At 47.5% G+C, this 57,671-nt stretch carries 38 protein-coding genes and 2 pseudogenes; 5 read left to right on the top strand and 35 right to left on the bottom strand.

Annotated elements, in window-relative coordinates:
- Positions 1-107: 107 nt before the first annotated feature.
- The 15 genes from AC1DLM_RS11370 to AC1DLM_RS11300 form a co-directional block, all read right to left on the bottom strand.
- The gene (locus tag AC1DLM_RS11370; RefSeq protein ID WP_477569962.1) at positions 108-1,130 is read right to left on the bottom strand and encodes a dienelactone hydrolase family protein; all 1,023 of its coding nucleotides are present in this window, start codon (positions 1,128-1,130) and stop codon (positions 108-110) included.
- 74 nt (positions 1,131-1,204) lie between these two features.
- The gene (locus AC1DLM_RS11365; RefSeq protein WP_441989207.1) at positions 1,205-2,095 is read right to left on the bottom strand and encodes a helix-turn-helix domain-containing protein; all 891 of its coding nucleotides are present in this window, start codon (positions 2,093-2,095) and stop codon (positions 1,205-1,207) included.
- Between the two features lie 24 nt (positions 2,096-2,119).
- Positions 2,120-3,184 (bottom strand): sialidase family protein, encoded by a 1,065-nt coding sequence (locus AC1DLM_RS11360; RefSeq protein WP_477569961.1) that lies wholly within the window; start codon positions 3,182-3,184, stop codon positions 2,120-2,122.
- Between the two features lie 37 nt (positions 3,185-3,221).
- Positions 3,222-5,378 (bottom strand): MGH1-like glycoside hydrolase domain-containing protein, encoded by a 2,157-nt coding sequence (locus AC1DLM_RS11355; protein ID WP_477569960.1) that lies wholly within the window; start codon positions 5,376-5,378, stop codon positions 3,222-3,224.
- A 110-nt stretch (positions 5,379-5,488) separates the two neighbouring features.
- Positions 5,489-6,472: a sialidase family protein gene (locus AC1DLM_RS11350; RefSeq protein ID WP_477569959.1), complete on the bottom strand. Its 984-nt coding sequence runs from the start codon at positions 6,470-6,472 to the stop codon at positions 5,489-5,491.
- Between the two features lies 1 nt (position 6,473).
- The gene (locus AC1DLM_RS11345) at positions 6,474-8,843 is read right to left on the bottom strand and encodes a glycoside hydrolase family 95 protein (protein ID WP_477569958.1); all 2,370 of its coding nucleotides are present in this window, start codon (positions 8,841-8,843) and stop codon (positions 6,474-6,476) included.
- 28 nt (positions 8,844-8,871) lie between these two features.
- Positions 8,872-11,583 carry a hypothetical protein gene (locus AC1DLM_RS11340; protein ID WP_477569957.1) on the bottom strand — a complete coding sequence of 904 codons (2,712 nt, stop codon included), beginning with the start codon at positions 11,581-11,583 and terminating at the stop codon, positions 8,872-8,874.
- A gap of 29 nt (positions 11,584-11,612) precedes the next feature.
- Positions 11,613-12,917: an alpha-L-fucosidase gene (locus AC1DLM_RS11335; RefSeq protein ID WP_477569956.1), complete on the bottom strand. Its 1,305-nt coding sequence runs from the start codon at positions 12,915-12,917 to the stop codon at positions 11,613-11,615.
- Positions 12,918-12,929: 12 nt separating this feature from the next.
- Positions 12,930-13,280 (bottom strand): alpha-L-rhamnosidase N-terminal domain-containing protein, encoded by a 351-nt coding sequence (locus AC1DLM_RS11330; protein WP_477569955.1) that lies wholly within the window; start codon positions 13,278-13,280, stop codon positions 12,930-12,932.
- A gap of 236 nt (positions 13,281-13,516) precedes the next feature.
- Positions 13,517-14,155 (bottom strand): SGNH/GDSL hydrolase family protein, encoded by a 639-nt coding sequence (locus AC1DLM_RS11325; RefSeq protein ID WP_477569954.1) that lies wholly within the window; start codon positions 14,153-14,155, stop codon positions 13,517-13,519.
- Between the two features lie 21 nt (positions 14,156-14,176).
- Entirely contained in the window at positions 14,177-15,121 is a 945-nt protein-coding gene (locus AC1DLM_RS11320) for a dihydrodipicolinate synthase family protein (RefSeq protein ID WP_477569953.1), read from the bottom strand.
- Between the two features lie 16 nt (positions 15,122-15,137).
- Entirely contained in the window at positions 15,138-16,031 is an 894-nt protein-coding gene (gene dapA / locus AC1DLM_RS11315; protein ID WP_477569952.1) for a 4-hydroxy-tetrahydrodipicolinate synthase, read from the bottom strand.
- Between the two features lie 48 nt (positions 16,032-16,079).
- Positions 16,080-17,090 (bottom strand): 4-hydroxythreonine-4-phosphate dehydrogenase PdxA, encoded by a 1,011-nt coding sequence (gene pdxA, locus AC1DLM_RS11310; RefSeq protein ID WP_477569951.1) that lies wholly within the window; start codon positions 17,088-17,090, stop codon positions 16,080-16,082.
- Entirely contained in the window at positions 17,087-18,391 is a 1,305-nt protein-coding gene (locus AC1DLM_RS11305) for a four-carbon acid sugar kinase family protein (protein WP_477569950.1), read from the bottom strand. The genes pdxA and AC1DLM_RS11305 overlap by 4 nt, the downstream gene beginning before the upstream one ends.
- A 75-nt stretch (positions 18,392-18,466) precedes the next feature.
- The gene (locus AC1DLM_RS11300) at positions 18,467-19,645 is read right to left on the bottom strand and encodes an iron-containing alcohol dehydrogenase (protein ID WP_477569949.1); all 1,179 of its coding nucleotides are present in this window, start codon (positions 19,643-19,645) and stop codon (positions 18,467-18,469) included.
- 206 nt (positions 19,646-19,851) lie between these two features.
- Here AC1DLM_RS11300 and AC1DLM_RS11295 point away from each other — a divergent pair, with 206 nt between their 5' ends.
- Together AC1DLM_RS11295 and AC1DLM_RS11290 are read left to right on the top strand one after the other, a co-directional pair.
- Positions 19,852-20,877: a family 43 glycosylhydrolase gene (locus AC1DLM_RS11295; protein ID WP_477569948.1), complete on the top strand. Its 1,026-nt coding sequence runs from the start codon at positions 19,852-19,854 to the stop codon at positions 20,875-20,877.
- Positions 20,864-23,554, top strand: coding sequence for a family 78 glycoside hydrolase catalytic domain (locus tag AC1DLM_RS11290; protein ID WP_477569947.1), 2,691 nt, complete (start codon positions 20,864-20,866; stop codon positions 23,552-23,554). Before AC1DLM_RS11295 ends, AC1DLM_RS11290 begins: the two co-directional genes overlap by 14 nt.
- Positions 23,555-23,622: 68 nt before the next feature.
- Here the strand turns inward: AC1DLM_RS11290 and AC1DLM_RS11285 are convergent, their stop codons facing one another.
- From AC1DLM_RS11285 to AC1DLM_RS11205, 17 genes and pseudogenes are all read right to left on the bottom strand, one after another.
- Positions 23,623-25,911: a glycoside hydrolase family 95 protein gene (locus tag AC1DLM_RS11285; RefSeq protein WP_477569946.1), complete on the bottom strand. Its 2,289-nt coding sequence runs from the start codon at positions 25,909-25,911 to the stop codon at positions 23,623-23,625.
- 151 nt (positions 25,912-26,062) lie between these two features.
- On the bottom strand, positions 26,063-26,878 hold the full coding sequence (locus AC1DLM_RS11280; protein ID WP_477569945.1) for a nucleotidyltransferase domain-containing protein: 816 nt from the start codon (positions 26,876-26,878) through the stop codon (positions 26,063-26,065).
- 160 nt (positions 26,879-27,038) lie between these two features.
- Entirely contained in the window at positions 27,039-29,441 is a 2,403-nt protein-coding gene (locus AC1DLM_RS11275; RefSeq protein ID WP_477569944.1) for a glycoside hydrolase family 95 protein, read from the bottom strand.
- 45 nt (positions 29,442-29,486) lie between these two features.
- Entirely contained in the window at positions 29,487-31,535 is a 2,049-nt protein-coding gene (locus AC1DLM_RS11270) for a beta-galactosidase (RefSeq protein WP_477569943.1), read from the bottom strand.
- 176 nt (positions 31,536-31,711) lie between these two features.
- Positions 31,712-33,079, bottom strand: a complete 1,368-nt coding sequence (locus AC1DLM_RS11265) for a glycoside hydrolase family 140 protein (RefSeq protein WP_441989186.1) — start codon at positions 33,077-33,079, stop codon at positions 31,712-31,714.
- 53 nt (positions 33,080-33,132) lie between these two features.
- The gene (locus AC1DLM_RS11260; RefSeq protein WP_441989185.1) at positions 33,133-33,909 is read right to left on the bottom strand and encodes a response regulator transcription factor; all 777 of its coding nucleotides are present in this window, start codon (positions 33,907-33,909) and stop codon (positions 33,133-33,135) included.
- Between the two features lie 228 nt (positions 33,910-34,137).
- Positions 34,138-37,992, bottom strand: coding sequence for a hypothetical protein (locus tag AC1DLM_RS11255; RefSeq protein WP_477569942.1), 3,855 nt, complete (start codon positions 37,990-37,992; stop codon positions 34,138-34,140).
- A gap of 36 nt (positions 37,993-38,028) precedes the next feature.
- Complete coding sequence (locus tag AC1DLM_RS11250) at positions 38,029-38,679, bottom strand: SGNH/GDSL hydrolase family protein (protein ID WP_441989183.1); 651 nt, start codon at positions 38,677-38,679, stop codon at positions 38,029-38,031.
- 149 nt (positions 38,680-38,828) lie between these two features.
- A complete protein-coding gene (locus AC1DLM_RS11245; protein ID WP_477569941.1) occupies positions 38,829-40,388 on the bottom strand; it encodes an extracellular solute-binding protein in 1,560 nt (519 codons plus the stop codon).
- Between the two features lie 119 nt (positions 40,389-40,507).
- Positions 40,508-41,389, bottom strand: coding sequence for a carbohydrate ABC transporter permease (locus AC1DLM_RS11240; protein ID WP_441989181.1), 882 nt, complete (start codon positions 41,387-41,389; stop codon positions 40,508-40,510).
- A gap of 19 nt (positions 41,390-41,408) precedes the next feature.
- The gene (locus AC1DLM_RS11235; RefSeq protein ID WP_441989180.1) at positions 41,409-42,401 is read right to left on the bottom strand and encodes an ABC transporter permease; all 993 of its coding nucleotides are present in this window, start codon (positions 42,399-42,401) and stop codon (positions 41,409-41,411) included.
- A gap of 475 nt (positions 42,402-42,876) precedes the next feature.
- A complete protein-coding gene (locus AC1DLM_RS11230) occupies positions 42,877-45,993 on the bottom strand; it encodes a glycoside hydrolase family 2 TIM barrel-domain containing protein (RefSeq protein ID WP_477569940.1) in 3,117 nt (1,038 codons plus the stop codon).
- A gap of 44 nt (positions 45,994-46,037) precedes the next feature.
- A complete protein-coding gene (locus AC1DLM_RS11225; RefSeq protein ID WP_441989178.1) occupies positions 46,038-47,789 on the bottom strand; it encodes a sensor histidine kinase in 1,752 nt (583 codons plus the stop codon).
- Positions 47,790-48,017: 228 nt separating this feature from the next.
- Complete coding sequence (gene glpK, locus AC1DLM_RS11220; protein WP_477569939.1) at positions 48,018-49,508, bottom strand: glycerol kinase GlpK; 1,491 nt, start codon at positions 49,506-49,508, stop codon at positions 48,018-48,020.
- 5 nt (positions 49,509-49,513) lie between these two features.
- Entirely contained in the window at positions 49,514-50,455 is a 942-nt protein-coding gene (locus AC1DLM_RS11215; RefSeq protein WP_477569938.1) for a transketolase family protein, read from the bottom strand.
- Positions 50,456-51,310, bottom strand: a pseudogene (locus AC1DLM_RS11210) (transketolase); the annotation flags it as partial.
- Positions 51,311-51,317: 7 nt separating this feature from the next.
- Positions 51,318-52,751, bottom strand: a complete 1,434-nt coding sequence (locus tag AC1DLM_RS11205; protein WP_441989175.1) for an L-fucose/L-arabinose isomerase family protein — start codon at positions 52,749-52,751, stop codon at positions 51,318-51,320.
- Between the two features lie 272 nt (positions 52,752-53,023).
- Here AC1DLM_RS11205 and AC1DLM_RS11200 point away from each other — a divergent pair, with 272 nt between their 5' ends.
- Genes AC1DLM_RS11200 through AC1DLM_RS11190 form a run of 3 tightly spaced genes read left to right on the top strand, consistent with a single transcriptional unit; the run spans position 53,024 to position 55,517 of the window.
- Positions 53,024-54,073, top strand: a complete 1,050-nt coding sequence (locus AC1DLM_RS11200; RefSeq protein WP_477569937.1) for a LacI family DNA-binding transcriptional regulator — start codon at positions 53,024-53,026, stop codon at positions 54,071-54,073.
- A 14-nt stretch (positions 54,074-54,087) separates the two neighbouring features.
- Positions 54,088-55,206, top strand: coding sequence for a fatty acid desaturase family protein (locus AC1DLM_RS11195; protein WP_441989173.1), 1,119 nt, complete (start codon positions 54,088-54,090; stop codon positions 55,204-55,206).
- Positions 55,197-55,517, top strand: a complete 321-nt coding sequence (locus AC1DLM_RS11190) for a MocE family 2Fe-2S type ferredoxin (protein ID WP_441989172.1) — start codon at positions 55,197-55,199, stop codon at positions 55,515-55,517. Before AC1DLM_RS11195 ends, AC1DLM_RS11190 begins: the two co-directional genes overlap by 10 nt.
- Before the next feature lie 167 nt (positions 55,518-55,684).
- Here the strand turns inward: AC1DLM_RS11190 and AC1DLM_RS11185 are convergent.
- From AC1DLM_RS11185 to AC1DLM_RS11175, 3 genes and pseudogenes are all read right to left on the bottom strand, one after another.
- Positions 55,685-55,968: pseudogene (locus AC1DLM_RS11185) on the bottom strand (SDR family oxidoreductase); the annotation flags it as partial.
- Between the two features lie 42 nt (positions 55,969-56,010).
- Positions 56,011-57,180 (bottom strand): MFS transporter, encoded by a 1,170-nt coding sequence (locus tag AC1DLM_RS11180; protein ID WP_477569936.1) that lies wholly within the window; start codon positions 57,178-57,180, stop codon positions 56,011-56,013.
- Positions 57,181-57,538: 358 nt separating this feature from the next.
- Positions 57,539-57,671, bottom strand: a 133-nt coding sequence (locus AC1DLM_RS11175; protein WP_477570011.1) for an adenine deaminase C-terminal domain-containing protein, incomplete at its 5' end; no start/stop codon positions are given.

Raw genomic sequence — 57,671 nt, 5'->3', positions numbered from 1 at the left:
CACCTCCTATAGTCTGTTTCAATCATCCCGATGATAACGGTTTCAGTTCATTATACATCCATCAACTTTTTCACTTATAGGTGATGATGGCTTACTCTATAGGTGAATCATGCTTTCAACTGCTTAGCTAACCAATCGTAAGAGAGTCTCCCAGATACTTCATGCTTGCCTGGAAAAAGATCAACTTCTAAATTCGCAGCCACTTCTTCAGAATGGTATATCTCTTTAAGTTTAGCTACAGCTTCTTGAACCGAAGCAACTGGGAATAGCGGGTCTTCCCTGCCTGATTCGACGAATAGTGCCCTCGGTGCAATCAACCCAATAAGTTCCGGAAGCTCCGCAAAAGGAAGAATCGCAGGCATGTAATTGTCAATACAATGATTCATGGCTAGTAAGCTTCCGCTAAACGTGCTTGTAAACGCACAAAGAACAGTAGCCTGAATGCGTTCGTCCAAAGCGGAAGAAAGCGAAGCTATCAGACCGCCGCCGGAAAAACCCATACATCCGATCCGATTAGGATCAATATCCGCACGAGTTAATACATAATCTACTGATCTTATTGCTTCATAAATCCTCAGCCCAGCTAAAGTTTTACCATAAAGCAGCAAGCGAGAAGTTAGCGCTACACAGGAACTGTTTTTCTTAGGATCCTTCCCMCTGTCAACCGACAGCCTACGATCACCAAACCCAATGATTTCAGGCGCTATGACAATCATACCTCTTCGAACAAGATGCAATGCAAAATGTTGATGCATACCGGGAGGGTCGTCATCCGTGGTTCCGTCTGGCCGCAAACCGACAATTTCCCTACTCCCATAACCGTGTCCGTGCCAAGCAAGTACGGCTGGCGCCTTGCCCGTGAGCCCTTTTGGAATCAACACAAAGGCAGCTACTTGAAGGTTTACATCTGTTGTGTAAATAACACGCTCTAAATAATGATCCCCCTTATCGATCCTCTCGCCTACAACTACGTTCAATTCACTTGACTCCCTAGGGAAATCCCCCAAACTTGCAAGCAGCTTTGTCCGTACATCCGCTTTTCGCTCTCTCCAAGGTTGTGTTCGAGTAAGATTAGACGCTTTATTTAAATCGCTGTATAACTGTTCTAAATACTCATCCGGATTTAACATTCAGTAACCCTCCCTATTCATAAATAAAAAAAAGCTGCTCCATTGCGATATTGCGATGGTCAGCCGTAAACCTCTTAGTATGTTAATGCCTTATCTTCGAATTCTTGGAAGTTTTGTCGATATTGTCGAGGGGTTACCCCCGTTTTTTTACGAAATAGCGCATGGAAAAATTTCATGTCCTGATATCCCACCTGATTGGCAATTTGGTAGATCGGGATATCTGATGACTTCAGCAATTCACAGCATTTTTGAATACGCACGTTCTGTAAGTATTGCGTGAATGATAAGCCCGTTGATTTTTTAAACAACCGTTGAAAATGGCTGGCACTTAAAAAGAAGTAATCCGCCACATGCTGAACCGTAAGGTTGTCGGTGTAATGGGCTTTGATGAAATGGACAACTTCTTCTAGCATCCGAAAAGGAACCGCTTCCGTTTCATTTTTCAATTCAAAACGCTGCAGCATCACCAACATTTGAATCAGTAAAGCTGTCAAAATAGTTTCAAAGCCATTGCTTCGTTTTAAATATTCTCTATACATAGCGTTAACAATCGTTGAAAACGTATCATGTTTATCTTGAAAATGCAGCCAGCGCTCAGGGCACTTGCCGGGAAGCGTGATGGAATTATAAGTGAGGCATTCTTCCTGTAGCAAATGCATCCAGTTTTCTAATAGCTCTACTTTAAAAATACAGTTATAAATGACGAGCATTTTATCTTGCGTCGGAGAAGACGGACGGAACACATGGGATGTTCCAATCGGAATCACAAACAAATCTCCTTGTTTAATGGGAATTACTTGATCTTCAATGTAATGATAACCGCTTCCTTCCCCCACATAGCTGATTTCAATAAAATCATGGGTATGTTGGGTAGTTGTAAACGATTCCAATTCGCGATTAATAAAAATATTCATCTTTCCATCAAAAAACATATCCCCGCTTAAATGTCCAATTCTACCATTCATGTGCATCACCTCCGGCGCATGATATTAACCCTCACTAACCCATTCTTCCGTTAGACAAACATGTTTGATACCTTTACGCAAATAAGAAAAAGCAATATGTATCTTGCCATCACGCGTTGAGATAATCGAAGGGTAGGAATACCCGATCTCGCTATCTTTGTATTCCAAATCGGCCATCTGTATATTCCTGTAGATTGGCCATGTTTTTCCTTCATCTTCCGAAATGGCTAAGGTAAGTGGTGTACGAAGCGGTTTTTTGCGGAATTCGCCCTTCCTTTGAACCCACCTGAATTGGTCCCGTTCCATGGAGGAATTGTTATAAATCAAGGCTAGATGACCATTCTGCAGCTTGATGAACTGCATCGAGGAATTATTGTTGGGCAATTCACTCTTGACTGGAACCGTCCAATTTTTTCCGTTATCTTGCGAGATACTTGTATAAATGCGATCTGCCTGTCGGCTTCGAAACATGGCATAAAGCGTACCATCATTTCGTTCAACAACATTCATTTGAACCCGGTGCGTGCTGCCCTGCACTTCGTATTCCTTCCATGTTTTCCCTTGATCTGAGCTGATTTGTACAACGCTGTAATGCCCGTCAAGTTTACAATAATACGTCGGAAGCAGCCAATCGCCATTTTTGAGTACAAGCAGCGGATGCCTCAGAAATATGCCCAAACCGTCAAACAACACTTCAGTCGGCCCCCAAGTAAAGCCCTTGTCATCCGATATGCGGAAAACAATTCTTGATGTTTTTTGATTGTGGGGCTCGTTGGACGTATGGAACAGCCAAAGTTTGCCATCTGGTGCCTGGTGAAGGATTGGATTTTGTTCAGATCGTTCGATATCACTTGACAGCTGCATGGGAGCAGTCCATTCATTGGATCCGGCACATAATCTCGACATCAGAACGTTAGTATCTGGATTGCCTTCCCCGCTGCCCGAAAACCAGACACAGAGAAGATCGCCATTGTCGAGTTCCAGTAAATTAGCGGCATGGTTGTCATTCGGGTACGGAATAGGAAGGTAGGCTTCCTGCAATTGCGAATCCGTTTCCGACTGTACAACAACTCCGTTGAAACGTTTCATTAAAACACACTCTCCTTGTCCGGTTGGGGTTATCAATTTACGATATGGTTAACTCTTTCCAAGTTAACGCTGTACGACAAAGTGTTGGATTGGAGAAAATAAGTTTGTCATTAACATATAAACGGTAGCCATCTTCGCTATTGGGAATCTCCGATGACACACTCGGCTTGCGATAGGAGATCCGTATATCCATGCCCGCTACCTTCACATGATCTAGACAAAAATAATCTAATTCCACATTCAKAGGATCCAGAACAATCCCCTCTTTTTCAATCGATAATCCTGCCACATGTGAAATTAACAAATCGATATAGTACGAATGRTTATATTCCTGTTCGTCGCTTAACGGTTCACCCGTTGCACTGTTGTAATGCTCAACAAGACCGGGTTGGTTTAAATCTCTTTGCATAAAATGGAGAAACGAATACTCGCGTAGATAATAGGCAAATTGACGATCAAATTGATGGTTTCTCCGCTTGCTTTCCTTGGCGAGCGCATCGAGCGCGATTGAATTGGTATAAGGCCAGGTCGGGCCGTCCCAAACGCAGCCATTCCGACCTTTGACAAAGTGTCCCATCCAACCGCCTTCTTGCGAATAGGCAGGGCAATCGGCAGAAACAGACGGGAACGGGCATTTCGTATGAAATTCCTGTTCATTGAACAGATGCTCGATCATCCCATTGAATTGATCATCCAGGATTTCTGCCCACCCGGGGTAAATCCCGACAATATTTTTGACAAACGCCTTTTCATCTGTTTGATAATGCAGATCATAGAAGAACTTTGTATCCTCATTCCACATTTTGCCAAGTATGTCCTGCTTGATTTCTTCAGCTTGCCAAAAAAAATCTTTCGCTTCCGGATCACCCGTTGCCTCGCAAAGCTTAGCAACACCTAGCGTATTCAAGTAGTGATATACAGCGCGATCCACCCTCTTAAGATGGGTATAGGTAGCTTTGTCCTTCGGGTTCTTCGGAAATTGGTGAAAATACCAATAACTTGGTTGATATTCTTTTCCCGTCCGTGTATGTTTGTGTTCGATCATCAAATGATCCTGATCATTACCGTTCGCACGTTTCCATGCGGAAATATTCGATTTCATGGCAGGCAGTAAGTCAACTATCGTCTCGGTGTTTCGATGCACTAGAAAGAGCTTATATGCGGCCCAGCAAGAGAAGTTGGCAAAGGAATGCAGGATGGAATCTACCGTCAAGCAGCTAAACATGCCGTCTTCACCGGGAGCGCTCTTCATGTTTCGAAGCGGACCCTCACTATATACAGGATCGTGATACCATCTAGCATCCATAATATGTAAAGGAACGGACAGATTAATTAGCTTGCTGAACTCCCACCCCCCCTTACTAAAGGGCTTTTTACTTTTTTTATGAGATCTTCCCTMGTAAAACAATGGGTACGACAAGTGACCGTACTGCGGATCAGCCAAATTGTGCCGAAGCAGAAACCAACGATAGGTCCAAGTCTTGTTTAACACAGGGTCGCTGCTGACGAATGTAGGTGCTTTCTCAAACCACGTTTGATACTCATTGCTCTGATTTATTACGAGTTGATCAACCGTGTAACCGCTTTCCGCATAACTCGAAGCCCGTTCCTTCAGAAAGGCGATATCATCCTGACCGGAAATTCCGAATGCTGCAGCGACAATAATTGCTTTGGTTTCACCTGGTTTCAACCGCAGCTCTTTGAATAGAACGGGATCACTTACGGCAATTGCACCTGAGATATCAAAGCTGTAGTGCTCAATATTAAACGATCCATAGAGATAATTCCCTGTGCGCTCCGAGAACGAATCGCTATAGGTCTCCAAACGAAGGACAAGCTCCTCATCACTGCGATTCGTCCAAGTTTGGCACGAAACCGCACAATCATTCCAAGTTATGAATTTGCGTTCTTCCAATGAAAGACGGTTGCCTGTATAGGTCATGTACAAGTGACTCGGAAACCACTCCGTCTGGCATGGCTCTAAGCTTTCTGCTAAATTGTTCGTTATCTTAAACAACAAAGGAATATTCACTTTGTGAATAAAATCGAACCTTCCAGAAAAACCAGGTACGGGATCCAAATAATCGGCCCACAACCGCGCTCCGGTCGAACCGAGCAAGAGTGCACCGGGGAGCGTGCGAAGTGCTTTTTTTCCCGCGCGCAATGTTTCGTCCAATCGGCTGCCAGCAGGCATGGATGACCTCCCATCCCATATATACTTATGGGTGTATAATATTACCATAATTATTATATCGAATTCATTTGAACCTTGAATGGTGCTTATCGTCTCAATCTATAGGTCAATCATGCTAAATCGGAAAGCGTTATTTTCCAGAAAGCAATGCGTTCGCGCTTCCAGGTATAGGTCACATATAGGTTTAGTCCACCTGCAACAATTGCAGGGTAGGAATATTGCTTTTCTCCTTGGTCTAACAGAAATTCATTTTCCCAAGTCATTCCGTTGTCCTGCGAAAGTCGAATGACAAGCGGCGTTCTCGGCCCCTTTTTCTTCCCCTCTACCGGACGTGTGGGATTATAAACCAGTGCAATTGTGCCGTTATCCAGCTTCACCAGATCGATTCCGCTATTATTGTTGGGTAAATCAGTGGGATATGCTGTACACCACGATTTCCCCCCGTCCTTTGAGTCGCTGCGATATATATGCCCTTCGCTGCTTCGAGTGAGCATGTGCACATTTCCAGGGGTAGATTCCMATAAGGTCGGCTGGATAATGCCTGAGCCCTTCATTACGCAGCGCTCCAAGGGGACGATTTCACTGCGAGTCCAGGTCTCGCCTCCGTCGCTCGAGAGGTCAACGAATACATCCCAGGCTGGTTCCAATGAGGCCGGAGCTGCTATCGTACCGTCATACAGAACGATAGGCTTGTTTTTGACAGGACCCCTTCCTCCTTTATCCCCCATAACCAAGGGAAACGGAGACGTCCATGTGTGTCCATCATCCGTTGAGCGAATAACCATGGTTTCCCATTCGGCAATCGAAGTCCCGACCTTATAATAAAGAAATAGATTACCGTCCTGGGTACGAAAAAGGACAGGATTCCAATGCGGAATATCCGCTTGATCCGCTACTTTAAGGGGTGGTGTCCACCCCGTGACTCCCCTGCGTGACAGCCAAATAGCAACGTCTCCAGCTTTCTCGCGTGTTCCGCCAAACCATGCGGCAATAACTTCGCCGCTAGGCAGCAATTCCAAGGTGGATGCGTGACAGCTAAGGAACGGTCTATCTTCCTCAAAAATAAATTCTTTCATGGTATTCACGTATTTCATCTCAAACCTCCGATACAGGGACAATTTCGTAACAGAATCCTACGCCAGTTTCAAATGCGGAATCGACGCCAGTTGAACAAATGAGTTGTCCATTTAGGTGAACTTGGACCGGCTGAGCGCTCCATAAGCGGCACTTCTTTCCAGCAATCGACTTGATGCAAGCGCGTGTAAGTTTGCCTTCGTTCCAGTTCATATCGATTTCAAATCCGCCACGGGCTCTCAATCCACTTACGGTTCCACGCTGCCACTCAGGCGGCAAGGCCGGCAGTAGTTGGATCATTCCAGCATGACTTTGCACCAGCATTTCCGCAATGCCTGACAAACCGGCAAAATTACCGTCTATTTGGAAAATATTCATCTTCACCTTCGGATGCCTGTGAGCATTCATCATGTTGGGGTGCAGACCTGCCAGCAAATCATTTAAAGATCTATTGGCGCCTATTGGGTTTCCTAGCCGTGCCCAAAAGTTAACCGTCCAAGCGCAGCTCCAGCCCGTGTGCGCCCCACCGTGAGCAAGACGGCGTTCGAGTGTTTTTCTGCAGGCTTCAAACAGTTCAGGCTGTCCATGTCGTGTAACGAGGTTCAGCGGATGGAGCGCAACTAAATGCGCAATGTGTCGGTGGCCCGGTTCCAACTCCTCGAAGTCTTCGTCCCATTCCTGCAGCTGACCGTATTTCCCAATACGGAACGGAGGGATTTGACTTAATGCCGTTTCCAGATGACCCCTAAACGTGTCATCTAGGTCTAGAATGAGGCTAGCTTCTATACAATGGGCAAACAAACTTTTAATCAACGCCAAATCCATCGTCGTTCCTTTGGTTACACTACTGGGCTTCCCCTCAGGAGTAATGAAAAAATTTTCTGGGGAAGTAGACGGACAAGTAACCAGATAGCCATCAGGGTCCTCGATAAGCCAATCCAAACAAAACAGCGCTGCCTCTTTCAATGCAGGATACGCTTGTTTAAGAAAGTGCTCATCCTGGCTAAACGCGTAATGCTCCCATATATGTTGGCATAACCAAGCACCGGCCATCGGCCAGAAGGCCCAACTGGGCGAACCGCCGACAGGCGTCGCCGTACGCCACAAATCGATGTTGTGATGAGCGGTCCACCCCCTGCTTCGGTAATGGACACTGGCTACTTTCCGGCCTGTAATTCGTAAATCTTCAATTAAATCAAACATCGGTCGGTGGCATTCCGCAAGATTGCCCACTTCCGCAGGCCAATAGTTCATTTCAATATTAATATTTGTCGTCCAGCTGCTGCACCAAGGAGGTTGGGTTTTGTCATTCCAAATTCCCTGCAAATTGGCAGGCTGTGTACCAGGACGAGAGCTGGATATCAGCAAATATCTCCCGTACTGAAAGAACAATGCGGCGAGGCCAGGATCAACAGATCCATTTTTGACTGCCTGGATGCGAACATCCGTAGGAAGAATGCTGTGGTCTTCACCCCTACCGCCAATGTCAATTAACACTCTGTTGAAAAGTGCAGCGTAATCACCCATATGACGCTCTTTTACCTGATCGAAGCCCAGTCGAATGGCATTCGAAAGCCATGCCACACACATATCTGTTGGATTTTTGCCTAGAACAGCCGGATCTTTGTCGAAACCGTTATAGCTTGTAGCAGCGGCCAGCAGTAAGGTTACCGCCCCTTTCCCGCTAACGCGAATGCGCCCACCGCTGACTTCCACTTTACCGGATTCTGCAGTCGCTTGAAGGTGGATTTCAAAGCCTATTCCTTTCCCCTCGGCATATTCAACAGGGTCAGCGGATTTAACCGTATTTGGCAATACATGATACGGGCAGCGGCCAGTGAGCGTTATCCGGTCTGCTCCTGTTTTGCGTACGGAAAACTGCAGTGGACTGTGTAGAGAGGCGGTAAAACTTGATTTATTCTCGCTATTCAAACGGATCGCCATTACTTGATCAACAGCTGATGTGAACACTTCACGGGTGTAGACAGCACCATTTTGATTGTACCGCACCCTTATCACACCTGCTTCGAGATCCAGTTCCCTGCAATAATCCGAAATTTCGCCATCTTCGTCGTTGATAATCTCCAAATCTCCAAGCGGAAGGAAAGATTCAATATCCGGACCTTCCATGTACTGCTCGATCATCTGCTCGGCATCCGCATATTTCTTCGAAAATATCAGATCACGCACGGATCCGAGATACCGCTCTGCATCATAGCGGACCGTTTCCCGGGGTTCACCCGACCAAAGCGTGTCTTCGTTTAATTGAATATGCTCTCTGTTCGTGCCGCCATACACCATCCCTCCAAACCGGCCGTTGCCAATGGGAAGCGCTTCAAACCAATTCTTGGCCGGCTGGGCATACCAGAGTGTGGATTTTTTATCAGTCATAGATTCTCTCCCCATCTGTCGCTCTTGCTTACTCGTACAGCCAATCCAATGTGTTAATGCCATCATTTTTGTGCTCAACATTTCTTGGCCGAATTTCGTGATCAGCAGGTATGACGCCCAAAATTAAGTAAGCTCCCTTGCCCAAATCGAGCGAATGCCGCCCTGCTTCATAGCGAAACGTATGCACATTGACAGATGGATACGAATACAGTCGTAATCCTTTTTGCAATACTGGCGCATATCCGCCCAAGTCGTCTGCATGTGTATTCTCTTCCAAGCTCGGGACTTGAAGCCACTGCTCATCTTTTGAATTGAAATATCCAATTAACACTTTGGAGGGGTGATGCAATTCGAGATCGATCGTAATTCCACTTAGACCCGCTTCCATTTGACTGAATCGGATACCTGTCAAACCATCGAGTTCCTCMGCACATCCGACGATGTGAATATCCCCATCCACAAACACTTGCGCTTCCTTCTCAACTCGGTATATCTCCGCGTTTCCGGACAGTAAAGTGAAAGGTACCTCTTCGTATGGAACAATGGGATCTTTCATATTCTTCAGCGCCTCAGGCAATGTACCTGACTTTAACTCGCTAAGATGGAACTGAAAACGTTCAAACTCTAACTCATAAATTGGCAAACACGCGGTCCAATGCTTGTATTCAAGACCGTTTCGAACCGGTACTTTCCGTTGCGGCGTTTGCATACTATTGGCGAATAAATAGGTTTTTTCCGTCAAAGTCGTCAGTGCCCGGTAGCTTTTCAAGGAGCTCTCAAGCTGCCCAGCGGCCTCTTCCAACAATCCCAACTGTGTGAAATACTCCCCTTGAGCCCTGCCTTTGTAAGTCAAAATGAGCAATGCCGCTTGAACTTTATGCACAAAGACATGGACCATGAGTCGAATGGCCTGCATGTCATCGTATAAGCGATCAAATTCATCCCAGTTTCGTTTCACTAATTTGCGCGCCCTCTCGATCGCATGCACGGCGTCTGCCGCATGCCGACTGACATCTGCGATAATTTCTGGAGGTGTTTCGCCGACGTGCGGTTCGCCTTTCAACTCGCGGTTTACATAGTCCTCCAGCCTTTCCCCCTGAGGAGATTGGGATTCCCATAAATCAGGCCACGGCATGTGCCGATCTGGATTCGTCAATTGACTCATCGTCATGCCCAGGCTCATCGTTTGACGATTGCCTTCGGTAATGCCGAACCGCCGCAGCAATTTAGGCGCGCATTCGCCGGACGCTTCGTATGCGGTAAGTATCGCTTCACCTGCTTCTGGACTGCCGAATCGTTGGCCAAGCACATCGGTCCAGTAATTCCGTTCTGCGGCCGGATCGCGGTCTGGATTCCAAGCGTAACGGAACCAAGCCGCGAACCATATCCAATCGCGGTCCAGTTGTTTAAGTCTTGGCTCAGCCAAATCTGGGGAAAACGGCCAATCCCAGAAAAACAATGGATACAGATGAAGCCCGTTCGCTTTCAGCCGGTATTTGGCGGCCTGCATGCATTTTTGGATAAACGAAGGTGCCCCGTAACGAAAAGGCTCCAGGTTAGCAAGAATATGTACATTCACGATATGAATCGTCTCTAGTGAGCCGAGACGGTTGTGAATGTCCAGCCATTTGCCTCGCGGTGTATACGTGGTCAATGATTCTCCGTTATATTTGGCCTCTGTATACAAATTTGGATATAGAGGCAGCGCCGCCTCAATAACTTTTTGCGGCTCAATCGCATGGGATCTCAGAATAATTGGCGGCTTTTCCTTCACATTTGAATCCTTTAGCCCTTCCAGCAAGCCTGCTAGAATCGTTTCGTTAAACCATTCCACACCGTATATTTGTCCCTGCAGCGCTTCCCCAAGGCAGACCATCAACCCCACGTTAGGGAATGTACGCACAAAGGAGGCAATCGACTTTTTATAGTAATCACTGGTTAACGGAAGCGGTTTCGGCTGATGCAGCTTCAATCCGTGCTTCTCGGCAAATGGCAGCGGAATATGAATGTTGTAGAACTTCAATACGAGCCATATGCCTCGACGATCTGCTTCTTGCGCCACCCAGCTGAACATTTCAACGTTCAGCGCGTATTCTTCTTCTGTAACTTCAAGCGCCTCCGGGTAATCCGCCAATTTCACTAAAGAGGAAAAGGGATGCCCAGACCACAAATAGACGATGTTGCACCGCTGTTCCAGCAGCATATCGAGAAATTCCTGCCACAATGTCTGGTCGTAAAACCAAGGGAAACGTGCCTCAGTAATCGGATATTCATATGTTTGACGAGGCGGTTCGACAGTTGTTTTCTGCAGTCCGATCGCGGGTCCCCTCAACGAAAAACGAGGAGCGTCCCCATAAGCGATATCTTCGGGCAGAAGCCCTGCAGCGCGAATCCGCCCAGCGAGCTCCAAGCAACCGTAAAGTACGCCGGAATCATTGCCTCCGGAAACTGACGTCAGGTTCCCAGGACCCGTAGCTATATAAAATCCTTCTCCCTCTGGGGCTTCCGTGTGATACAGCAGGACATCTCGTTCTTCCAGTTGCTGCAGCAATTCGGATTCTTTGCGATTTCCCACAAAGATTTTTCTTCCCTGTACGGACCGGTAGCTGTCCCAAGTCCAGGACACTTCTTCCGCATTTACCTCATAGCCACAATCCAGCAGCGCTTGTTTTAGCAACCTTATGCCATTTTCAACCCGCGGGGCAGGGTTGGGCGCGTATCCAAGGGTAACAGCTTTCATCGTTTTGATCCAACCTCCATTCGATTCGTTTATTTCAAAAATAGTTCGATAACCGGAACGGTCACATTCGGTTTCTTGACAGGCAGCGATAACGTCACGGTATGCTCATCTCGACCTTCTTTGAAGGCTCCGTTTTCAATACCGCTTTGTACAAAGCCTTGCTTAAATCTAATTTCGGACGCATCGTTTAAGAATTGTGCATACTCTACTTTTCCAGCGAATCCGTGAAGATGGATATTTTTGAACGGCCAGCTGTACACATGCACATACATGCGATTCAACTGTGGATTGTATGTTAACCGACAATCATCCGGGCACACGAATGTTTCCGGCGCTTGTGTGCATCCGTAGATGGAGCGGTTATGCCGCTTCATCCATTCCCCCATTCCCTTCAACCGATCTACGGCACGCTCATCGAATTCACCGCGGCCAGTTGGGCCGACATTCAATAATAGATTGCCGCCTTTACTGACCGTATCAATCATCATTTTGATTAACAGTTCGACACTTTTCCATGACTCTTCTTCCCGGTGATAGCCCCACGACCCGCTAAAGGTGTGGCAAGTTTCCCATACGACACGCTTTCCGTTTACCTGAACCCATTTGGTCGGCATATATTGTTCAGGGGTTGTGATATCGCCCCCCACCTGCAATCGGTCGTTCAATAAAATGTTCGGCTGTAAGGTGCGGATCATTTTGACCAGCTCTTCACTGCCCCAATCGTCCTTGCCTTTGCCCGCCAAACCGTTTTCTTCTGGGAACGAAAAATCATAAAATAACAGATCCACTTGACCGAAATCCGTCAGTAATTCCTTCGTTTGTCCATACAAATAGTTTCGATAGTTAGTGAAGTCCAGTCGATTATTCCCAGCGATATGATTGGGATCAAAGCGAAGCGGATGTTTAGGATCAACCGTATAATGAGGATGATGCCAGTCGAGCAAGGAATAATATAAACCTACCTTCATATTACGTTTACGAAACGCATCTACCATAGGTCTTAGCACATCACGCCCTGCGGGAGAATTCGTTGCTTTATAATCGGTAAGCTTACTGTCCCATAAGCAAAAGCCCTCATGATGCTTTGTTGTCGCCACAAAGTACTTCATGCCCGCATCGGATGCCAGCTGAGCCCAAAGCTCGGGATCGTATAAATCCGGATCAAATCGTTTGAAATATTTATTGCTGTACTGTTCCCCGCTCAATTTTTCGCGGGATTGCAGCCATTCATGTCTAGCTGCTAACGAATATAATCCCCAATGGATAAACATGCCGAAACGGTCATGGGTGAACCATTCACTGTCTCCTGTGGTTTTCTCAACTTCAAATGTCATCGTCTCTCTCCTTTATCCGGAATAACCGTCCACCGGGAAATGAATGTATAGCTTCCTGAACCGGCGCTGTAAACGGATTGATTGGTTGATGTTCCTATAGGTCTCCTGCTGAACGGCTTCACGAAGGTTTATCGTGTATAACGTATTGTCTTCATTCAACATTTCTGCGCAGCTGACGGTAACGAGTTGACCTTCTTGTCCGTCTTCAATCTGAAGACGCACCCTAGGCGACTCCCAAGCAACATCGTCAAAGCCTGGCAAGCTCCATCCCTTTGGTTCCAAACGAGCATCAAAGCTTTCGCCTTTAAGTAAATCTGAATACAAGATTGGACCTGCCATTGTCTTCCATGACTCGTCGGACACAACGATCCGTTTTCAGATCAGAAGCTTTCAAAAACCTCATCTCCTATGGACAGATTCCCTGCATCGGGTTTCTTGAGTCAAGTGTATCTAAAATTCAACTTTCGGTTATAGGGCGAATTCACCTATTTTATAGGTGACGCCCTCCACCTCACCCCGTTTTTCTTAGAAAAATGTCATGAAAAAGACTGCAGCCATGATGAATGGCATGCAGTCTGAAGTTTGAATGATCGTGTGTACTAATTTCGATTAGGAACGCCAGTAACCGCCTTCAGCCAAGTTGTAGCCATCAACATATCCCCAAGCGTGTTCATATGAACGCCGTCCGTCGTTAAATCCTGACCTATTTCACATTGCAAGAAATTCAGGAAGGCTTCATGTGTTGGCACAAGGATGCCATTGAATTCTTCTGTCAGTCGATTGACAATATCAACATAGGGCTTAAGTAAGCGGGTTCCTGTAGAATCAGGATACTCCTTGATGACTGTAGGCTGCATGAGGATCACACGACAATTAGGTAATTGTTTGGTTTGCTCTAACAGGCTGCGATATACAGATTCGAACTTGTCAGGGTATACTTGCTCCGCATCCGGCGAATCCAACTGCCGCCAAACATCATTGATCCCGATAGAAACTGAAATCCATTGCGGCTGATGATCCAAGACATCCATTCTCCATCTTTTTTCTAAATCAATCACTCGGTTTCCTGATACGCCTTCATTGATGATCTTTAGCGACAACTTAGGGTATAACGCTGTAAGATAATCATGCAAAAGCCGAACATAGCCCGAGCCCAATTTTAAGGGGTCTTTTTTTCTGCCTTTGTCCGTAATGCTATCACCTATAAATACGATTTTGTCCTTCGTTTTAAATGGCACTGCAGCATCTCCTTTCTTTGCTCAAATAGTTACATTTTGTTTTGCCGGTAACTGCTGCTTAAATAGTTGATACAGCCTACCCAGCTGCTTCACTTCCGATTTTTGGTTTTCTCTGAATGCACCTGCATCTCTGGTGCGGCAGTGCAACGCTATGGATAAACCTATTTGCTGCAGATGATACTTAGCATTAACAGGATACATCTGAAGTTCGATTAATGACGCTGGTCCGATAAAAGCCTGGATCATTTCTGCAGTTTCAGACTGCAAGTCCCCGCAATCCGAAAGACGCACATACAAGTCAGGGTGAAAATTGGCCATCACGCCGCTAAAGCCGGCCACCCCTAAACGTAACGATGCTAGCAAGGTAGCGGAATTCGCATTGAATATTTTCAACGGGCTTCCTTGTACAGCATCGATCTTCTCAGCAATCTGTTTCATATCGCAGCTCGTGTCCTTGAGAAACCCAAATCTGCCTGTATCTGCACACCATTTAAGCAGTTTCGGGCTCATCAGCCTTTTATACGGATAAGGGCATTCGTAGATACCAAACAGCACATCCGGCACGCGATTGAGCAGCTGCTCTGCACGGTTCAACCATACCTCGTCCGATTCTTCCGGACCGGCAAATCGATTGCTGACCAGCACAACAGCATCAACCCCGGTGTCAGCCATCCGCTTAAGCTCATTCACTTGCTCTTCGAATTCGTCTGCTATATGGCCGGAAGCGATGACGGGTACCCGGCCGTTCGACTTTTCCTTGACGAACTGTGCGATCCGTACTCTCTCCTCTAAAGTTAAGTAGAACATTTCACTCGATTGACAGACCGCAAATAGGCCGTGAACACCTTGCCCGATGTACCATTCGACCAGCTCCCCTAGTGCTTCAAAGTCAACTTCGTTGGAATTCGTGAAAGGGGTTAGCATCGTTGGCCATACGCCGTTCGGAATGTTAACTTCCATTATCATCAACACCTCTTCCTGATCATTTAATGACACCTTCGCTCACATAGGGATCCATCACGGTTTTCAGCTCCGCTTTAGCAGTCGGAGAGAGAGGTTGAACCGGCAGTCGCGGTTCTCCGGCAGGCAAACCGAGCATGTTCAAAACCTCCTTCAAAACGGAAGGCAGTGTTCCCAACGAGAAGCTACTACGCAGCGCACGCAGCTTACGCTGCGACAATTCGGCTTCTTCCGGTTTTCCTTGCAGCCATAAATCGTAAATGGACCTGACGACTTCCGGATATACATTGGCCGTAGCTGCGATAGCTCCGTGGCCCCCTGCCATCAGCGTCGGCAATATGAGTGAGTCTGTCCCGGCTAGTACTGCGAAATCCGGATCGCACAGTTCCAGAACTTGCAAGATGTTATCAAAGCTTCCGCTGCTGTCCTTAATGCCGACAATGTTAGGTACTTTGCTTAACTCCATGACCGTCTTGGGTAAGAGGGTATTGCCGGTTCGCGCCGGAATGTTATACAGGAGAATAGGCAATTTCGTCGCTTCTGCAACCGTTCGGAAATGTCTAATCAACTCCTGCTGTGTAAATGTCAGAAAATACGGAGTAATGATGGATAAAGCATCGGCCCCCATTTGTTCCAGACGAGCGGCCAATTGAGCGGTTTCCTGCGTTCCAACGCACCCGGCGCCTACATAAATTGGAACGCGTCCCTTAGCCTCCTCGATAACAATTTCGGCAACTCGCAACTTTTCCTCCATTGTCAGCGTGAAGAACTCTCCATTGGTACCGAGGCAAAACAGACCATGGACGTTAGCAGCGATGAACCTGCGAACGAATAGTCGCAATGCCGATTCATTGATGTTTTGCTTGTCATCAAAAGGCGTAATCATAGCGGGGATGATGCCTGCTGGCTTTAACATATATCTCTCCTTGTTAGGAACGGATTTTAAATGACCACATTACATGCCTTAGGAAAGGTTATCTATCGGTTTTGGCGCAAGCTCAACCGCGGCGCGGATCGCGGCCAACATACTTCTTTCATCCGCTATTCCCCTACCTGCAATGTCAAAGGCCGTCCCATGATCGACAGAGGTGCGAATGATTCCTCCCCTCAAACCGATTGTGATATTCACGCCGGCTTCAATACCAAGTACTTTGATCGGTATATGTCCTTGGTCATGATAACAAGCGACCACAATGTCAAAGTCCCCCTTTACAGCTCGATAAAATAGCGTATCAGCTGGATAAGGCCCGGTAACGTTGATACCCTCTTCAGCTGCTGATCTGATACCTGGAATCAGTTTTTGTTCTTCCTCTCCGTTGCCGAACAGACCATTCTCTCCAGCATGCGGATTAATCCCGCAAACCGCAATACGAGGTTTGTCGTTTCCGGCCCTCTGTAACGTTTCATGTGCCAGCTTGATTACCTTGTACGTCCGCTCCGGATTGATCAACTCAATGGCTTGAATCAGTCCGACATGTGTGGTTAAATGGATAACCTTCAGCTTTGGAGCTGTGAGCATCATGCTGTAATCTTCAGTATGTGTGAGCCCGGCTAATATTTCAGTATGACCCGGATAAAGGTGGCCACCCTTATGCAGAGCCTCTTTATTTAAAGGGGCTGTGCAGATGGCGTCAATTTGCCGAGCCAAAGCCAATTCCACTGCTTTCTCAACAAATACGTAAGCAGCATGTCCCGCTTCGGCGGATACTTTACCGAATGAGAGGTCAGGACCGAGCATGCGCAAATCCAAACAATCTATGCTGCCGTATTCATAACGCCCGTCATGAGGACTCGAAATGCTATGAATGGAAGCTGTACCTTTCACAATGTGAAGTGCACGTTCCAACATGACCGGGTCTCCAATCACTAGCGGACGGCAGCTTTCGTATACTTGAGGATGGTGGAGAGCTTTCACGATGATTTCAGGCCCGATGCCTGATGCATCGCCCATCGTGATTCCTATTATTGGTTTCATCTTGTACTCAATCCTCCATTCAATAATTCCAACGCTCGCAGCAGTACTTGGTCAGATCCGAATCCCCCTGCTTTGGTTACCGCCAGAAGATGTTCATCTGAAACAAGGCATCCAATCGGGACCCCGCTTTCCACCTCGTCAAGCACCCGAAATTCGTTTACTTGTAGAAAGGAACATACTTGCCTTGCTGTATCGCCACCGGTCAATATGATGCCTCCAATTCTGCTACGAGTCATCAAACGGGACACGGATTCGCCTAAAGCACGTGATATCGCATCACTAACTTCTTGCGCAGTCATGCCATTTAGTGCGCCGGTATTCTGTGCGAGTCGTATAGCTTCCAGGTCACCTGACGAATATAACACCGTATGATAGTTTGCATGTATGGCCTTTTCTGCTTCTTCCACTGCATTCACCAATTCGTGCTCTCTTTCGGCTTTACAAGATACGAGGCGATAAGCCTCCATGCGGATGCCCCGCACATTCGGTTGGCTGAGAAGGACGTCCAATTGACTGCGTGACCGAGAACTGACACTGCCGATCACAGTAAGTATCGGACCGTTTGGTTGCACTAGTTTTTTTGGCGATGGCTGCGTTAAAGATTCAAATTGAACTGATAATTGTTGTGCCAAACCAGCTGAACCCACCCAAACAACCGAATGCGATGTCTCCCCGACCAGGGAAACAATACGCTTCAAATCATCATCATTGTCAGAATCTACAAGCAAATACCGAAAACCTTTGGAGAGACAATTTTGCAACACGAGCTCCAACGCATCTCTTCCCTCCGCTAGTATCTTGCGAGGGATGACCTCGACAGGCTGCTTCGTCTGATGACGCAATAATTCTGGGATATAGGATTCGGTTACCGGTGTTTTCGGATCGCTTGCGAATTCAGTTTCATGCAGCGGCGTTCCATGAACATACAATTTGCCCTCGCGAACCAGACGTCCGGCTTCGGGATAAGCAGCAGCGATGACTACGAAATCGGGACGATAGGTGTCGTACACGGCATCAATTTCCGAACCCAGATTTCCGCGCAGGGTGGAATCAATTTTTTTGAAAACAACATCCGCTCCGAAAAACTGAGCGCACCTCGATGCCTCAACAGCTCTCTGGTAGGCGGCTTCGGCATTCAGGGATCGGCTGTCGGTGTCAAATACGAGTACATCCTGCTCTGATACCGCCTCCATTCCCGCCTTGAACTGTAAAAGCACAGTTACATGCAGCCCTTTCTTGGCAAACTGTACGCCTGTATCCCCCGCTCCCGTAAGATCATCGGCAATAACGGCAATTTTCAATTGCGGTAACCTCCCAGCGATTTGATCAGCAACATGTGCTTCGAACACGTCTAATCCAGGCAGACTCTCCCTCTATTAAGGGAACAGCTTCCGATACACGGTTTTAATTGACGCCAAGTCCATCGGTTTCGGATTATTTGTTAAAAGCCTAGTAACCTTGGATGCAGCGATCGCCAGATCATCCACATCTCCTTCCGAAATGCCAAACTCGCGCAAGTTTTGCGGGATACGCATCTCTGAAGTCCATTCGAAAATCTGCTTGATCACCCTATCGGAGGACTCTTTCCCTCCCATCTCCCCAACATGCAGCCCCATGGCCCCAGCTACCTTTCTAAGCCGATCTGCTATGGCATCCTGATTAAAAGCCATAACATGGGGCAGCAGCATCGAATTGGCAACTCCGTGCGAAATATTGAACTTGCCTCCGAGTGGATATGCAAGCGCATGAACGGCCGCTGTGCCAGCCGCGCTCAACGCCATACCGCCGTACATGGACCCGAGCAGCATTTTCCCCCTCGCTTCAAGATCCGAACCGTTATGATATGCAGGAACCAGACTTTCTGCAATCAAACGGATGGATTCCAACGCAAACATATCGCTTATCGGATTAGCCTTGTTGGATATATATGATTCCAAGGCATGCGTGAACGCATCCATTCCCGTTGCAGCCGTGATCGATTTCGGCAAGCCTATCGTCAAAACAGGGTCAATGATGACCAGCTTGGGCAGCAAGTGCCTGCTGATAATACCAACCTTTAACTCTTCTTCCGGAACACTTACAATGGCATTCGGCGTTACTTCCGAACCTGTCCCAGAAGTCGTTGGTACAAGTACTGTCGGGATGCCAGATTGCGAAACAAGATCGGTCCCAATCAGATTCTTCACGTCAACTGGATTCGTCAGTAAAACGGAAAATATTTTGGCAGCGTCGAGAACACTTCCCCCTCCTATACCAATCAGCAAATCTACAGGTTCAGCAGAAATGCTGCTGAATACGGAGCGAATATTGTCAACCGTCGGTTCCGGTTTCACTTCTGTTATATAACGACTGGATATACCGGCTTGTTTTAGCTCACGTGCAACTTGTTCAATTACCCCGAGCGCTACGATTGAAGGTTGTGTAACGATCACGGCGTGCCGAAATTCGCCGAGCAGCTTGATTCGAGGAATCATTTGGTCAATGACATTACGACCGGCGACAATGCTGCCGGACGTCTGGAACATGAACGGATTGGATGCATAACCTTCTTTCATAAGAGTCCCCCTTTTGAACAAAATCCCCACAATTTCCCCTCATCCTACGCCCGCTTACAATCGATGTCAATGCAGCTGTAGTTTGAAGATGCAATCGACCTATATATCGGATTCAATCCCCCCCTGAGTAGGAATAGGTGTGATAGTAATCTTACAATATGTGGCATTGTCGTAAGTTCTACAAACCGATGAGGAGATTGAATACCATGAATATTGAGCCCTATGTAACGCCTTATAAATTGGGTAAACCGGTGCTTATCGGATCCGGAATCCCCGGTCACTTTGATGAACGAGCCGTTGATTGCCCCTTCGTCTTTCAACATAATGAAAAGTTTTACATGATGTACGTAGGATTTGACGGTACGGGTTATCAAACAGCCTTGGCCACCAGCAAAGACTTGTTAGAGTGGGAGCACCTTAGTGTCATTTTACGGCGAAATGAAGGTTCAGTCTGGGACTCAAAAAATATAGCAGGTACATGGATTTTGAAGGAAAATAAGATCGATGCTCCTCCGGTGCTTAAGAAATGGAACAACAAATATTGGCTGCTCTATCATGCCTACCCTGATTTTGGGTACGAAGAAGGTTCGGCCAAAATCGGAATCGCATGGTCGGAAGATGAACAACTACTGGAGTGGCACAGATACATTGATCCAATTCTAACCCCGGAAGAAGGCGCAGACTGGGAAAAAGGAGGTTTATACAAGGAATGTCTTGTTGAACATGAAGGCACGTTCTACCTGTTTTATAATGCCAAAAACGCAAATAAGGGAAAATGGCTCGAACAAACTGGCGTTGCTTTCTCAACTGACCTCACCTCGTGGCAGCGATACGAGCATAACCCGATTCTACGTGTCTCTCCGGAAAGATGGGACTCCGGCTTTGTCAGCGACCCTTGTGTCTTACTGGATAAAGATCAATGGATCATGTATTTTTTCGGCTATAATTACAAGCAAGCACAAGAAGGAATTGCCTTATCGAAAGACCTTTTACATTGGGATAAATATCCGGAGCCGATCATTCGCGTAGGCGAAGAGGGAACGATTGACTCTACTTTTGCGCATAAGCCGTCTGTCATTATGCATCATGGCGTGCTATATCACTTCTATTGCTCCTGCCGACCTTCTAAGGAAGGCGATGCGACAAAAAACTGGGGAAAAGAGTTCCGTACGATCAGTGTGGCTGCCTCGCATGATGTTTTCAAAGGAGACCCTGCCCATGCAACTGGATGAAATGTTTGTAGAAGGCAAAAGATGTCCGATCGGGATCGATGTGACACGCCCTGCTTTCAGCTGGAGCTACAAATCCAGTCTTACTCGCTCGCAAATGCAAACTGCCTACCGAATCACAGTGTCAACCACTGAAGAAAATGTACAGCTCATCGTATGGGACAGTGGTAAAATTGCAAGCAGGAAAAGCGTGCATATTTTATATGAAGGTCCTCCGCTACAATCTCGCATTCGCTATTATTGGAAGCTTCAATTTTGGAATCAAGACGATCAGATGGTAGAAAGCCCGGCTTCGTATTGGGAAATGGGACTTCTTCATGAGTCTGATTGGGCAGCTCGTTGGATTGGAGAATGGGATGGAGAGTCGTTCGAACGTACGGCGCTTCCGCTGTTCCGATATGATTTCAAACTTGTGAAAAGTGTGAAAAGAGCAAGAGCTTACATCTGCGGCTTGGGACAATACGAGCTTCACTTAAACGGAAACAAAGTCAGCGATCATGTGCTAACGCCGGGGTGGACAAACTTTGACAAGACCTGCCTATACAACGTCTATGATGTGACGGATGAAATGAATACAGGCGCCAATGTGGTCGGTGTGATGCTCGGGAATGGATTTTTCAACGTCACGGGTGGCCGTTACACGAAATTCAAACGTTCTTTCGGTACCCCCACATGTTTGGTACAGCTTGAAATCACCTATACCGACGGTACGACGGTCACAATTGCCACTAATCAGGACTGGCGGATCGCAGAAGGACCTATCACCTTTTCCTGCATCTATGGGGGGGAGGATTATGATGCTCGTCGTAATCCATCGGGTTGGGATCTGCCGGGTTACACGGAAAGCGATGATTGGAGATACGCAGCAGAAGTCGATCCACCTCTTGGTAAGCTTAAATCGGAAGCACTTTCTTCAATGAAAGTGATGCACACCTTTAAACCATTGAACATAACACAACCTAGTCCAGGCGTATACGTCGCCGATTTCGGGCAAAATTTTTCTGGATGGGTTGACATATCTATTAGAGGTCAGAAAGATTCAAAGATTACTTTATCCCCTGCAGAACTGTTGAAGGAAGACGGTACAGCCAATCAAAAGTGGACAGGATCCCCTTACAAGTTTTCCTATATTCTGAATGGAGACGGAGAGGAAACCTGGTCGCCGCGTTTCAGCTATTACGGTTTTCGTTATGTACAAATCGAGGGCGCTATTCCTGTCGATTCGTCCGCTTCCCTTGCAGAGACTCCTTTACTGCTCCGCTTGGAGGGACAAATGATCTATCCAGATACGGGATTATCAGGTCATTTTGAATGCTCAGATGTTATGTTGAACCGGACACACGAAATGATTAATCAAGCGATTCTCAGCAATATGAAAAGTCTCTTTACGGATTGTCCGCATCGAGAAAAACTCGGATGGCTGGAACAAATTCATTTAATGGGTCCCTCTGTGGCGTTCAATTATCAGGTAGAAGACTTGTTAACGAAAGTCATGGAAGATATCCGAGATGCCCAATTGCCGAACGGAATGGTGCCGACGACGGCACCTGAATATGTTGTATTTTCCGATAAATGGCGCTGCTTCCGTGATTCTGTTTCTTGGGGCAGTGCGTACGTGCTGACAGGCTGGAACCTGTTTCGGCTGTACGGCAATACTCGGATCTTAACCGAGCATTACGACGGTATGAAAGCGTACATCGATTATGTGACGGAGAGCTCCGATCAATTCATCGTCCATCAAGGTCTAGGAGATTGGTATGATGTTGGGGAAAATGGACCTGGGTTCGCCCAAAACACACCTGTCCCCCACACGGAAACAGCGATGTATTACCATCTCGTTGATGTTTTTGGGCAAATCGCAAACGTGTTAAACAACAAGCAGGATGCCATCAATTACATGAACTTACGGGATAAGATCAAATCGGCGTTTAATAACGCATTTTTTAACCAGGAAACTTCCCGATATGCCACTGGCAGTCAAACCTCCAACGCCATGCCGCTTTCACTGGGACTTGTCGATGACCAATATAAGGAAACCGTACTCTCTCATCTAATCGAAGACATACGACTGCATGGTTATCATACGACTGCTGGCGATGTGGGGCATCGTTATGTGCTGCTTGCACTCGCACTGAATGGCCGTTCGGACATCATTTACGAAATGACCCGACAAACTGATCATCCAAGCTACGGCTATCAAATCGCACATGGCGCAACGACATTAACGGAAGCCTGGGACGGTCCAACGGTCGGCAAATCACAAAACCATTTTATGCTCGGTCATGTGGAAGAATGGTTTTACGCCGGCTTAGCCGGAATCGATTATCGATATGACCCCGATTTCCAAAGCTTTAAGTTAACGATTAAACCGTCGATACCTGGTGGCTTGGAAGAAGTCAAGGTTGAGCACCAGTTGCCTGTCGGATCTATAGGTGTTGAATGGAAACGCTATAATCAAACTCAGTTGACGTTAAACGTAAGTATTCCTGCAAACTGCACGGCAGATGTCTACATCCCTGCATTATCCATAGATAGGATGACAGAAAACGGTTCAAGGATTGAAGCAGCCTCAGGCATCGAAATCATCGGTTATGAAGCTGGATATGCCGCACTTCGCGCTACTTCAGGACATTATCAATTTGTAAGCGAAGTCGCAGACTTACCCTTTGAGAGAAATTAATCCAACAAAAAAAGAGCTGTCGTCGCATGTATGGACTACATGGTGAGCAGCTCTTTTTCTATAGGTATTTAAGGATGGATCAACTCGATCTCATAGGCTATACCCGAAGTTGTGTTAAACACGACCACTTGATCATCTATCGATACATCTTTCAAGGGTTCAATCCCAACTATACGAACTTCGCTACTTGTCCTAAGACGGCAAATACCTCCAAGCAGCGATCGTACCACTGCACTTTCGAGTTTGCCGCTCCTCCACTTGATATCTACCTCAAAGCCGCCTCGTGCCCTCAGTCCCTTCACTTCTCCGTCAGACCATGCCACCGGCAATGCCGGCAGCAAGTGAAGCTCACCCGTATGACTTTGCAGCAGCATTTCCACGATCCCGGCAGTTCCCCCGAAGTTGCCGTCAATTTGAAACGGCGGGTGGTTATCCAGCAGGTTCGGCAGCGTCGATTTGCTTAACAGGGCCATGATGTTCTCGCAGGCTGCTTCACCGTCTTCCAAACGAGCCCAGAAATTAATGATCCACGCTCGACTCCAACCGGTATGCCCGCCTCCGTTCGCAAGTCGGCGCTCCAGTGTTTTGCGCGCAGCCTCAGCCAGATCAGGTGTCCCTCTGACCGTCACTTGATTGCCAGGATGAAGGGCGAATAAATGAGAGATATGCCGATGCCCAGCCTTCTTCTCTTCGTAGTCCTCCAGCCATTCTTGAAGTTGACCGTAACGGCCGATTTTCGGTTCTGGAAGCCGGCTGCGGACATGTATCCATTCTTCCCGCACGGAATCTTCTGTTTCCAACAATTCGCTTGCTCGAATACAAGCTGAGAATAAAGCATGCAGAACTTGATTATCCATTGACGGTCCCATCGTGAGACAGCCTCTTTCCCCGCTCGGCATCACATAGGTATTTTCCGGGGAAGCAGATGGACAGGTCACCAGCTTGCCGTCCGGTGTTTCCATTAAGTAGTCGAGGAAGAATAACGCCGATTCTTTCATCGTTTCATAAGCGCGCTGCAAGAATTCAAGGTCGCCGCTAAATTCGAAATGCTCCCACAGGTGCAAACACAGCCATGCGGCTCCCATTGGCCAGTACGTTGCTGGGATATAGATGTCCTGCGGAGCGGTATCTCCCCAAATATCCGTATTGTGATGTGCGACGAACCCTCTACAGCCATACATGGTTTGCGCAGTTTTCCTTCCGCGCTCCCGCATTCGTTCAATAAGATCGAACAGCGGCTCGTGGCACTCCGACAAATTACACGTTTCTGCAGGCCAATAGTTCATCTGTGCATTGATATTTATCGTATATTTACTGTCCCATGGCGGCTCTATTTTATCATTCCATATCCCCTGTAAATTGGCGGGCAAGGAGCCGGGGCGGCTGCTGGACATGAGCAAATACCGGCCATATTGAAAATAGAGCGGAATGATCCCGGAATCTTCACTGCCTTCCCGAATTCGCTCCAACCTCTTGTCCGTTGGCAAATCTACAGCCTCTCCCACTCCGGCGTGCAGCTTGAATGAAACTCGGTCATAGAGACGTCCGAAGTCTTCTAGATGCTCAACTTTTAACTGTGCGTACGTTTTCCCTGATGCTTCCTCCACTTGTCTTACGCATTGCGCCTTCGGATCCTCATAACGAAATGAGGTCGCTGCCGCCAGGTAAAGTGTCACACTGTCAGCTTGATCAATAATCAAATGCTCGCCGATCACACGGACGACACCTCCATGAGCTTCCGCGTGCAGCACTGAACAAAATTCGGAGCCGCCGCCGCCGCAATTGCCGCGAATGGCAATTGCGTGATCGGACAGCTTGCCAATTTGTTCCGCATACTTGTTTTTCTCGCCCCGCATAAGACGTGCGGTCAAGGATAATGCGCCGGGCGTATCTGCTTCCAGCCGAATCGTCAATACCTGATCGACGTGGCTGGACAGCATCTCGCGTTGATAACGAATACCGCCCGTCTGGTAGGCTACGGACGCAATCCCCGTACTTAAGTCAAGTTCACGGTGGTACTCTTCAATCACTCCGGAGTGCCCTTCGAAGGCCAACGTCAAATCAGCAAGCGGCATATAATGACGCTGCCCCTCTGGGACGCCGGAAAGTGCCATCACCGCAAGCTGCTCGGCATCGCGAATTCGCCCTTCCGTAATCCATTGGCGAATTTGCGGAAGATGCGCAAGAGCATCCGGATTGTTGCGTTCCTTCGGTCCTCCATACCAGACCGAATCCTCGTTCAATTGAATCTTTTCCTTGGCAACCTTGCCAAAAACCATACCTCCGAGTCTGCCGTTCCCAATCGGCAGTGCTTCGTTCCACTCGGAAGCCGGCTGCTGAAACCAAATTTTATCCATAAATTCGTTCCACCTCCCGCAGCACTTCGTCATTCATGAAAAATTCTCCTCTCTAATGTGATTGTCTGGCAACCGAGACGAAGTTCAGGCCTAATGAATTGCAATTCAACAACTAAATTAATAACATCGCTAACAGGTATCCTAATATGTATTAACGATCACTGATGGGAGGCTCACCATCCAACCAATTCCATTCGTTGTTTACGATAAAGCGGCTGACAGATTCATGCGGTGTTATTCCCCAATCATGGAAGGAACGAATGCACCCGATGAATGCGCTTATCGTTCCCTTGTTCGGCATAGACAGCATCGCATCTTGCAGTTCCATGTAAGATACTGGTTTGTCATGTACCCTTTCCAATGTATTCATCATTGATTTATGGCATGGGAAGAGTATTCGGTTATAAGTAAGAATTAATCGTCCTGCAAATAACGCAACTTGACTAACAGCATGCGATAATAAATATGTGTTGTTCAATGCTAACGCTCGATTGGCAAAATATCCCCCATACAACTCCACTTGAGCAAAAAAGTCCTTGAAGTTTCTCTCCCGACTATCTTCAGGATATACGGGAATACGACTAACAAGCTCATCCAAGTTGGGTATTCGAGAAAAKGCKACAAAGGCTCCTTCAAATGAGGCACGAGTCGGCTCACTCCCCTTTTCTGCCGCCGCTTTCAAGAAATCATAATTGATTATTTTCCCGTCATAATAACCACCCTTGTAGTCACAACCCTCTTCTGCATAATAAAACAAATGATCACGCTGTTTTCGTTCCTGGAAAGTCTCATCCTTTACAACCAAATAACAATCAATATCTGAATCCTCGCGTGCGTTTCCTTTAGCGACAGAGCCAGCAATAATCACAGCCAAGTACTCGGAATCCTGCCCAATCCGATTCACTAGATAGTTAATTGCTTTCTTGTGATGTTCTCTGATTTCACTTTTCTGTCCATGCTCAGTCATTGAGAAACACATCCCCAAAAAAGATTTGTTATTCTCACTTTACATCATTTTTGTTGTCAGATTATGTGGTATTCATGACATATCTATAGGTGGAAAATGACAAAAGCTGAATGGTTCCCAAAAATACCCACAAAAGAATATCATGAATAGTTCATTAGGTCTACGAACTATTGGAACTAGTGTGTGAAACGTTAGCAGTGATCGTGTAGTTTCGGCCAGCTTCAGCCGTGAACGCGAACACGCCATCTTCTACCTGTTCCCAATCTGCGACTTCAATCGTAATCGGCACTGCTGTACGCACTTGGCAGCGTCCAGACTGTGAAGCTTGGATAACTGCCCTTTGCAGCTTTCCGTCCGCCCAGTCCAGATCAATCTCGTAACCGCCGCGAGCGCGAATGCCTCTTATCCGGCCGGAAGGCCATGCCTTCGGGAGTGCAGGCAGCAAATGCAGTTCGCCGGCATGGCTCTGCATGAGCAGTTCGGCGATGCCTGCCGAAGCAGCGAAGTTGGCTTCAATTGTGAGCGGATAGAAGGTAATTTTCGGATGACGGTGCGCATTGAATAGGTTCGGGAATGGATTGCCCAACAGCTTCGTCAAATACGAATGTGCCATCTCCGCATCCTCCAGACGCGCGTACATACTAATATTCCAGGAATAGCACCAGCCGATTGTATCCTCGCCTTCATACACACGGCGGCGATCTAGGCTGACACGGGCAGCTTTAGCCAGTTCTGGCGTACCGCGAACCGTAATCTGATTTCCCGGATGCAATGGGTACAAATGGGCGGTATGGCGATGTCCCGGTTCCGCTTCATCGAAATCGCGATACCATTCCTGCAATTGACCATGCTGACCGATACGAAGTGGCAGCAGCCGTTTCAGCGCATCCTGCAGCGATTGTCTGAACGCAGCATCTGTTTCCAATACATGTGCAGCCTCCATACAGTTCGTGAACAGCTCGCGCATAAGTGCTATATCCATCGTCGAGCTCATACTTACCGCAGCCTTTTGTCCATCGGGTGCAATGAAGGTATTCTCTGGTGACGTAGACGGCACCGAGACGAGATTACCTTCACCATCTTCCACCAAGTAGTCGAGGCAGAACAACGCTGCTTCCTTCATAATCGGATAAGCCTTGCCCTTTAGGAAGTTCTTATCTCCGCCGTAAGCATAATGCTCCCACAAATGTTGGCACAGCCATACGCCGCCAAGCGGCCAGAAAGCCCAGCTTGCCGAACCTTGAGAAGGACTCGTATTACGCCACAGATCAATGTTGTGGTGCGCAGCCCATCCCCGACAGTTATAATAAGCCTTTGCCATACGCGATCCGGCGATTCGCAGATCTTCCAGCAAATCGAATAGCGGTTCATGAAACTCCGCGAGATTGCAGACTTCAGCCAGCCAATAGTTCATCTGGGTATTAATATTCGTCGTATAGTTGCAAGACCATGGCGGCTTCGTCATGTTATTCCAAATGCCCTGCAGCGTTGTCGCCTGCGTTCCGGGACGCGAAGCGCTTATCATCAGGTAGCGGCCGAACTGGAAGAACAGTTCAGTAAGCCGCTCGTCCGCTTGACCAGCCAGTACCGCCGCAATCCGTTCGTCAGTTGGGATGTCATCGCGGCTTGGCGCTTCAAGCTCAAATGTCACGCGATCGAAGTAGGTAGAGATGTCCGCAATATGGCGTTCCCGCAGCTCGGCGTACCTCAACTTCGCCGCTTCGTTCAGCCATGCGTCGCAACGTGGCCGTGGATCCACCCCTTCGAGAGCGGGATCGTGGTCGAAGCCGTTAAAGCTGGTCGCAGCGGTAAGCAACAGCGTTACTGCATCTGCTCCCTTTACGACTAACCTTCCGCCATGCGTCTCGACATTTCCACCCTCAAGGATTGCCTGAAGATGAACCTGGAACTGGATGCCTTTATTTTCCTCGTAGACGACCGTATCTTCCGACTGTTCTTTCTCGTGGTCCAGCAGGCTTGGCGCTGCACCAGTCAGGATGATGCGATCGATTCCAAATTTCCCAACGCTGTAATTAAGCCGGCTGGTAAGCGCCGCCTCCAATCCGATTGCTCCCGGACGGTCGGCTTCGAACCGCACCGCCATCACCTGATCAACGGCTGACGCAAACACCTCTCTTTGTATGCTCACGCCACCTGACACATATTCGGTCCGGAACAGCCCGGTACGCAGATCAAGCTCCCGCCGATAATCTTCTACTGAGGAAGGATGGCTCATAACGATCTCCAGATCGCCCATGGCCTGGAACGCATTGCCCGCCGGCCCCAGCATATGCTCTTCAATAATCGCTTGGGCATCACTGTAGCGGCCTGCGAAAATGAGCCTACGGCTCTCCTCCAAATAACGCAACGGCTCCTCACGCTCTCCGTCTCGCTTCGTGCCTGACCACAGAGTATCCTCGTTGAGCGCAATCTGCTCTCGCTTGATACCGCCATAGACCATGCCGCCTAAGCGGCCGTTGCCAACCGGCAGCGCCTCGACCCAATCATCAGCCGGCTGACGGTACCACAATTTCATGCGATTGCCGCCTGTATTGTCTCTCATGGGTTAAACTCCCCTGTCATTGTGTATGATATAGCACTTCATCCCTTACGCATTAGCGGCTTCCAATATCTGGACATCTAGTGCGGCAAGCTGCAGCCTACCTTCATGAGAAGTGCCGCTTAACAAATCAACATAGGTGCCTGCACCTAGCTGAACCTCGGCCGCATCCTCGTTATGATTAAGCAAGAACAGGAATTCTTTTCCGTCTTTGACACGGACGGACGCCTCCACACCGAAAGGCGTAGCCAGCACTGGCTGAATGCCACGCGTTTCACACAAATGCCCAATCAGTCCGCTCAGCATAGATGACTCCGGCGAGGTCGCTACGTACCATGCTTCGCCTGATCCGCGTCGATTGCGAGTAAGAGCAGGGAATCCTTGGTAGAAGTCGCGCTCGAATACGGCAAACGACTCAGCTCCTTCCGCATGAACGACATCGCACAGCACGCCGCAATCGTACGAGCCTTCCAACTCGCCAAGTTGCGATGTCATGACGACGCGATTTCGCTGATGTTCCATCGGTGCGTCGATCTCCTCCACCCATATCCCGAGCAGCTCGCGAAGCTCCCCAGGGTAGCCGCCAGGCGTAACCAGATCGCTTTCGTTCACGATGCCGCTAAATGTTGTGGTAACGAGCGTACCGCCCTGCTCCACGAAATGCTCCAAACGTGCGGCATAGCCCGGATGGAGCAAATACATCACCGGAGCAACCACGATCTCATAATTAGCCAGATCCCTTTCCACGCTAATGAAATCAACCTGTAGATTCCGACTGTAGAAGGCGTCATAATACTTCTCTACTTCATGGACATAGCGTAGATCCACGGTAAGTCCGCTGGAATGCTCGATTGCCCACCAGTTATCCCAGTCGAACACGATCGCCGCCCGCGCATCAGAGCGCGCGCCAATCAACGTATCACCAAGCTGCTGAAGCTCGCTGCCAATCTGGGCGCATTCCCGGAATACCCGGGTGTTCTCATGGCCGGCATGATCGATCATAGCTCCATGGAACTTCTCGAATGCGCCGAGCGAGCGGCGCAGTTGGAAGTACATCACCGCATCCGCACCACGAGCGATGGCATGATGACTCCAAAGACGGTTTACGCCAGGACGCTTCACTGCATTGCGGGGGCGCCAGTTAAGCTGAGTCGGACACGATTCCATCAGCAAGAACGGATCTCCGCCTTTCAATCCTCGCATTAAATCGTAGCGCATCGCCATCTGGCTTGGAGTCATGTCGTCTCCTGGATACATATCGAGCGCAATAACATCCAGTTCCTTCGCCCACTTGAAATAATTTAGCGGCTTATAGGTGCCGTTACTTTGAAAGTTCGTAGTCACAGCCGCATCCGGATTTACTTCCTTGATGGCGTCCCGTTCAAGCTTGTAGCAGTCCAGAATGGCATCCGAATTGAAGCGATCATAGTCTAGCGAAATGCCTTGGAAGGCGGTATCATCCGGATTGCTCGAGCTTAGGTGCTCACTGAGTGCACTCGGCAGCACGATTTCGTTCCAATCATAAAACGTATGGCCCCAGAAACGTGTATACCAAGCGCGATTCAGCTCTTCGAGCGTGCCGTACCGGTCGCGCAGCCATACGCGAAACGCCTTCTCGCAGTTGTCGCAATAACATCTCAAACCGTATTCATTATTTACATGCCACAGCAGCAAGGCAGGATGATCCTTATAGCGCTCAGCAAGCTTACGTGCCATCCGTTCCGAATATAGTCTGAAAGTCGGGCTGTTCGGGCAAGAATTATGCCGGCGGCCGAACTTGCGCTTGCGGCCGTCATACTCGACTAACGTGACATCGGGATACCGCTTCGCCATCCATGCTGGGTGTGCCGCAGTCGATGTGCCAAGGCAAACCTTGATCCCCTGTGCATGAAGCTTATCCATCATCTCGTCCAGCCAGTCAAAGCGATACGTTTTCTCATCCGGCTGATTAAGCGCCCACGAGAAAACGTTAAGCGTGACAATATCAACGCCGGCGATCTGGAACAGCCGCATGTCCTCATCCCAAATTTCGGATGGCCATTGTTCCGGGTTATAGTCTCCTCCGTACATGATTTTCGGTAAGTTCTCTGTAATCATCAGCAATTCGTCCCCCTTGAGTTAATGCACAGACGTAAGCGCTGTCTTTTCTATTCATTGTAATCGCACGATGGCACCAATACAGCGTTCATTTTTAATGAAATTGCTTTAGATTAAGTACTGCCCCCTCAGCGAATGTGACACATTGGCTCCTACGGAGGGGGACTGTCATAAATTTAGCGTAAAAATGGGAGACCTGGTGCCGCAAATACTTGATCGACATCGTCAAGCACCAGCACCCAGTCGTTGCCTGGTGCGCTTATCGAAGGAGGAACGAACGCTTGCATTCCCTCGTTGTCCACCAGTCCAGCGGATTCACTTTCACCTGTTCGCGGATTGAACCACCAAACCGCGGCCCGCTTGCCAGAGAATTGACCAAGCCGCAGGGTGATCGTGCGGCCCGTATAGGTGTACGCCAGCAAATAGCTTTTGCCCAAGTTCACGAATAAACGATCGTATCGGTAACCCGGATCGCCGCAAATCGTCGTCTCGTCAGGCGTCCGCTCATGATAAGGCCTTGATAGGATCAGATGCTTCAAATGGACCATCTGCTTTGCGCCGTCATCATCCAACGCGTCGATCCAGCTCCGCGTGCAGCCGTATGCTCCGACGCCCCGCTCCTCTGTATGAAACTGCATGACCGCATTGTGTCCGTAGGTATGCCCGAATGCGCCTGCGAACACTGCCCAATAGGCATAACGCCTCACATCGTCCGCAGTCCATCTTGGAGCTTCCAAGAAATGCAAGCCATGTGGAATATCCTCGTAAGACGGCTCGGCATCTATCGTCGGCTTCGCTGGAACTTTTGCCCAATCCATTTGCACAAATCGCCAGTTGTCTTCGCCCACTAACGTGTCGGGTTTGTCCTCCTCCATCTGGTCATAGCTACGATGCCCCGACTGAAACATATTGAAGTCGAGCCAATCCTCGTTATGGAACCACGTCGAGGACTGTGTCCGTCCATACGGATGAAACGTCATCAGGTGATTTGGGGCAGCCTTCCGTATCGCACGGCCCATATTGAGCCATGCATCCATATGATCGCTACCACGGATGTCGCCTCCATTTAGCCAGATCACGTTAGAACGATCCTTGTAGCGATTGCCGACCCATTCGCCGTAACGCTCCGCAGTCCCGGCATTGATTGAATAATGTTCTACAACGCTGCCCCATACGGGGACAAGAGCGACATACAGCCCTTCACGCTCTGCCATTCCGATCACCTCATCAGCATATGACCAATAACTTGTAAACTCTGCTGATCGTTCCGCATCGGGCTGGTCCAAATCGAGATCTCGGAACGGCACTCTCCCGTAAGCGTTCTCGGAATTTAAATCATGCACAAGCATGATCTGAATGACGTTGTAGCCCTTGTTTTTCCGGTCACGCAGATAAGTCAGCGCCTGCTCCCTCGTCGTCCGTTTTAAGATTAGCCATGCCGTATCTCCCAACCAAAAAAACGGAGTTCCGTCAGCATGTTGCAAATACCGTCCGTTTTCCGAAACAATGAGTCTCCCGTTATCCCAAGGTCTATGATTATTCATTTAATTACCTCCTATTTCTACTTCAAAATGCAATGGGCGAACATTTTGAATGACTAATGCATTTTATAGTGCTGCCGATATTCGCTCGGTGTGAGACCGCAATATTTTTTGAAAACGCTGAAGAAGTGTCGGACGCTCTCATAACCAACTTGCTCGGATATACGGTGTAAGGAATCCATCGAATCGCCAAGCATCAGTAACTTCGCCTTCTTAATGCGGTAAAGATGCAAATAATTAATCAACGTCAGCCCAGTCTCTTTACGAAAGAGCGAGCTAATATAATTGGGGTGTAAGTATACATGCTCGGCAATTTGATCGAGTGAAATATTTTCCCTATAATGCGTCTCGATATGCCGGATAATTTTTTTGACATTTTTGGACATTTGATCGTAGTCGATCCCTGGGACGGTTTCATCCCAATTTAATGAGGCTTGAGATGAAACCTCATCCTCACTTTCCAGCAACTCAAGCGACAGATTCGTCATTACGTCGTAAAGCTCTGCCTTATTAATCGGCTTTAAGAGATAATCAATCACTTTACAGCGTATGGCTTGGTGCAGATAGGTAGGATCATCGTATCCGGTCAAAATTATGAAGTGATCGCATAGGCCTCGCTCACGCACTTTTCGTATCAGTTCTAGTCCATTCATCTCCGGCATCTGAATATCCGTAATAAGCAAATCGGGACGGAAGTTCTTCAGCTTTTCAAGTGCATCAAATCCATCATACGCACTGACGATCTGCGAGCATGGTGTCTGCCCTTTCTCAATGATATTAATCAGCCCCTTTAACATAAAGGGTTCGTCATCTACGATCATCAAGTTAAGCATGTTATCCCTCCTTGTACTTGAGCTTTAGTGTGAATATTGTGCTTCGCTAATACATTTATTATATAACCGCGATATCCAATAATGGAATTTTATTCAATCGATTTCATGTGCTAGCATCTTATTTTATATGTAATCAATATCATTTAAGCGTCTAAATTCGCGCCGACGGCCTTTAGGGTAAGAGCAATCCACCTTGCGGGACTTAGTCACCTAAAGATGTGCATATTGTTATTTAATGGCATACAGGCTAACGGGACCATACAGGCCGCCGGCTGCAAAAGCCGTTTCCCAATGCTCAGGCATTGTATCCATCTGCCAGTAAGACACCTTCGGATTCGTGGATCCACCGACATTGCTTGACGGGCGGCCGATTTCATAATGGGTTCCCAACGTGTTCGTCACCCGAATACGCAGATGATGCGTTCCCGGACCGACATCAAGCTTGAATCGATATGGACTCCATGCGCGTACGCCAAGCGGGCTGCCATTCAGCCATACCTCAGCCGTACCGCGAACATGACCCAGCTCAAGTACCGCGCCATTGTCTTCTTTCCATTCGACCATCGATTCATACTCAACTACGCCGCTATGATGCGGCAGGCACAGCACGGATCTCCAATCGCCGAGTTTTCCTTCGACCGGCGCGACCTCGAACCGAATCGGCGCGAGTAACACATCCGTCTCAGTACTCAAATCACTCGGCACGATGCGAAGCGCAGCCATTGTTCCTGCCGACTGCGTTTCGAACCGAGCTTGGCCATCACGCATTACCTTCCGCTCTCCGTCTATCCAACATTCACACTCACCAGCGCAGATGACCTGAAGCGCTGTGGCACCAGCCGGGAGTGGGAAGCGCAGCCAAATTGGTTTTCCCGTCTGAGCTGGTTCTCGCACGAATGGCAGTGGCTGAGACGTCGGCTTGGCATCCGGCATCAGCCAGCCGATATTCGGCAGCGGATGTGTGCGGCCGGGAAGCCACATTGTCTCCGTTTCTGCAAACTGAAGCACTGCTTCATGCAGTACCTCTGAGTGCAGTCCCTGTTCATTCAACCACGATGTGCCGGTGCAGAACAATTGATTGCTTCCATCTACCCGCTCGATCACGCCGTCGACCATTGCCACACCTTCACCCTCTGGCATGACAAGCTCTATGGTATTATCGCCGCCGCGCCAATACTGCGTCAGATCAATTTCTTCTTGACCTTGCCGGATATACGGATTGAAATCGCCATGCTCGGTCATAAGCTTGCCGTTCACATAGAGCACAACGCGCTCCTTCGCACAGAAGATGACGCGTACGCGACTGACACCACTGTTGTCCTGCTCGAAAATCGTGTACGACAACCGAGTTTTCGGATTAGGGTTAGGAGAATAAATCCACTTCGGCAGCGGCTCCTGCTCTTCCGCACACAAGGTAACCCCTGTGCGGATCAGCCCATTGGCTAGCGCCTCCGCACATAACAGCAACGAATTGGCTCCGTACTTCAGGTACACGGCAGATCGCTGCTCCTCAGGACCTCCGCTGCATGCGATCCTTTCTCCATTCACCCATAGCATGATTGCCGCATTGCTCTCCGTGCGCAGCCAGTATGTCCCGGCCTTCGGCGCTACTACATGCGTCCTCGCCCATACCTTATCGCCTAAATCCGCCATTCCCAAATTCAAGAATTTACGGGGAACCCGGCCCATACGGCCCGCCCATGTCCGGAATGACAGATCCCCCAGCGTATTACTGTAGACGACCGGCCAAATGCTGCCTGCATCAAAGCTCTGTTCCCGAGATGCTTCCCAGTAAGCCGCCTCGCTCCACAGCCGTTTCATCCAGACCGAATCGTCAAGGATGCTCACAAGCCAGTTAGCTGCCATGCCGTCCGATTCGCTCTCCTCACGTGCGACAAGCAGCTCGCGGCGCTCGATCGGTGCAAAAGCCGTTTGACCGCCATGTAAATCGAAATCCCCATAGCGATTATCAAGCGTGGGCACTGCCAATACCTGCCAGTCGTGCAGCTCTGTTACCGGGTCCTGTTCTGCAGGAAGCGCGGGTACTTCCGCTGGTAGCACCTGGCTGTCCGATGGGCGAGTGGAATGGCCGAACACTTCAGCCTCCGTTTGATCCCATGGGCATACGACGAATGCCGCTGGCCAGCTGTCGAATACCACTTCCAGTTCAACCCATTCACCGTCCCTGTTATATGAAAGCGGGGACACCTGCCCACTCACCGGATCCCACAGCTGCGGATAGCCTACAGTGCGTAGACGATAGCGTGCGCTCCGCGGAGGCCGCGCCCATTCACCCGACGGTTCGTGCATCGGCAGCAGCTCCCCCGCTTCCGGCAGCAATAGGAATATATCAGCGTCTTCTGTCCTGCGCATCAACGGCATATTCGGCCCATTGGTGCGACCCAGTGACTTCGATTCAAGTATTTCTAACGCGTCTTGGGCGGAGCTGACATAGATAGCACCCTCCAGCACCGGATCATCCTCTCCGCACTGTACAGCAATTACCAGTCCACCGGTTTCAATCCATGCTTTCACGTTCGCTAAGGCAGCATCATCCATAATTGTGGTGCCGCACAGTATTAGCGCAGAGAATGATTCGTCGCCAATTCGAAGCTTGCCGTCTGACATCTTCGCAATCTCCAAAGCAGAATCGTCCGTCACATCAAAATCCATGCATGCGGAGCGAAGCGCACCTGGTTCATTACGCTCCTTGCGATTCCAACGGCCCGTCAGAGATTGGTAAACCGCTTGAACATGCTCGAGTCGCTTATTCGGCATCAAGTTGGCGACAACCATCGGATGCTGGAGCGGCCCTCCGTCTGAAAGCGACATCCAACCGCATGCTGCGTGCGAAGGATAATGTACCGCGACATCGGCGACATGCGTTCCTTGCGTTAACAGCCAGCATGCGCGGCTGACCGTATCGGCCAACACGCCGTAATGCTCATAATACGGCTGACGCCATCCCGTGTCGGGCGGCGCCCACTCCCACCATCCGCCACGCGTACTGTAATAGACAGAGTGAGGACTGTAAAGCGTCACGCCAGACTGCAGCCAAGGCACCAGCCAGTGCAACGTCTCCTCCATCGTTCCGCCCCAGCCGCTCGTATGGAAAGACTCCAGAAACACCCGTTTGCCCCCGTGCAAATGAACCATCGAAGCATGTGGCTTGATCTCGCCATCCATATCGCTGCCAGCTGCATTGTACCAGCGATGGGTGCGCATGTAATCCAGATACAGCCGTTGCGCACCATGCAGATCGGCGCGACGCGCAGGTCCAGCCTGATCGCAGCACTGCAGCATATTATGGCGATTGTGCCACTCATGTTGCAGCTTGAACACAGCTTCCTCCGCCAGCTCTGTCGCCAGCTCGTAGACGCGCCTGCGGATGAACGAAGCTCCCTCCACATCCTCGAACAGGGCCGGTAATGCTGCAATCAAGTCCTCTCCATACCGTTCGGCATACAGATTGGGAAGGCTATCCGTCCATAACGGCATCGATGGAAGCTCATCCTGAAAGCTGCCGCCAATCGTCCGGCCTAGCTCACTCGGAAAACGCCGCTCGAACTCGCCGTAAATCCGATCATACAACTGCTCTGTCGCGCTCTTGTCGAGCCAGTTAAATCCTTGCCGAACAGTTATGTAACGATAGCCGCCGCTCTCAGTTAGCAGCTCTACGCCCTCAGAAAGCTCCTCGCCAAGTGCAAGTCTGCGAAGCTGGTAACCGGCTAATTCCGGCTGCTCCGCGACAAGGTGGGCTGGGAAGTTCGATCCTGAGAAGCCGATTTGGTCGTAGAAGAAAATACGCATACCCAGCCTCTGCGCTTCCCGCACAGCCACTTCGAACATAGACCACCAGCGCTCGCTAAAGTATGGCGGATCGTCGGCAACGCTTCCGTATTGTGGACCCGTCGGCGCAATATTAATGATGCCAATATTGCGCAAGCCTCCACTGCGGAATTTCTGTAATTGCCATCGAATGCGTTCCGCTGTTACTTCCTCCGCACTCCACCACCAAAAAGGCACTGGACCGAAGTCCGGATCGGGTGAAGCAAACCTCTCGCGCAGATTCTTGTAATTCATGTAAAGATCCTCCTGAGATTCGGATATGAACATCCATTAAATTAAACCCTTTTGTTGAACCACAGATAACCATTGATTGGCCAAAAGCTGGTGTCCAGCGGAAGTCGGATGTACGCCGTCCCAAATCCAGTATGAAGCGTCAGCTCTGGAACAGGCTTCTTCGAAAGCCTTCTGGAGTGGAACGAATACAGCTTCGAATTCTTCGGCCAGGTCACGTACGGTTTGTTGGTATCCCTGCATCGTCTTCTTCCAGATGTCCCATCTTTCTGAAGTTGCTCCGGTTCTCAGGATGAACGGTTCGCACAAGACAAGCTTGGTATCCGGAAGAAATTCCCGGGTCTCTTTCATAAGTATATGGTACGTCCGCTCGAAACAGGCGGTGGTACCAATGGGTTCTCCGTTTATAGAGCTCCAAACGTCGTTTACTCCGATTAGGAGGCTGAGCAGGGTGGGCTTAATGCTGATGCAATCTTCGTTCCAGCGGGCATACAAATCAGAGACCCGATTGCCACTGACTCCACGGTTGACGAACTCAATAGGTTGTTCTGCAATATCGAAGCCCAACTTGGATCCGATAATAAAAGCATAGCCATGTCCCAGAATATGATTAGGATCGGTTGTCCTCCCTCGGTTCCCGTCCGTAATGGAATCCCCTTGAAATAACACAACTTTTTTACTAGTTGTCATAGTAATCTCTCCTAATAAATATGATCTTTTCCAAACCCCCTTGGATACCTAACAAACAGAATATGAATGACTCAATGGCCGAAATGCGCTTAAGCATTTCGGCCATATCGGCAATCTTCCAATTTTGTTACTGTTACCTCAAGATACGATTAAAAGTTTTTCTGATATTCTTTGTACTTCGCTGTAGCCCACGTTTCTAGCTTCGTTAGTCCAAGACTTTCAGCTTTCTTCAGCATTGTTTCGTATTGCGCTTTTGCTTCTGCTTCGGAAGCCGCCAAATAAATTTTCAATTCTTCGGTCGAGACCATGTTTGTGATTTGAGCTTCAATCACTTGCTCTTCTGTATCCGGTTCTGTAGCAACCAGACCCAGTGCCGGGTTAAATTTAAGCGCGGCTCTGGTGGCAAGACCCCAATTCGTCATTTGAGAACCCGGGGTATAACGTTGTAGCGCTTCGTTAACGCCGCTGCTGCCAATCAATCCCCACCAAACGACGCCCATTTTCTTTTGGATTTCAGCGTTGTTGAAATCATATTTCATAACCGGATATTTCTCTGCTTCGTTCCATTCCCAATCTTCGCCCTTAATACCGTAAAGTCCGAGTTTTTGTCCTTCTTCACTGTACATGTACTGCAGGAATTTAATTGCAGCTTCTGGATTTTTGTTCTTTTTCGTTATGTACATACCTGCCCAGCCGGATCCACCCATCGGAATACCCGCTTGGTCGCTAAGCAGCTTCGTCACTTGCGTCATTTTGAATGCTGCGCCAAGTTTCTCTAATTGAGGGTTAGTCATATCTGCATTTCCTCCGCCATGGGCAAAGGCTTTACCATTCAATACCAATTGATCATCTTGCTGAGCGTCCTTAAATGTGAAGTTCTCAGAAGTCATATATCCATTACGGTACAGATTGTTCATGTACAGGTAGTAATTCAAATAGTTTTTATCTTTCAGGTAGTATTTCGCAGCGCCGTCTATGTCCACGAATCCTTTGCCCTTTTTCAACCCGAAGTTGATGCGTAGATTTTGACCGATTTGATCTTTATCCCACACGAGTGGCACCATATCCGGATACTGTGCTTTCACTTTTCCCAGAACCGAGGTAAGATCATCCAAGTTATTTAGCGCTGGGTTTCCAATCTTATCCATAATGTCTTGCCGGAAAGTCATACCGTTCGCACCTGGTATTGCTTTCGGATTATCTTTCCATTCTTGCTCCGTGGAGAATGCATTGCGTATCGTATAGAAGTTGCCGTCAGGCATCGTGTTGACACCAATACGTTCTTTGCTAATCTTGAAATCCGGCGCATACTTCTTGATTAAGTCACCCAATGGATAGGATACATTACTGACGGCCATACGCGTCAGATCAGTCGCCGTATACACCAAATCAGGCAAATCGCCTGAAGCGATCAGAAGCGGCAGCTGCTTATCATCCGTAGCAACCTGGACGTTCAGCTTAACACCGGTTTTCTTTGTAATTTCTTCCGGTATCTTACCGCTCCAGTCCTTAAGCGACCACCATGGCATATTGACGAATACATTAAGCTCTACAATTTTTTGTTCTGCAACTTGTTTAGTAGCTTCTGGTTTAGTGGCATCTGGTTTGGTACTCTCTTTGCTAGCATCACTATTGTTGCTGGTACAGGCTGTTAGCAACAGCATCCCAGCAAGCGCTATCAACCAACTCGATTTAAAAACCTTATTCATTGAAATTGCCTCCTTTTTATCTTCCCCATAGTTTAGCTGTGAAACGGAATAAAACCTTTGTCTCTGCGGTTTTAATCCGCGATCCACAACGTCATACACCAGAATCAACCTACTGCTGCTTACCCCTTTACGGAACCTATCATAATTCCTTGTACAAAATATTTTTGCAAAAATGGATACACGAGAAGGATCGGTATAACCGCGATTACCATTGCTGTAACCTGTATCGAGAAGGTTGTCACACCAGTAACGGCCGCAGCCCGTTCCGCAGAAGCCATATCAGTTGGAACCATACCTTGATTGATAACTTCCATCATTCGGTAGGTTAACGGCCGGAGCGAATCCTTGTTGACAAAATAAGCCGAATCCATCCATGAGTTCCATTGTCCTACGCCTATAAACAATCCCATTGCAGCAATTAGCGGCTTGGAGACCGGTATGATTATTTTTAAGAAAATGGTTAAATCTGAAGCCCCATCTATTCGCGCCGATTCCTCCATCTCCGCAGGTATCTCACGGAAGAACGAGACCGCAATAATGAGGAAGAAGATCGTCACTGCACCTGGAACAATATAAACCCAAAATGTATTGAGTAATCCTATGCTGCGCAGTACAACGTAATAKGGGATAAGTCCGCCCGACGTGTACATGGCAATGATAAAAAATGAAAAATAGAACTTTTGAAACACCAGTTTACGATACGCCAGTCCATACGCTGTCAAACACGTAAACAAGATCGTGACTCCCACTCCGACAACTGTCCTTAGCCCCGATACGCCAAAAGACTTTATCCACTTCGGATCGCTGAGAAACTTCTCATAATTGCTTAACGTAAATTCCCTTGGCCAAAAATAGATGCCTCCCAGCGAGGTGTCAAGCCCGTTATTGAATGAAATAATGATTAAATAATAAAAGGGGTACATCGTAACCAGCGCAATGATGACAAGTAAACTAATATTTACTGTATCAACGATGCGGTCTTCGATCGTTCTGCGATGCATATTTGACTCCTTTCCGCTGCTAGAACAAGCTGTTTTTGGTGACTTTTTTGGACAAGTAGTTGCTTCCGAATACAAGAATGATCGCGATAACCGACTGAAGCAAGTCGATTGCCGTCGCATAAGCATATCGTCCTTGAGCTAAGCCCATCTTGAACGCATAAGTTTGCAAGATCTCCGAGCGTTCATTATTGATCGCATTACCGAGCAAGTACGATTGCTCAAAGTTAGATCCAACAAGGCCTCCGCCAAGCATGCTTCCTACTGCCAGAATGAGTACGACTACAATCGTGCCCCGAATGCCAGGGAGTGTGATATGCCAGATGCGGCGCAGTCGACCGGCTCCATCCATCTCGGCCGCATCATACAGTGTAGGATCGAGACCGCTGATCGCTGCGAGGAAGATAATCGCCCACCAGCCTGCCTCTTTCCACATTGCCGTCGTGACGGCTAGTCCCCAGAAATATTCCGGACCGGACAGGAATGGAAGCGAATTCTCTACAATGCCTAATCCCTTCAATAAATCGTTTACAATTCCAGAATTGGTTGACAAGAAGACAACGAGCAACCCGGAAACAACGATCCACGAAATAAAATGAGGAAAGTAACTGACTGTCTGTGCGAAACGCTTAAAGAACTGAAGCCGAACTTCGTTAAACATAATGGCCAATATAATTGGCATCGGGAAGGTAAAAAACAACTTCAAAAGACTGATTGCCAGCGTATTCGTTACAATGAGTTCGAAATTGTAAGCGTGGACAAATTCCTTGAAATATTTGAGCCCAACCCAATCACTAGTAAAGATTCCTTGAATACCGCTCGAGATGGAATAATTTTTAAATGCCATCAAAATGCCGAACATCGGCAAGTAATTGAAGACGAAGACAATCAGCATTCCCGTTAAAACAAACAAATGAGCATATTTCTGTTTTACAATTTCACGCCAGATGGATCGTTTTACCGCAGGGAGCTGCCGTGTCCGTTGCGATGTGCTTATCTTCGTTAGCTGCTCCAAACTATCCTCACTCCTCCCTCTTCCCCCGACTCAAGCTGCCGCTTGGAGAATATGACTTTATTGTATAGTCGATAGAATGACATGAATAGTGTTGAAAACTTATATTCCAGCGATCATTTTTAAGGTTTTTGTAAGCGTAATCAAATTCCGCATTTTCTAAATTTGGAAAGTGAATATTTTTAATATCATTTCTTAATATTCTGAATTAGAACGTTATCAAAAAATGTGCGCGCGAAACAAGCCGACCGTTTACAACCCGGTCATGCTCGTCAAGGCCTTTGTTAGACGTACTCCCCGCACCCTATCCCCTTCCGTAAATAGCGCCAATAATTATCATATTCATATTATCTATCACACAACTGCCATCACTTATTGTTGGTAAAATATAATGCTTCCGCCAACTCAGCAGATCATTGCTTGTAATGCCGTTTGATAGCCAATGCCATCATAACCGACATACATCATGTAAAATTGGTCATTGTGCCTCATCGCTTGAGAAAGGCTTCATTCGAACCGTAAATTCCGTCGATTCAGGGGCCACCAGATAAGACGGCAACGTTGGGGCATAGCCGCAGCTATGATTGCCAATACCCGATTGTCTCCAATCGGCATTGATTTCCACTTCGCCCTGATGGATTAGATCAGAATGATGCCTGGCTTCGCTCAAAGCCCGGGTTGAATATCGGCTTACACCAACTTGCCCGAGCGGTATCCCCGCTCCCGCAATGAGCAGCCCAACGCCGTCTACATCCGCGACAGCAGCCCAACGCACGTCCGCCTTACTTCCACTCTCTTGCGGCTTAATATAGGGCACGAATTGCTCATCGACCGTTCCTTTGTACACGCCAAGCTTCCCGCTGTCTTTGCGATCAGCGTAACATTCGTGCGGGCCACGGCCGAACCATGAGAACCGATCGAATCGCTCCGGCATCACGAAGTGAATACCCACTCTTGGCAGAGGCGGCAGTCCTTCCTTCAAAGGTTCAAGCCGATTCTCCAGCTCCACTTCCCCGCTGACGTGAATCGTATATAGCTGCTCTACTTGGAATAATGGCCGGAAGCCTTTAACACTGAGCACGGAACGCGTCTTGATCTGAATGACAGTGTCGTCCTGTAGTGTCAATAACTCGACATTGCGAACGTAGGCTTCAAGCTCATGATAGCCTGCATCACGCCACTTCTTCGCTAGATGGACGTCATTATCAATCGGTGCCCGCCACAAATTGACGCGAGGTCCTTGCGCGATCAAAGATACACCTTTATAATCCCAAGCCGTTATTTCTCCTCTCAGCTTGTCGAACGTCAACGTGAAGACGTCGCCGTCAATGCGAATGATTCGATCGTACTCCACAGCGGACATTTCGGCCAACACCTCTGTGTCTGCGGTAGACTCCGAACAAGCCGAATTGTTCAGCGGCACGTCCGCCCAAGCCACCTCATGTCCTGCCTGCGCCCAATCCGTGGAATCGCGCAGGACGAAGCTGACATGCAGCCAATATTCACTGCGTCCATCTGTCGGGCGCGTGCAGAATGGAATCGTGACCAGCTCCTCTCCTCCTGCCGGAATATCCAGCGGTGCAAGCTCCCCTTCATCTAGTAGGATGCCATCACAATACACGCGCCAATGGATGGCAAGGTGTTTCAGCGAAACAATATCATAACGATTGCCTATCTGTAAGACGCCTTGCTCCGGTTGCACCGGATGAACGGTGACCGGTTCGATCGCCTTCTTGAATTCGATTATGGCGGGCTTGGGGCTACGGTCAGGGAACAGCAATCCGTCGATGCAGAAGTTGCCGCTATGAGGCTTATCACCGAAATCGCCACCATAGGCGTATTGGAGGCTTCCGTCGCTCGCACGGTGGCGAATCGCGAGATCTGTCCACTCCCAAATCAAACCGCCACAAAGACGGGGATATCGGTAGACGGTATCCCAATATTCTTTCTGATTGCCAAGTGCGTTGCCCATCGCATGCCCGAATTCCACCATCAGATAAGGTCGTGTCTCCTCCTTCTCACCTTCCGCGATCAGCATGTCTACCGAAGGATACATGGAGGAGATGATGTCGACGATCGGTGCATCCTTAGCCCGTTCATAATGAATCGGACGCGTCGGATCCGCCTCTCTCGTCCATGCAGCCATGGCGTCGTGATTGTCACCATAGCCCGACTCATTCCCGAGGGACCAGACAATGACGGAAGGATGGTTCTTGTCTCGCTCAACTAGACGAACCATCCGATCTAGGAAAGCCTCCTTCCACTCAGGATCCTCAGCCAACCTGCTTTCGTAAGCTGTCTTTTCGTCAGGATTGTTGATCCAACGACTGATCTCTCCAAGAAATACACAACCGTGCGTCTCCAAATCCGCTTCATCAATGACGTACAGCCCATATTGATCGCACAGATCGAGCCAGCGCTCATCGTTCGGATAATGAGAGCAACGAACGGTATTAATGTTATGCTGCTTCATCAGCGTAATGTCGCGAACCATCGCCTCCATCGTCGTTACATGACCGAGATCTGGATCGAATTCGTTACGGTTCACTCCGCGAAAGATGACCGGCCTGTCGTTGACGAGCAGACGCCCCCCCTTCACTTTCACGTCCCTAAAGCCAACTGTATAGCGATGTGCTTCTGCCACTTTACCTTCTGCATCGATCAATGTCAGCAGGAGCGTATAGAGAGCAGGCTGCTCAGCCGACCACAGCTCAGGGTCGCTTACTGGAAACTCGGCATGGACGACGGCTTCTGCACGAGGACTAGTTGCAGCGACGGCAAGCGTTGCGCTTGCAAGTTCATCCGCTGGTCCGAGCAGAACCGCATGAAGGTCGCAAGACTCTCCCGATCGGTCAGATCGATTCATGAAGGTGACGGCAAGCTCCAACACACCTTGCCGGTACGTCTCGTCGAGGCGAGTCCGAATGCGAACGTCGAACATATGCACAATGGGGACGGATAGCAGATATACGTCCCTAAATATCCCGCTCAATCGCCATTTATCTTGATCCTCGAGATAGCTGCCGGTCGACCATTGATAGACGCGTACCGCTAGCTTGTTCTCCCCAGAGCGGACAAAAGGCGTAATATCAAATTCCATCCGATTATGGCTGCCTTGACCGAAGCCGACTTCCTCACCGTTCACCCACAAATGAAATGCCGCATCCACACCGTCAAACGCGAGAATGACAGATCTGTCGATCCAGCTGTCAGGGATAATAAACATCCGAGCATAGCAGCCCGTTGGATTCATCTTCGGAATGAACGGCGGGTCAACCGGAAACGGATACTTGCTGCTGCTGTATAAGGGTACTCCGTAGCCGTGTAGCTGCCAATTCGACGGAACTGGGAGTGTATCCCACGCCTCGCAGTTAAACGTTTGTTCATAAAACCGTTCCGGGGTATCAAACGGGTTCTCCGAGTAATGAAATTTCCAATCTCCATTCAGACATCGATAAAACGGGGAGGCAGTTCGACCGTCCACCAAAGCCGCTTGTGCATTTGCGAACGGGATAGAAGCCGCCCTCGGACGCTCTGCGTTTAGTTGCAATATGTTTAAATTTTCAAAATCAGGAATACTGGACATAATTTTCATAGGATTATTCCTCCTTGCCTAAAGGCGGGCTTATTTAGCAATCGTTATCCCTCCGCTATTGAAAGTTTCAAGGTAAATGTCGTACCTTCTCCTTCGCGACTTTCAATAAGCATGCGCGTTTGTCCGCCGTAGAACGTACGAATACGTTCGCTAACATTATATAACCCGTGGCCGGAATTCTCGTTCTGCAGCGCTTGTCGATCCAATTCGTTGCCAAGAACGCCTCGAATCAATTCCAGACGTTCCTCCGAGATGCCGGGCCCATTGTCAGAGATAATGATCAAGAGCACAGCGTGTTCTCGTCTAATGACGATATCGATCTCCCCGCACTTGCGAATGCACCCGACGCCGTGCTGGATGCAATTTTCCACGATAGGCTGCAAAATGAACCTCGGACAGCGAATGTCGTCGATATTCGTCAATATCTGAATGGAGAAGCGTAGTCGATCCAACATGCGCAGCTTATGCATATCCAAATAATGCTGCACATTATCGATTTCGTGCCTCAGCATTGTATCATTATCTCCGGAATTCAGCGTATATCGAAGCAGCCTGCCAAACGTATATGTCGCATTGACCACTTCCTGATCGTTATTGATCTCAGCCAGCATACGGATCGATTCAAGCGTATTGTAAAGAAAATGGGGCTTAATCTGAGCTTGCAACACAAGATAGTCCGCCTCCCTCTTCATGAGCTCGGCTTTATGAACGGTATTTAACAGTTCGTCAATGCGATGGACAAGTGAATTGTAAGATCGGGTCAGAAAGTCAATTTCATCATTAGATGTTCCAACAACGTAAAAGGTTAGCTTGTTTTCGTCCACATGTCGCATATGCTTTGCCAAACCAAGAATTCGGCTAACGAGAGAGGTAGCCGTCGCGTAATAGATCCCCGTCAGCACTGCCAATGAAACCAGTAACGAAAGTGCGAGAATGAACACCTTGATTCGGATGTCAACGAATACTTCATCCATCTGACTGAAGAAGTAGAACGTCATTGAAAGCTCAGGGATTGATAACGTGTTCACAATCATCCTCTGTTTGCGCAAATAGGCGTAGCCTTGATTGCTTCCTTCGGCCATAGCCAGCAAGTCTGCATTCTGTTCGTCGTACAGCCCTTCCCCCCCGCTCATGTAGACTGTATCACCGCCTTGCACAATCTGCACTTGCATGTTCTGATTGACATCGACCGCCTTGAGGAAATTTCGCAGCAATGAATCATTTGTTATAATCTCCAACACAGCAAGCGGCTTCGTATAGCTGTTATTATAAACACGTTGGTAGTAGCTCAAGTTCGGAAGCAGGGTGATATCGGATCCGCTGTGACGCTGCCAGACTCCTTTATCAACATTAACATTGCTTAGCAAGGCGAGCGGCTTCTTATCCAATTGGTTCAGGTCCTCAAGTTCACCGTTGACGGAGCGGACCTCGTTTAAAGTTTTATACAGTTTAATAGATGAAATCTCGTTATGGTGCGATTGCGCATAAACAAATAGCGGACGAATGTCTTTGAGATAATTGTATACAGATTGTAGCTCTGAAGTATTGTAGCCACTAAGATAATCGATCAACTGCTGATTGTTCATGAACAGAGAATGAATCGATTCCACCTGATTCAGACTCGACCGGAACCCTTCACCAGCTTGAATGACCAGCTTCTGCTTGCCTTCCGAATACTCTTTTGTGACATCCATATAGAACTGATTGTACAAGTATCCGCCGAACACAATAATCGGCAGAATCACGAGTAGCAGGTATCCAAGCGCCATTTTCTGTACGATCCTCAAATTCTTCATTTCAACGGCCTTCCTTTGCATCCAGCAACCTTGATTGAAGAGCTTCCATCCTAGTAAACTTGACGATGACGTACATATTTATGCGAAGCTATATCGCTCACTTTAATGAAGAAACCATTTTGAAAATGTTCACAACATCACCTCTGGCTCCTCTGTTCAAAAGAAGTGAAGTGATCGCCATGTTCAATTCCGAAATGGTCACATGAAATGCAGCATTACAATCTCATTCTATCTCAATACAGAAACTATAGCTCTGTTCCAACCTGCCCTATACACGTCCCGTACTTCCGCATCTATCAATGGCAAATAGATCTGATAATTCGATTTGATCGTCATTACTTCCTCCCAAGAGGACCAGAATCCGATGCCGACACCACCAATATACGCGGAACCCATAGGCGATAATTCAGCAACTTCTGTTTTAACGACTTTCTTGCCAAGCAGATTGGATTGGAATTGCATCAAGCCTACATTCTCAGATGCTCCACCATCGGCACGCAATTCTTGAAGCTCAACATGGGTTTCATTCTCTATCAGATTAACAGCATCATTGACCTGATAAGCTATACTTTCAAGAGCTGCCCGAATGATATGGGCTTTGGTTGTTCCTCGATTCATTCCAGTAATTGAAGCCCTCGCGTAAGAATCCCAATAGGGTGCTCCGAGTCCAACGAAGGCCGGCACGAAGTAAACGCCTTCACTATCAGGAGCTTCTTGCAGCAATTCCTCCATTTCCTCGAAAGTACGGAATAATCCAAGATTATCACGTACCCATGCCAAGCAATCACCAGAGGTGCGAATAACAGCTTCAACGGCATACGTTACTTTTCCTCCAATCCCCCAAGCGATTGCACTTACTAATCCGTTCCCAGCTTGAACCGGCTTATTACCCACATTCATTAACACGGACGTCCCCGTGCCATAGGTTGCTTTAGCCATCCCGATATTGAAACATTGATTTCCGAACAGGGCTGCTTGAGAGTCTCCAATGACACCCGTGATTGGTACACGATTTTCACCGAATATAGTTGGGTCTTCTGTGTATCMGAATATATCATCTGACGATTTAACTTCAGGAAGCAAGCTGCTTGGGATTTCGAAAAGGTTGCAGAGCTCTTCATCCCATTCTAATGTATGARTATTAAATAGTGATGTACGGCTTGCATTGGTGTAATCCGTTGCATGCACGTTACCTTTAGTCAACTTCCATATTAACCAGCTGTCCATGGTTCCAGCTCTAAGATGTCCGGCAGCCATCTTATCCTGGATGCCTTCCACATGCCCAAGAATCCATCGCCATTTTGCAGCCGAGAAATACGGATCCAGCATTAAGCCGGTTTTGGATCTTACCCTATCCTCCGCACCTGTCGCCTTGTAAGCAGCACACATATCTGCGGTCCGTTGGCACTGCCATACAATGGCATGATAGACCGGAAGACCAGTCATAAGGTCCCATATGACAGCTGTTTCTCTCTGATTTGTAATCGTCATGGCGGCAATAGCCTCATAAGCAATCCCAGCGGAGCGTACAGCTTCATGAGCTGAGTGTTTTACATTGTTATAAATCTCCATCGGATCCTGTTCAACCCAGCCAGGTCGTGGATAGAATGTTGTATGTGAAACCGTACTACGCGTTATTATGGCACCCTCACGATCAACGATAAGTGCCTTCGTTCCAGATGTACTTTGATCAATAGCCAACAAATATGATTTATTCATCAAACTTACTCCTGTTTACCAAGCATTTTTAATGCGATTTGCTTAAGATTACTTTTGCTTATTCMATAATACTCGAATACTTCCGTACTTTTGCCAGCAATCGCTGGTTCATCAGGAATACCGATAATACGCATGGGAACCGGGTGATTTTGAACAATGACTTTGGCTACAGCTGCACCTAGTCCACCAAGAACGCTGTGTTCTTCTACCGTGATAATATGTCCTGTTTCTTCGGCAGCTTTAATAATTGCTTGTTCATCCAGTGGTTTAATGGTGTGCATATTGATGACCCTGCATGACATGCCAACCTGCTTTAGCTCCTCATGCACATCAAGCGCTACTCGAACAGTTTCTCCAGTGGCAATTATTGTGATATCTGTTCCTTCTCGCATCCTTACGGACTTTCCGATAATAAATTCATATTCGTGAGATTCATACACATCTTCAACGGCATTCCGACCGATGCGAATATAAACACCGCCGTTATGCTTTACAAGTGCTTCAGTCATACGTTTTGTTTCATGCCGATCAGCAGGCAAAATAACCGATAATCCTGGAATTGCACGTGCAACCGCAATATCCTGTACAGAATGGTGAGACATTCCCAATGCGCCATAACTAACTCCACCGCTAATACCAACCAGCTTTACATTAGTTCCCGAATAGGCAACGTCCACTTTGATCTGCTCAATGCTTCTCATACTCAGAAAGCAAGCTGGTGAAGTCACGAAGGGCTTTTTACCACTGTGTGCCAGTCCTGCAGATATCCCAACGATATTTTGCTCTGCTATACCCACTTCAACGAATTGATCTGGGTATGCTTTAGCGAAAGGTGCCATCGCTGCTGATCCCCTTGAATCACTAGCAAGCACCATAATGTCACGATCATCTTTGGCAAGCTCGAGAAGTGTTTCACAAATCACTTGGCGGTTAGGAATCGTGTTCATTTAACGTACCTCCCCCTTTTGTTCAAGTATCTCTAAAGTTGCAGTTAGCTCGGCTAGTGCTCTCCCTAATTCTAACTCATTTGGTACATGATGATGCCAGTGGGGGACATTCTCTGCAAAAGAAACTCCCTTGCCTTTCACTGTATTCGCCATGACTAATGTTGGCTTACCGGCTACTGCTGGAGCTGCTGCAAATGTTTCAACCAAGGCTTTCATATCATTGCCATCGATTGAAATAACGTTCCACCCGAATGCTACCCATTTATCTTCAAGTGGGTCCAGCCCCATAACCTCTTCTGTTGACCCACTTATTTGCAACCGATTCCGGTCAATAATAGCAATTAAATTATCMAATTTATAATGAGCGCCTGCCATAGCTGCTTCCCAAACCGAGCCTTCTGCTTGCTCACCATCTCCCATAAGACAATAAGTCCGATAGAACGCACAATCACGTTTAGCAGCAAGCGCCATTCCTACAGCGACTGCCAAACCATGGCCAAGTGCCCCCGTATTCATCTCGATACCAGGCACTTTGTTATTGGGGTGACCAATAAGCTTTGTGCCGAATTGGCTGAATGTGGCGAGGTCTGCTTTTGGGAAAAAGCCTCGATCCGCAAGTATGGACCAAAGAGATTCTACGGAATGCCCTTTGCTCAAGATAAACCGATCCCTGTCTTCAGCTTTTGGATTCATAGGATCTATGTTCATAATCCGATAATATAAGGCAGTCAATATGTCTGTATTGCTAAGTGAGCCGCCGGTATGGCCTGTTTTGGCAGTCGCAATCATTTGAAGTAAATCCATTCGGATTTGTGTTGCTTTGGCTTGCAGCGCTTTGATTTCCATATTTACAACCTCCTCCTTACAAACCCTTGCCTCTTAGCCATGCTTGAATTTCACTTTCTGTTGGATCTACAGGATCCGGTGTCAGCCCAGGAATATATTGACATGCCTCATATAAGGATGGAATCACGTTCGCATGAATCCCAACAGAATGATGCACATAAGGTCCTTTGACTAATTTTTCTTCCCAAAGTGGCCAATCATTGACTTCTACCCATACATAGGAACCTCGCGTATATGGCCCTTGTATACCATGAGCACGCCCAAGAAACAGTTGATAATCGCCATGATCTCCATCGAACCTAGCCAGCGTCATACCGCCGCCTTTAATTTCTCCTTCATGTGTTCCAGGTGCATGATCATCGAACAAAAAGTGCTTGCGTAGTTTAGGTTTCTCTTCTACAGAAAGTGATACTGGGAAGTTACCACAATGGAAGAGCAATTCACCATTGGCATTCTCCGGATGCCGGACCGTCAAATCAGCGAAGAAAGTTGGAGCTTGATTCATAGCAGCAGCTTGCACCATGACCGATGTGATCGCACCATGTATGTCTGTTTCGCATGTTACCGGAATTTGTTCATCTGTCAGAATCGCATTGGCTAAGCAAGGCATGATACCCATAGCTTCTTGTAAAGAAGACCAACATTGAATGGCAATCGCTGTACTGCCTGTTTGCAAGGCATATTGTTTCATCGCGACTTTTAATGCCGCGATCCGCCTTACGTCCGCTTCCGTCACCTCCGTCCAATCCAGTTTGGCTTTAATGTAATCGATAGCTTGAGCTAATTCAGAGGAATTCCCGTTCTCAACACGCTTGGATGCTCGCTGAATATCTACGAGTGTAATCGGATAAAGCTCAATGCCAAACCGTTCCAACAACTCGCCTTCGTTGCACATCATTGTCCAGAACGAAGATGGCCTTGGACCAATTTGCAGAATGCGAAGTGCGCGGAACTGACGAACAACATTAGCCGCTGAAATAAAATTCGAAAACCCTCTTTCAAGCACAGGGTCGTTCACACGTGTATTCGTTACATAGGAAAACGGCACATTAAAACGTCTCAGAACCTTACCAGTAGCAAATAGACCACACTGTGTATCGCGAAGCCTCATCCCGTCTTCGAGGGGTGCCTCATCACGCGGGCCCCACAAGAGCACAGGTTTTCCTAGCGCTTTACCTACACGTGCAACGGTATCCTCTGTACCGAAGTTGCAATGCGGGAAGAAAACAGCATCAACCTTCTCCTGACGAAACCGCTCGATAATGAGGTCAGCGTTAATATTGTCGTCGTATAAAAGACCTTCAGAATTAATTCCCTCAAGATCCACGATGTCGATATCGAGCCCAAAGCTTTGGATTTTCTCCTTAATAAGTACTTTGTACTTAAAAGCGTCTTCTGCACTAAAGACAAAGCGTCTTGTAGGTGCGTAGCCAAGTTTTAACTTTTTCAAATTGTATGCCCCCAGTTAGTTTAGTCATAAGTTTAGTTCTATTCGATAAACAAAACTAAACAAATAATTTAATTATTTTAGTGAATACTCAATAAAATATGATGTAAAACAAATCTAACACGGCATTTTTAACGCGTCAATCACATTTTTAGCTAACTTTAGTTTATTTTTATATAATCTTTAGTTAGATCGTTTCCCCCTATTGTACAAATGATCAATCTATTATAAACTAAACCTAACTAAACAACTTTAGCGAATGGGGATTAATTAATATGAAAATGGAAGATATCGCTAAACTAGCAGGCGTGTCCAAATCAGCTGTTTCGTTTGCTCTTAGTGGGAAACCTGGAATAAGCAATGAAACGCGAGAGCGCGTTCTTGAAATCGCTCGAGAAAACGGCTATGCACCCAAGCCGAGATTATCAACAAATGAAGGCTCCGTGAAATCCTTAACATTTTTGGTGTTTACGAATTCAGGGATCGTCCTCGAAGCGTACTACCAGCAACCTTTCTTTCGAGAATTGATTCATTTCATCGAAGAACGATGTCGGGCCAAAGGTTACTCTTTGCTTTTTTCAACAATCAATATGGGCAACTTCGAACAAGAAATTCGTACGTTTTCTGAGGATAATCAGAGTGATGGTGTCATTGTTCTTGGTACAAACCTAACCTCAGTTGATATATTGGAAATCGCAAATCGGCTAAGCCCTCGACTTGTCGTACTTGACAACTGTTTTGATACATTACCTGTTCATTTTGTCGGGATCAATAATAGGATGGGTGCTTATCAAGCGGGGGCTCACTTATGCAAATTGGGGCATCATGAAATCGGATATATAGCTTCAAATGTTCATATCCATAACTTCGAGGAGCGAAAAGAAGGTTTTCAAGAAGCACTTAAGGCATATGATAGACAGATCAATCCAGAACACTGCTTTTCTGTGGCACCGACAATGCTTTCATCACAGGATAATCTGAAAGCCCAAATCAAAACTTACTTGGAGACAGGTCGTAACCTGCCGACGGCTCTTTTTTGCGAATGTGATTATATCGCGATTAGTGCAATGAAAACATTAACCGAGCTTGGTATTCGGATACCAGAGGAAGTTTCCGTTATTGGATTTGATAACATTACAGAATCACAAATCATTTCACCTGAGTTAACAACGATCCATGTTGAGAAACAGCGAATGGCTCAATTAGCCGTAGATTTAGTTATTGAATCTATCGAAGTTGGGCTAGAAATAACATCCAAAATCAGGGTCGATACCCGGTTTGTTGAGCGACGTTCTTCGCACACAATGATGGCAACCACCTTATAGTGGAGGAGATTATCATGAGTATTCAGACAAGTTACCCTAGAGATTACCGTCTTACAGGACCAGAACGAGAACGCGCCATTGAAAAAGGACTATCTTCAGCAGAATGGTACAGCAGTCCCATCCCTCGCAAACGACTCAAGGAACTTATGCAGCGCCGAGATGGACCTGCGATTCGGGATACACTCATCTGGTTCGCTCTCCTGACTGGTATGGGAATATTAGCCTATCATTCGTGGGGCACCTGGTGGGCACTGCCTGCATTTTTCCTATATGGCATCCTCTACTCCTCTCCAGGTGATTCGCGGTGGCACGAATGTGGTCACGGAACAGCCTTCAAAACTTCATGGATGAATGAGCTTATCTATCAACTCGCATCCTTCATGGTGCTGCGTCCCGCTACGCCTTGGCGTTGGAGTCACACACGGCATCACACCGACACATATATTGTTGGTTTGGATCCAGAGATCGCTCAACCACGTCCACCTGTGTGGCGTATTATTGGCATGGAATTCCTTCATTTATACGGCGGACCCAAGGATATGAAGCGCATGTTCTTTCATTGCTTTGGCATTGTGGATGAGGAACAACGAACTTATTTACCACCATCTGAATTTCGTAAAACGTTCTGGGAAGCTCGGGTCTATGTCCTCATATTCTTAATTGTCATTGGACTTTGTATCTTCACTGGAAGTATTTTACCAGCTATGTTCATTGTCCTTCCTTCTTTTTACGGTGCTTCCTTAATGCTGACTTTCGGTCTCTTACAACACCTCGGTTTACATGAAGATGTTCTAGACCACCGCTTGAATTCGCGGACAATCTATATGAATCCCATTTTCAGATTTCTGTATTGGAATATGAATTACCATATTGAACACCACATGTTTCCTATGGTGCCTTATCATGCACTGCCTCTGCTGCACGAAGAACTCAAGGAAGACTTTCCTCAGCCGAATCGAAGTGTGTGGGAGGCAGTCAAGGAAGTAACGGATGCCTTGATTCGTCAAGGCAAAGATCCTGGGTATACAATCCAGCGTATTCTTCCAGCCTCAGCTCAGCCTTACAAGTATGGATCAGCGAAGTGTACTCCAACAGAGGCGGAAATTATCGGGAGGGAATTAACATGCAATTAAAAGGTTGGATTGAAGCATGCACAGTGAATGACATTGAGCAAGAGGATGTGATTCGGTTCGATTACGAGAACCGAACCTTTGCCATTTATCGCTCACAGGACAATGGCTATTATGCGACTGATGGCTTTTGCACACACGAGAAGGTGCATCTCGCTAATGGACTCGTCATTGGTCATTTGATTGAGTGTCCGAAGCACAATGGCCGATTCGACTATACGACGGGTCAGGCCAGTAGGAAGCCAGCCTGTGAGCAATTGACTACCTATCCCGTACAAGTGGTAACAGACAAGGTGTACATTCAAATCAATTAAATACGCTGCTGGCATAAGCTTGTATCAACAAAAGAAATGGATTGCCTTAAAATCAGCAATCCATTTCTTTATTTCTGTATGTTTCTTACAACAACCGCCCATCCCGAAACCTCACAACCCGCTTCGCCTGTTATTAAATGGTTACTAGCTGCCGCTCAGCGCCTCTCTTACCAATTGATCGCTTTTCCATCTCTGAAGAATCCTCCMTGGGGTCCCTCAGGTCCAATCGTCGCTAACCAAAGGATAGACTCCGCTGCTTGATTGGGCTTTCGAGGGGCTGCTGGACCCCCATATCCGTTCTTACCCATCCCGGACAGACTGCGTTGATTTTGATATCGCCCTGGACTTCTACGGCAACCAATCGAGTCAATCCATTAAGGGCAAGTTTGGACAACTTGTAGGCCCCCACTCCTCGCTCCGACATCTCGTTCATCATTCCGTACTCGGATGATTGCTTATGATAAGCCCTCCTTCAATTTCAAATAGCAAGCCCTTATCTAGAAAGTTGTTGAGTAGAGGTAAACATGTACCTTCTTAGCAAAATGGTTACTGAACTCAATACCAATGAAAGTAATCCCACCATTACGACGTATTGTATACCCATTCCTGAGATAAATAACCCGCCAACAGCCGTACCCAAGGTTGTCCCTAAATTTGCTGCTGTTAGAAACAAGCCATTAGCGAAATCAGGTGCTTCTGGTGCTGCAGACATCATTAAGTATTGATTGATATTCCCTCCAATACCCGCTACTATACCCCAGATTAATGTAATGATGGCCATCGGAATGCTAAACTTTCCAAAGAAGAACAACACAATGTAAACAGCCCCCAAAACAAAAGGAAAAGCGACAACAGATCTCATGGCACGATTCGTGAGCAATTTACCTGCGACCACATTTCCGATTATATTGGCTCCGCCGTACATGAACAACATGAAACTAATTGTATTCATAGACATATTTGACACTATTTTCAGATATTCAGCAAGATAACTATAAACGCCAAAAACGGATGAATTGAACAAAATGACGGTCACAATGGAGAGCCAAGTAATTGTTTTTCTTAATACAGACAATTGAGCCCCGTAAGAAAGTCTATCCTTCACAGGCATAGATGGTATAAATATCAACGTAGCTAGGAAAACCACAACATTTACAACAGCAAAGAAAACCATTGCCATTTGTAGAGAGGATGCACTAGCAATAAAACTTGCAATAGGTACACCGATTACCATGCCGGCCGATACGCCAATAAGAATTTTGGAAACTGCTCTTGGCGCTTCTTCCTCGTTTACCGAATCAGCTGCTACCGTGAACGCTAATGAACAATAGACAGGGTGAAAAAAGGCTGGTATGACACGAGCAATTAATGCGATTGAAAAACTTGACGCAAAAATGGATACTATATTTCCCGCTACGAAAACGCCAAGTACGAGTAACATGACTTTCTTTCGATTGATCCCCGAAAACAATAACGGCATCGTTGGCCCGGATACTGCAACAGCTATGGCAAAAAAACTCACCAACCATCCTGCCTTGGAAATACTTATATGATAGTGTTCCGCAATGGAAGGCAGTATTCCAATAACTCCCATTTCGGTATTTAAGATGCCGAAAACGCCTACTGTCAGAATAAAAATAAGCAAATGATTTCGTTTTTGCAAAATAACAGAACCTCTCTTTTAAAAATTGCCCTCAAAGGAACCCGTTTAGAAAGCCACTACCTTCCAGCATTAACTGATCGATCGAAAATATGCTTATTCCCTGCTTCAATTTGATTGTTTAATCAACTCACGTTTATTATTCTAAACGGAAACGAAATACTTGCAATAATCAACTCCTCACGATGTGTGGATTACTCAACAAACCATCAAAAACTGCCGATTATCTAAACACTCTTAGGGAAATGAAGATAACTGTATCAAGCTATACTAATTAAATAGCCACGTAGAAATTAAAAAAAGTGAATGTTCACAAAAGTGAACATTCACTACCGATTTTTATTTTTCTTGATCATTTGCTCTATTGAATAATAAGTGGGACTACCTTGCCCTGATTCACATCGATTAAACCGAAGTCCGTAATTTTCAAAGCCGGACTTACCGGTAGAGAGTGCGTACTGATGGACATGATGGGATTATAATGCTGATAGCGC

The organism is Paenibacillus sp. 01T442, assembly GCF_056398345.1.
Note: the sequence above shows the minus strand (reverse complement) of the source record. Positions and strands in the feature narration are given on the sequence as shown.

Bases quoted from the DNA above. Each gene is read 5' to 3' on its own strand.
- AC1DLM_RS11365 (WP_441989207.1), bottom strand. From the start codon at position 2,095: ATGAATGGTAGAATTGGACATTTAAGCGGGGATATGTTTTTTGATGGA.
- AC1DLM_RS11360 (WP_477569961.1), bottom strand. From the start codon at position 3,184: ATGAAACGTTTCAACGGAGTTGTTGTACAGTCGGAAACGGATTCGCAA.
- AC1DLM_RS11345 (WP_477569958.1), bottom strand. From the start codon at position 8,843: ATGACTGATAAAAAATCCACACTCTGGTATGCCCAGCCGGCCAAGAAT.
- AC1DLM_RS11335 (WP_477569956.1), bottom strand. From the start codon at position 12,917: ATGACATTTGAAGTTGAGAAAACCACAGGAGACAGTGAATGGTTCACC.
- AC1DLM_RS11320 (WP_477569953.1), bottom strand. From the start codon at position 15,121: ATGATAATGGAAGTTAACATTCCGAACGGCGTATGGCCAACGATGCTA.
- dapA (WP_477569952.1), bottom strand. From the start codon at position 16,031: ATGTTAAAGCCAGCAGGCATCATCCCCGCTATGATTACGCCTTTTGAT.
- pdxA (WP_477569951.1), bottom strand. From the start codon at position 17,090: ATGAAACCAATAATAGGAATCACGATGGGCGATGCATCAGGCATCGGG.
- AC1DLM_RS11300 (WP_477569949.1), bottom strand. From the start codon at position 19,645: ATGAAAGAAGGTTATGCATCCAATCCGTTCATGTTCCAGACGTCCGGC.
- AC1DLM_RS11295 (WP_477569948.1), top strand. From the start codon at position 19,852: ATGAATATTGAGCCCTATGTAACGCCTTATAAATTGGGTAAACCGGTG.
- AC1DLM_RS11290 (WP_477569947.1), top strand. From the start codon at position 20,864: ATGCAACTGGATGAAATGTTTGTAGAAGGCAAAAGATGTCCGATCGGG.
- AC1DLM_RS11285 (WP_477569946.1), bottom strand. From the start codon at position 25,911: ATGGATAAAATTTGGTTTCAGCAGCCGGCTTCCGAGTGGAACGAAGCA.
- AC1DLM_RS11275 (WP_477569944.1), bottom strand. From the start codon at position 29,441: ATGAGAGACAATACAGGCGGCAATCGCATGAAATTGTGGTACCGTCAG.
- AC1DLM_RS11270 (WP_477569943.1), bottom strand. From the start codon at position 31,535: ATGATTACAGAGAACTTACCGAAAATCATGTACGGAGGAGACTATAAC.
- AC1DLM_RS11265 (WP_441989186.1), bottom strand. From the start codon at position 33,079: ATGAATAATCATAGACCTTGGGATAACGGGAGACTCATTGTTTCGGAA.
- AC1DLM_RS11260 (WP_441989185.1), bottom strand. From the start codon at position 33,909: ATGCTTAACTTGATGATCGTAGATGACGAACCCTTTATGTTAAAGGGG.
- AC1DLM_RS11255 (WP_477569942.1), bottom strand. From the start codon at position 37,992: ATGAATTACAAGAATCTGCGCGAGAGGTTTGCTTCACCCGATCCGGAC.
- AC1DLM_RS11250 (WP_441989183.1), bottom strand. From the start codon at position 38,679: ATGACAACTAGTAAAAAAGTTGTGTTATTTCAAGGGGATTCCATTACG.
- AC1DLM_RS11245 (WP_477569941.1), bottom strand. From the start codon at position 40,388: ATGAATAAGGTTTTTAAATCGAGTTGGTTGATAGCGCTTGCTGGGATG.
- AC1DLM_RS11230 (WP_477569940.1), bottom strand. From the start codon at position 45,993: ATGAAAATTATGTCCAGTATTCCTGATTTTGAAAATTTAAACATATTG.
- AC1DLM_RS11225 (WP_441989178.1), bottom strand. From the start codon at position 47,789: ATGAAGAATTTGAGGATCGTACAGAAAATGGCGCTTGGATACCTGCTA.
- AC1DLM_RS11200 (WP_477569937.1), top strand. From the start codon at position 53,024: ATGAAAATGGAAGATATCGCTAAACTAGCAGGCGTGTCCAAATCAGCT.
- AC1DLM_RS11195 (WP_441989173.1), top strand. From the start codon at position 54,088: ATGAGTATTCAGACAAGTTACCCTAGAGATTACCGTCTTACAGGACCA.
- AC1DLM_RS11190 (WP_441989172.1), top strand. From the start codon at position 55,197: ATGCAATTAAAAGGTTGGATTGAAGCATGCACAGTGAATGACATTGAG.